The sequence below is a fragment of the Streptomyces sp. NPDC051555 genome (assembly GCF_044454405.1).
In the GTDB taxonomy this organism is placed as follows: Bacteria; Actinomycetota; Actinomycetes; order Streptomycetales; family Streptomycetaceae; genus Streptomyces.
On record NZ_JBITDP010000005.1, the window covers coordinates 55751 to 110633 of the forward strand.

Genomic DNA, 54883 nt, shown 5'->3' on the forward strand with positions numbered 1-54883 from the left:
GCTGGCGGCGGGCATGCTGTGGTTCTTCCGCGACCCCGAGCGAGAGATCGCCCAGGGCCGCGTCATCTCGCCCGCCGACGGAGTGGTGCAGAGCATCATGCCGTGGAAGGACGGGCGCACCCGGGTCGCGATCTTCATGAGCCCGTTGAACGTCCACGTCAACCGCGCGCCCCTCGCGGGCACGGTGACGTCCGTGGAGCACATCCCCGGCGGATTCGTTCCGGCGTTCAACAAGGAGAGCGAGAACAACGAGCGCGTCGTCTGGCACTTCGACACCGAGCTCGGCGACATCGAGATGGTGCAGATCGCGGGAGCGGTCGCCCGTCGCATCGTTCCCTACCTGCCGGCCGGCACGAAGGTCGAGCAGGGCGAGCGCATCGGTCTGATCCGCTTCGGATCGCGCGTCGACATCTACCTTCCCGAGGGTGTCGAGGTCGCGGTCGAGGTCGGGCAGGCCACCACCGCGGGGGTGACTCGAATTGACCGTGACTGATCCCGAATCACCGGCCAGCCGGGCGGACCACACGACGACCGGCCCCGGCCGGTCCGACTGGGTGCCCGAAGCCGAGGAGGAGACCGACGGCGAGGAGATGCCCCTCTCGCTGCGGCTGTCGATAGCCGACACCCTCACCCTCGGCAACGCGACCTGTGGATTCATGGCGGTGTACTTCACCACCACCGGAATCCTCATTCCGCACCTCACCGGCAGTGACGAGTCGGGCATGGCGCGTCACAGCGCCGCGACCGCCGTGATACTGATGCTGCTCGCCGCGGTCTTCGACCTGTGCGACGGCCTGGTGGCCCGAAAGCTGCGCAGCTCGCCCATGGGCGCGGAGCTGGACAACCTGTCCGACCTGATCAGCTTCGGACTGGCCCCCGCGTACTTCGTGCTCGTCTACGGCATGGTCGCCGACGACGCGCATCAGAAGGTGTCGGCCATGGCCGCGATCGTGGTGCTGCTCGCCGTCGTGCTCAGACTCGCCAGATTCAGCTGCGTGACGATGAAGGACGGCATGTTCCAGGGCATGCCGAGCCCCTTCGGCGCGCTCACGGTCGTCTCGATCGTGCTGCTGGAGCTGCCCTTCGTCCCGACCACGATGGCGATCATCGGCGTGGCCTGGCTGATGGTGAGCCGGGTCGAGTACCCCAAGCCGCGGGGCGTCCTCGCGGTGGCGATGCTCAGCTGGATCGTCGGTGCGATGGGGCTGCTGGCGGCCTGGGCGTTCGACGCCCCGGGTGGTCAGCTGCTGCTCCAGACGGGCTGCGCGCTCCAGATCGCCCTCGCGGCGACCATCCCGCTCTTCGCGACCACGCGGCGGGCCAACACCTTCCGCCACAACCGGCGCGAGGCACGGGCGGGCCAGCTGCCCTAGCGGGCGGCACGCTCAGCAGACGTAGACGCAGACGAGGGGCCCCGGACACCGATACGGTGACCGGGGCCCCTTCGCGTGGCACGTCGCGCAGCCCCTGGCCGGCCTGGTATCGGCCCGGGACCGGCCCGAGGTCCGTGAAGGTCCATGTCGGAAAACCGCCAGCCCGGCCCTCCGGAATGTCCGATCCTTGAGGCATGCACACCGACACCGAGCGCTGCGTGCGGGCCGTCCGATCGAAGGACGCCCGCTTCGACGGATGGTTCTTCACCGCCGTCAGGACGACCGGGATCTACTGCCGCCCGAGCTGCCCGGCGGTGCCGCCCAAGGTGGCGAACATGACCTTCCTGCCCAGTGCCGCCGCCTGCCAGCAGGCCGGCTACCGGGCCTGCAAGCGCTGCCGCCCCGACACCAGCCCCGGCTCCCCCGAGTGGAACGCCCGCGCCGACGCCGTCGCCCGGGCCATGCGGCTCATCCAGGACGGGGTGGTCGACCGCGAGGGCGTCCCCGGGCTCGCCGCCCGCCTCGGCTATTCGACGCGGCAGGTGGAGCGCCAGCTCAACGCCGAGCTGGGGGCCGGTCCGCTGGCCCTGGCCCGGGCCCAGCGCGCGCAGACCGCGCGGCTGCTGGTGGAGACCTCCGAGCTGCCGATGGGCGACATCGCCTTCGCCGCCGGCTTCTCCTCCATCCGAACCTTCAACGACACCGTGCGCGAGGTCTTCGCCCTCGCCCCGGGCGAACTGCGCCAGAAGGCGCGTGCGGCCCACCGCGGCGCCGCGGAGCCCCGCGTCCCCGGCTCGCTGTCGCTGCGGCTGCCCTTCCGCGCCCCGCTCACCCCCGACAACCTCTTCGGGCACCTGGTGGCGACCGCCGTCCCCGGGGTGGAGGAGTGGCGCGACGGGGCCTTCCGGCGGACCCTGCGGCTGCCCCACGGCACCGGGGTGGTGGCCCTGAGCCCACGGCCCGACCACATCGCCTGCCAGCTGTCCCTGACCGACCTGCGGGACCTGACGATCGCGATCAGCCGCTGCCGCTGGATGCTCGACCTGGACGCCGATCCGGAGGCCGTGGACGACCAGCTGCGCCAGGATCCGCTGCTCGCCCCGCTGGTGGACAAGGCCCCCGGGCGCCGGGTGCCCCGTACCGTCGACGCGGCGGAGTTCGCCGTACGGGCGGTGCTCGGGCAGCAGGTGTCGACGGCGGCCGCGCGCACCCACGCGGCCCGCCTGGTGACGGCGTACGGGGAGCCGGTCACCGACCCCGACCCGGCGGGCGGGCTGACCCACCTCTTCCCGTCCCCCGAGGCGCTGGCCTCGCTGGACCCCGAGACCCTCGCCCTGCCGCGCAGCAGGCGCACGACCCTGACCACCTTGGTCGGCGCCCTGGCCGACGGGTCGCTGCCGCTCGGCCTGGGCAGCGACTGGGAGGCCGCGCGGGCGCAGCTCGGCGCGCTGCCCGGTTTCGGGCCCTGGACCACCGAGGTGATCGCGATGCGGGCGCTGGGCGACCCGGACGCCTTCCTGCCCTCCGACCTGGGGGTGCGGCGGGCCGCGCAGGGGCTCGGCCTGCCGTCCACCCCGGCCGCGCTGACCGCCCGGGCGGCGGGCTGGCGGCCCTGGCGGGCGTACGCCGTCCAGTACCTGTGGGCGACGGACGACCACCCCATCAACCACCTGCCGGGCTGACCCGGACACCGCCTTCCACGACCACGCCCACCCCGCACGAGGAGATCCCGACTCATGGACACCGCCGACACCACCAGCAGGCAGCACACCGTCGTCGACAGCCCCTACGGGCCGCTCACCCTGGTCGCCACCGGCGGCACGCTCAGCGGCCTCTACATGACCGGCCAGCGGCACCGGCCGCCGGAGGAGTCCTTCGGGGTGCGGGTGGCGGCCACCGAGGAGCCCTTCCCCGCCGTCGCGGCGCAGCTGACCGCCTACTTCGCCGGGGAGCGCACCGATTTCGACCTCCCCCTGCGGCTGGAGGGCACCGACTTCCAGCGCGGCGTCTGGGACCAGCTGACGCGCATCCCCTACGGCGAGACCTGGTCGTACGGAGAACTGGCGGCCAAGCTGGGCAAGCCGAACGCCTCGCGCGCGGTGGGCCTGGCCAACGGGAAGAACCCGATCGGCATCATCGTCCCCTGCCACCGGGTGATCGGGGCCTCGGGGAGCATGACCGGCTACGGCGGCGGGGTCGAGCGCAAGGTGCGGCTGCTGGAGTTCGAGTCCGGCCGCGCGGGCACGGCGACGCCGACCGACGGCCTGTTCTGACCGGCGACCGAGCGGTGGGGCGTGGCGCGCAGTACGTCCTAGAGCACCATCAGGGGGACCAGGAGGGCGAAGGCGGCGCCGGCCTCGACCGCGTACCCGTACAGCGAGGGGTGCGGCACGGGGGCGGCGAGCAGCACCAGGCTCTGCTGGGACGCGGCGGCCTCCACCCACTCGGCGGGGGCGCCGAGGTTGCCCTGGTACCAGCCCTCGCAGGCGCCGGGGCCGCTGACGAAGAGGACGTCGTCCTCCCGGCGGTAGGCCGCGGTCCAGCCCTCGGCGGGGGCCGCCCAGCCGTCGTAGTCGGTGAAGTGGGCCCAGCCGCCGTCGCGTATCGCGGTGTCGAACAGCCAGACGGGCACGCCGTCGGGCGTGACGTCGGCGCCGGCCTGCTCCTCGGTGGTGAAGTGGACCATGGGCAGGGCGTCAGGCCCATCGGCGGTGCTGGGCCAGGCGTACATCGTGATCATCGGGTCATTGTGACCCGTCCCGTGTAGGCGCCGTGTGATGGGTCACCCTCTGGGCTCTCCGGGCCCCTTCACCGCGGTCGGCGGCCGTTCTCCAGCTCCGCCGCGCCCTCGCCCGATCCCAGGACCCGGTAGGCCTCCGCGGTGCGCAACCCCAGCGCGCCGGGCAGGTAGTCGGTGAGCTCGGCGGGCTCGACCAGCCGCCAGGAGATCAGCTCCTCCTCCTGGAGCGTGATGGCGGCCAGCTGGTCCACGTCCAGCACGCCGCCGTCGAAGAGGTAGGCCACGAGCGGCGGGCGGGCCGGCCCCAGCGTCCAGTCCACCGCGAGCAGCCGGCCGAGCGGGAGGTCGAGGCCGATCTCCTCGGCGCTCTCGCGTCGGGCCGCGCCGCGCGGGGACTCGCCCCGGTCCGACTCGACGGTCCCGCCGGGCAGCGCCCAGCCCTCGCGGTAGTTGGGCTCGACGAGCAGGACCCGGCCCGCGGTGTCCCGGTAGAGCGCGGCCGCACCGGCCAGCACGCGGGGCAGGCTCGCGATGTAGGTGGCGTAGTCATCCGTGGTGGTCACGGCGCCAGCCTACCGAGCCGCGCGGGGCCGGTCGCCGCTCCCGCTCAGGCCGTGCCGTCGCCGTCCTCGCGGTCCCGGGAGCGGGAGGACTCCGCCACGCGCCGCAGCCGGGGGTGGCGGGCCGGGCCCTGCTCGGTGAGGGCGTCGCCGACCATGGCCCGTACGGCGTCGCGCACCCCGTGCAGGGGATGGTTGCGGGCGGGACCGGCGCCGGGGTCCGCCCGTAGCTCCTTCACCAGTGCCCAGCACACCAGGAGCATCACCAGGACGAAGGGCAGGGCGACGAGGATGGTGGCGGTCTGGAGGGACTTCAGCCCCCCGGCGACGAGCAGCACCGCGGCGACGGCCGCCATCAGCACGCCCCAGGTCACCACGAGCCAGGTGGGCGGGTGGAGCGAGCCGCGGCTGGTGAGCGAGCCCATGACGAGGGAGGCGGAGTCGGCGCTGGTGACGAAGTAGGTCATCACCAGGGCCATGGCGACGTAGGAGGTGACCGTGCCCAGCGGCAGGGCGTCGAGCATCGCGAAGAGGGAGGCCTCGGTGCCGTCCTTGATCTTCGCGGCGAAGTCGACGGCGCCGGTGGACTCCAGCCGGATCGCGGTGCCGCCCATCACGCAGAACCAGATGACGGTCGCCCCGCTGGGCACCAGCAGCACCCCGACCAGGAACTCGCGGATGGTGCGGCCGCGCGAGATCCGCGCGATGAAGGTGCCCACGAAGGGCGCCCAGGAGAGCCACCAGGCCCAGTAGAAGATCGTCCACGCGCCGAGCCAGGTGCTGTCGGTGAAGGCGCCGGTGCGGCTGGCCATCGGGAGGAGCTGGTGCAGGTAGCTGCCGACGCTGGCGGGGATCACGTCGAGGATGTAGACGGTCGGGCCGAGCAGGAAGACGAAGAGCATCAGGACGGCGGCCAGCACGATGTTGATGGTGCTGAGCCACTTCACCCCCTTGTGCAGGCCGGAGAAGGCCGAGAGCACGAAGGCGGCGGACAGCGAACCGATGATGATCAGTTCGAGGGTGGTCGAGTCCTCGACGCCGGTGGTGATGTTGAGGCCCTTGGCGACCTGGAGCGCGCCGAGGCCGAGGCTGGTCGCGGTGCCGAAGACGGTCGCGAAGACGGCGAGCAGGTCGATGGCGCGGCCCGGCCAGCCGTCGGCGCGCTCCCGCCCCATGAGCGGGACGAAGGCGGAGCTGAGGCGGTTGCCGCGGCCCTTGCGGAAGGTCGCGTAGGCGAGGGCGAGGCCGGCGATGCCGTAGATGGCCCAGGGGGTCAGGGTCCAGTGGAAGAAGGAGTACTCCAGGGCCGCGCGGGCGGCGTTGCCGGTGCCGGGGGCCGCACCGCTGGCGGGGGGCGGGGTCAGGAAGTGGGTCAGCGGTTCGCCGACCCCGAAGAACATCAGGCCGATGCCCATGCCCGCGCTGAACATCATCGCGATCCACGCGAGGTTGGTGAACTCGGGTTCGGAGTCGTCGGCGCCGAGGCGGATCCGGCCGAAGCGGCTGATCGCGAGGACGACGCACATGACCAGGAAGACGTCGGCGGCGATCACGAACAGCCAGGCGAAGTTGTTCAGCACCCAGGCCAGCGCGGTGCTCGACGCGGAGTCGAAGGAGTGCTTGCCGAGCGCCGCCCAGGCGACCACGGCCAGCACGGCGATCACCCCGATGACGACGACCGCGAGGTCGGGCGAGTCGTCCCCGGGGGTTCCGGGTGCGCCCTCCGGGGTGTCCGGGCGTGGCTGTTCCAGTGAATCCGCACTCATGTGGCCCCACTATGCGCGGGAATGTCGGCATTAATGACCATGGCGCGCCGGGTGTGTCCCAGGCCACCCATGGGCATTGGAGAATCCTCCGGATAGGCTCAGGGCGGCGCGACTGCACTGTTCGATAGCAAGGGATCAACAAGGTGACGGACGGAGCAGTAACTGAGACCGCGCGCGTGCTCATCGCCGCGGACAAATTCAAGGGTTCGCTCACGGCCGTGCAGGTCGCCGAGCGGGTGACGGCGGGCCTCCGCGAGGCCGTACCGGGCGTGGAGATCGAGACCCTCCCCGTCGCGGACGGCGGCGACGGCACGGTCGCGGCCGCGGTGGCGGCCGGGTTCGAGCGCCGGGAGGTACGGGTCACCGGACCGCTCGGTGACCAGGTCACGGCCGCTTTCGCGCTGCGCGAGGGCACCGCCGTGGTCGAGATGGCGGAGGCCTCCGGCCTCCAGCTGCTGCCGGCGGGCGTCTTCGCCCCGCTGACCTCGACCACCTACGGCTCGGGCGAGGTACTGAGGGCGGCCCTCGACGCGGGCGCGCGCTCGATCGTCTTCGGTGTGGGCGGCAGCGCCACCACCGACGGCGGCGCGGGCATGCTGTCCGCGCTGGGCGCCGTGTTCCTGGATGCGAACGGTGAACCGGTCGGTCCGGGCGGTGGCGGCCTGGCCTCCCTGGCCTCGGCCGACCTGTCCGGGATCGACCCGCGCTTCGCCGAGGTGGAGTTCGTGCTCGCCAGCGACGTGGACAACCCGCTGACCGGCCCGAAGGGCGCTCCCGCGGTCTACGGTCCGCAGAAGGGCGCGAGCCCCGAGGACGTGGCGACGCTGGACGCCGCGCTGGCGCACTTCGCGGTGGTGCTGGAGAAGGCGATCGGCCCGAAGGCGGCCGAGTGCGCGCTGGCTCCGGGTGCGGGTGGTGCGGGCGGCATCGGCTACGGCGCGCTGCTGCTGGGCGCCACCTTCCGGCCCGGCATCGAGCTGATGCTGGAGGTGCTGGGCTTCGCCCCGGCCCTGGAGCGGGCCACGCTGGTGATCACCGGTGAGGGCTCCCTCGACGAGCAGACGCTGCATGGCAAGGCCCCGGCGGGCGTGGCGGCAGCCGCGCGCGCGGCGGGCAAGGACGTCGTCGCGGTGTGCGGGCGGCTCGCGCTGACCGAGGAGGCCCTGCGGGCCGCCGGGATCCGGCGCGCGTACCCGCTGACGGAGATCGAGCCGGACACGGCGAAGTGCATCGCCAACGCCGGTCCGCTGCTGGAGCGGGTGGCGGCGAACATCGCCGCCGACGTGCTCTGACCCCGACCCACCCGGGCCCCCGCTCCCTACGGGAAGCGGGGGCCCCGCCAAGACCACCGTTTGAGCCCCGCCGGCGTTTGAGGCGCCGCCGGAGGCACACCGGGGCCCCGCACCCGCCACAGGCACGCCCTCGAACGCCGGGCAGGCTTGAAGGGCACAACCCTCAGGCCCCGCCGGAGGCACCGGGCTACGCGGCCGACGCGGCCTCGAAGGCGGCGTACGCCTGCGCGTCGAAGAGGACGAAGCGGACCTCCTCCACCGAGCCCCCCGCCGCGGAGCGGACCGTCGCGAGCGCGATCCGCGCACCATCGTCCATCGGCCAGCCGTAGACACCGGTGGAGATGGCCGGGAAGGCGACCGTACGGGCCCCCAGCTCGGCCGCCACCCGCAGGGACTCCCGGTAGCAGGAGGCCAGCAGCGCGGACCGGTCCTCCTCCCGGGAGTGGACCGGCCCGACCGTGTGGATCACGTGCTCGGCCGGCAGCAGCCCCGCCGTGGTCGCGACCGCGCGGCCCGTCGCGAGGCCCTTGCCGTAGTGGGAGGCGCGCAGGGCGCGGCAGGCTTCCAGGATCTGCGGACCGCCGCGCCGGTGGATGGCGCCGTCCACCCCGCCCCCGCCGAGCAGGGAGGAGTTCGCCGCGTTGACCACGGCGTCCACGCGTTCGGCCGTGATGTCGCCCTGGACCAGGATGATGCGGACCATCAGGAGGAGCCCTTTCGCAGGTGGCGCCAGACCGCCTTCGCCGCGTTGTGGCCCGACATGCCGTGCACGCCCGGCCCGGGCGGAGTCGCGGAGGAGCACAGGAAGACGGCCGGGTGGGCCGTGGTGTACGGGGACAGGGTGAGCTTCGGGCGCAGCAGCAGTTGGAGGCCGGAGGCGGCGCCGCAGGCGATGTCCCCACCCACGTAGTTCGGATTGCGGGCGGCGAGCTGCGCCGGGCCCGCGGTGGCGCGGGCGAGGACCAGGTCGCGGAAGCCCGGGGCGAAACGCTCCAGTTGGCGTTCGACGGCGTCGGTGAGGTCGCCGTCCCAGCCCGCGGGCACGTGCCCGTAGGCCCAGAAGACGTGCTTGCCCTCGGGCGCCCGGCTCGGATCGACGAGGCTGGGTTGCGCGGTGATGAGGAACGGGGTGCGGGGGGCCCTGCCGGCGGCGGTCAGTTGCAGGGCGGCGTCGATGTCGCGGGTGCGCGGGCCGACCTGGACGGTGCCGGCCCGGCGCGCCGCCGACGCGGTCCACGGGACGGGCCCGTCCAGCGCGTAGTCGAGCTTGAACACCCCGGCGCCGTAGCGGTAGCCGTCGTAGGCGCGGCCCAGCCGGGCGATCCGGGCCAGCGCGGTCGGCGAGGTGTCGAAGACGTAGGCCCGGGCCGGCGGCAGGTCGTCCAGCCGCTTGACCTCGAAGCCGGTGTGGACGGCGCCGCCGAGGTCGCGCAGGTAGGCGGTGAGCGCGTCCGCGATGGACTGGGAGCCGCCGCGCGGCATCGGCCAACCGCCCGCGTGCGCGGCGAGGGCGAAGACCAGCCCGACCGCGCCGGTCGCGATCCCGCCGAGCGGCGCGATGACGTGGGCGACGAGTCCGGCGAACAGGGCGCGCGCCCGGTCGTCCCGGAAGCGCCGCATCAGCCAGGTGGACGGGGGCAGCCCGGCGAGCCCGAAGCGGGCCAGGGTGAGCGGGTCGACGGGCAGCGCGGTGGACGGCAGGGACATGAAGTCCCGGGCCAGGGTGTCCCATCGGCCGAGGTAGGGCGCGACCAGGCGGCGGTAGGCGCCCGCGTCCCGGGGGCCGAAGGACGCGGCGGTCTCGGCGACCGACCGCGAGAGCACGGCGGCGCTGCCGTCGTCGAAGGGATGCGCCATCGGCAGCGGGGCGTGCAGCCACTCCAGCCCGTACCGCGCGAGCGGCATGGTCGCGAACACGGGCGAGCCCGCGCCCAGCGGGTGGACCGCGGAGCAGGGGTCGTGCCGGAAGCCGGGGAGGGTCAGCTCCTCGGTCCTGGCCCCGCCGCCGACCGTGTCGGCGGCCTCGAACACGGCCACGGAGAAGCCGCGCCGGGCCAGTTCGACGGCGGCCGTGAGCCCGTTGGGACCCGCTCCCACGACGACCGCATCGAGAATCGACGACACCATGCGACTCCTCCGTCCGGTGGCGGCACTGCCCCAGGTGCCCCAGGATATTCCGCGGGCGCGGTGCTACGCGCCGCGCAGCAGGTCGCGGATCCGCAGCGCCGTCGCCTCGTCCCGGCCGACCGCGAAGGGCAGTGCGTTGTCCCGGTCCACCCGGTACGGCTCGCCCGCGACGGTGCTCTGCGCTCCGCCCGCCTCGGCGACCAGCAGGAGTCCGGCCGCGTGGTCCCAGGCCGAGGGCCAGGTGAAGGCCAGGCCGTCCATCTCGCCGCGGGCCACCTTCAGGTACTCCAGGCCCGCCGAGCCGCAGGGGCGCGCGGCCACCCCCGGTACGTCGAGGCGCCCGAGGGTGCGCTTGTCCTCCTCGCTCGTGTAGAGCGGGTGGGCCATGGCGACCCGCAGCTCGGCGCCGGGTTCGGGGGAACCGCTGCGTATGGCCTCGCCGTTGACGAAGGATCCGCCGCCGCGCACCGCGGTGGCGATCTCCTCCAGGGCCGGCGCGAAGGTCCAGGACGCGAGGATCTCACCGCGTACGGCCAGCGCCACCAGCGTGCAGAAGCCTGGGTCCCCCGCCACGAACTGCCGGGTCCCGTCGACCGGGTCCACGATCCACACGGGGGCCTCGCCGCGCAGCGCCCCGTAGACGGCGGGGTCCGCGTGCACGGCCTCCTCGCCGACCACCACCGAGCCCGGGAGCAGCCGGGTCAGGGAGTCGCTCAGGTGCTCCTCGGCGCGCCGGTCTGCGACCGTCACCAGGTCGTGCGGACCGGTCTTCTGGTCGACCTCGTGGTCGGCGAGCTGCCGGAACCTCGGCATGATCTCGACCGCGGCGGCCTTGCGGACGGCTTCCTCGACATCGGACAGGTCACGGGCCAGAAACTCTTCGATCATGCCTCCATCAGACCACGCCGGACCGACAATCCCCACTGACAAAGGCGGGCCCGCGGGTGGACCGCGGGTAAACGGGGTCCGGTGGACCGGCCGGGCCGGTGACCCCGGGGTGACCGGAGGGTCGCGTACCGCCTGGTGGGGTGGGTGGGTGCGTGCTATACCGGCGCCGGGACGTCACCGGCCTCCCGCCGGGGCGCCGCAGCAGCCCGTACACCGACCAGGGGGATCTCCATGCGCGGATCGCGCGGATCGGCCGGCCCGTCGTCACCACGCCGTACCCGTCGGGGAGCGGCGCTGCTCGCCTGCGCCGCGGCCCTGGCCCTGGCGTTCGTGGCGGCGCCCGCGCCCGCGCCGGCCGCGGCCGGCACCGCGCTCCCCTCGCTGCCCGCGCCCAACGCCTCGGGGTTGACCTTGCGGAGCTGGTCCGTCGCCACCGGCCAGAGCGAGCGGATGGGCGAAGCGTCCTTCACCACGCCCGCCCTCTTCGCCGCGCACGGCGGCCCGCCGACCGCGGGCCGGGTGCCGGTGCGGGTACGGATCCTGCTGCCCGAGGGCTATCGGCGGGACCCGGCGCACCCGTACCCCGTGCTGTACCTCCTGCACGGCGGCACCGGGGACGTCGAGCAGTGGTCGAAGACCGACCAGGGCAACATCGCGGCAGCGGTGCGGGGTTCGGCGTTCCAGGGCATCGTGGTGATGCCGGAGGCGGGTCAGGCGGGCTGGTACAGCGACTGGCCCGGGCACACGGACGGCTTCTTCGCACCGCAGTGGGAGACCTTCCACGTCAAGCAGTTGCTGCCGTGGATCGACGCGAACTTCAACACGGTCAGGTCGGCGTCGGGCCGCGCCGTGGCGGGCGCGTCGATGGGCGGCTACGGAGCCCTGCGCTACGCCGGCCGCTACCCGGAACTCTTCTCCGCTGTGGGCGCGTTCTCGGGTGGCACGGACATCTATCCCTCGGCCGCGCAGGACTTGATCGCACGATCCACCTGGACGGTGGGGGCCTCGATCCAGTGGACCGGGCTCCTCGACGGGAAGTACCGGGTCACCGGCGACACCCCGTACCGGATGGCCACGGTCTTCGGCGCGCCGGACACCTGGCCCGGCCAGAACCCGGCGAACCTGGCGCTGGACGGCAGGTACGGCGCCTACAGCGGCAGGATGGCCCTGTACGCGGGCGGCGCCGACGGCGCGGGCGAGGTGGAGATCGGGGCCTGGAACGCGGCCCTGCACCAGGACCTCGCCGACCGCTCGGTGACCCACCGCTACTGCCGGGGCGCGGGCGAGCACGCCTGGCCGTTCTGGGGCCCGGAGCTCCAGGACTTCCTGTCGTACGCCTACGGGCCCGCCGCACCGACCACCTGCCCGAACGGCTGGGGTCCGCCGGCCCCGTGACCGGCGGGGCCCGGTGGGGGCGCCCGGTCGGGGCGCCCCGGGCTTCAGGCGGCGAAGCGATCGGGATCGGCCGCCTCCCAGTCCGCCCGCCACGCGGCCGGCGCGTCCCCCAGCAACTGCCCCTCCTCCAACCACGCGTGGAGCTCGGCGTAGGAGTGGATCCCACCGCCGTTCCCGGTGCGCCGCCGCACCATCCGGGGGCTCAAGCGAGCGGGGTCGTCGAGACCCATGGCCGCCATGATCTGCTGGGCGCTGGTGACGGTCGCCGCTTGGTAACGGCGCACCCGTTCGGCCTTGTCGGCCACGTCCAGCGCGCGGGCCCGATAGGGGTCCTGGGTGGCGACGCCGACGGGGCAGGCATTGGTGTGGCACGCCTGCGCCTGGATGCATCCGAGGGCGAACATCATGGTGCGGGCCGCGTTGGTGAAGTCGGCGCCCTGCGCGAGCCGGGTGACGACGTCGGCCCCGGTGGCGACCTTGCCGCTGGCGCCGATGCGGATCCGGTCGCGCAGGCCCGCTCCGACGAGCGCGTTGTGCACGGTCATCAGCCCTTCGGTGAGCGGCATGCCGACGTGGTCGGCGAATTCCAGGGGCGCGGCGCCGGTGCCGCCCTCGGCTCCGTCGACGACGATGAGGTCCGGGCTCACGCCCTCCTCCAGCATCGCCTTGCACAGGGCCAGGACATCGGTCCGCTCCCCCACGCAGAGCTTGATGCCGACGGGCTTGCCACCCGCCAACCGGCGCAGGAAGGCGAGGAAGCGGACCAACTCGCGGGGCGTGGAGAAGGCCCGGTGGTACGCGGGAGAGGTGACGGTCTCCCCCTGCGGAACGCCGCGGACGCGGGCGATCTCCGCGTTGACCTTCGCGCCCGGCAAGACGCCCCCCATACCGGGCTTGGCCCCCTGGGACAGCTTCAGCAGTACGCACTTGACGTTCGGATGGAGGGCCTTCGCCGCGAAGGCCGCGGGGTCGAAGTCCCCCTCCGGCCCACGGCAGCCGAAGTAGCCCGTACCGATCTGCCAGATCAGGTCGCCCCCGTGGCGCAGGTGGTACTCCGAGAGACCGCCTTCTCCGGTGTCGTGGGCGAACCCGCCCAGCCGCGCCCCCTTGTTGAGCGCGAGGACGGCGTTCGCGGAGAGGGAGCCGAAGCTCATCGCGGAGACGTTGAGCAGCGACATGTCGTACGGCCGGGTGCAGTCCGGGCCCCCGACCCGGACGACGGGCGGCCGGTCGGGCACGGGGCGCGGAGCCAGCGACGGGACCAGGAACTCGTGCCCCTCGGCGTAGACGTCCCGCTCGGTGCCGAAGGCCAGCTTCGCCCCGCCGCCCTTGGCCCGTTGGTAGACCGCGCTGCGGACGACCCGGTCGTAGGGGCGGCCGTCGAAGTTCCGCTCCACGAAGTACTGCTGGACCTCCGGTCGCACCCGCTCCAGCAGGTAGCGGGCGTGCCCCAGCAGGGGGTAGTTGCGCAGGATCGCGTGCCGGTGCTGGAGGACGTCGTACGCCCCGAGCGCGGTGAGACCCAACGTCGGCGCCGCCAGCGCCCACCACCGCGGCGAACGGGAACAGGACAGCGCCGTACTGGGTACGGCGACGGCGGTGGCCGCGGCGAGGGCGGAGTATCGGGCGAGTCGTTGGAGCTTCATGGGGAGTTCTTCATTCGGTCGCGGCGTCCGCCACTCGTGCGGCGACCATCAGGATCCGACGCTTCGTCCCTTCCTCGTAGTCATTGCCTTGCTATGCACCCATAACCGACTCCTATGCGTGAGCGGGCACACACGCATTCTTGACCGACCGTTCCAGAGCCGCCTATGATCTTGTCCATGGCCAGGACCAAGGAATTCGATCCGGACGCCGCGCTGCAGTCAGCCCTGGAGCTGTTCTGGCGCCGCGGTTACGAAGCCACCTCGGTGGCCGATCTGGTCGAACACCTCGGGATCGGCCGGGCCAGCCTCTACGCGACCTTTGGCACCAAGCACGACCTGTACCTCAAGGCCCTGGAGCGCTACTCCGAGTCGACCCTCCCCGGGCTGCTCGCCGAACTCTCCCGCCCGGGCCCCGCCCTGCCGGCGGTGCGGGGCGTCGTACGCCGCTTCGCGGCCGAGGCGGGCTCCCCGGAGTTCCGGCTGACCGGCTGCTTCCTCACCAACACCGCCACCGAACTCGCCCCGCACGACCCGAAGGCCGCCCGTCGGGTCGAGAGCGGCTGGGACCGCCTCGAAACACTGCTCCACGCGGCCCTCTCCCGGGCCCGGGAACAGGGCGAACTCCCGCCGGACCGCGACCCCCGCACCCTGGCCAGGCTCCTCCTGGTCCTGATGCAGGGGATCCGGGTCGTCGGCAAGGCGACCGAGGACCCGGCGCGCGTCCGGGACGCGGCCGAGCAGGCCCTCGCCCTCCTGGACCCGACCGCCTGACACCCGGCGCCTGGCACCTGGCACCTGGCACCTCAGCCACCGAGGGGCGGCCGACCCACTCGGCGCCCTTTTGCTGCCCTCATATTGAACCGATCGATCCAATATGGATCCCTCAGGAATCCCCATGGATCCCACGAAGGAGAGCCCCATGAGCCGCTTCACCGACAAGAGCGTCCTGGTCACCGGCGCGGGCACCGGTCTCGGCCGCGCCATCGCCCTCGCCTTCGCGGCCGAAGGGGCCCGCGTGGTCACCGCCGGACGCACCGCGGCCACCCTGGAGGAGACCGTCGCCCTGGTCCGGGCCGCCGGCGGCACCGCGGAGGCCGTCACCGCCGACGTCACCGACTCCGACCAGGTCCGCGCCCTCGTCGAACGCGCCGTCGCCCTCTTCGGCGGCCTCGACATCGCCGTCAACAACGCGGGGATATTCCGTGGGACCGTCCCGACGGCCGACATCACCGAGGAGGACTGGGCGGCCGTCCTGCACACCAACGTCACCGGCGTCTGGCTGGCGATGAAGCACCAGATCGCCCACATGCGCACCAGCGGCGGCGGCGCGATCGTCAACGTCTCGTCCAACCTCGGCACCCACCAGCGCATCCCGAACGCCGCCGCCTACCTCACCTCCAAGGCGGCCGTCACCACCCTCACCCGCGCCGCGGCCCTCGACCACATCGGCGAGGGGATCCGCATCAACGCCGTCAGCCCGGGCGCCTCGGCCGGCCCGATGTCCCTGCGCGCCGGCGAGAGCGTCGCCGACCGCGCCGAGCGGGTCAAGACGCAGAACCCGCTCGGCCGGATCGCCGAGGCCGAGGAGATCGCGGCCGCCGTGCTCTACCTGGCCTCGCCCGCGGCCGGCGCCGTCGTCGGCACCGACCTGGTCGTGGACAGCGGCTCCTCCGCCTGAGGCGGCCGCACGGGGTCAGCGCACGCTCGGTGCGCCGAGGCGCTGGAGGTAGTACTCACGACCGCCGAAGATGGTGTCGAAGCCACTGAACCCGGCCAGGTAGAGCGCGCCATCGGGCGTGGTGGCCAGCGTCGACACCCCGTCGAGGCCCGCCTGGACGCCGCCCACGGCCTCCCACGCGGAGCCGGTCCAGCGGACCAGCTTCGGACCGCTCCCACCGGAGACGCCGAGGTGGACCCGGCCGTCGTACACGGCCGCGGAGTTGGCGAAGTCGGCTCCCGGGACGTCACGGCGGGTCCAGGTCGCGCCGTCCCAGTGCAGGACGTACGCCCCGGTGCGCGGCGTGCCAAGGCCCTTCTCGTCGAGGATGTGCCCCGTCACCCAGACGTCGTCGGGCCCGTTGCTCCTGACCGAGTCCAGCAGGGTGCTGACCTTGGCCGTCGCCGGCACCGGCACCTCGGTCCACCGGGTGCCGTCGTAGTGGAGGGCGAGGCCCTGGAAGCGGTCGTTGGCCAGGCCGCCCGCGCTGCGGAAACCGACGGCCCAGATGTCGTTCTCCGCCCGTACGTCGACGCCGTCGAGGACACCCTGGATCCGGTCGAAGGTGGTGGTGCTCCAGGAGGCCCCGTTCCAGTGCGTCACCGCCGGGGACCCGTTCGCCCGGGAGTCGCCGACGGCCCACAGGCTGTTGCGGCTGACGGCCTTGGCCGCCAGGAGTTCGAGCTTCTGGGTGTCCGGGTTGAGGTTCCCCGACCACGAGGTCCCGTCGTAGTGGTTCACCCGGAAGACACCGGTGCTCGTGTCCTTGCGGCCGATGGCCCAGACGTCGTCGGCGGCCGTGCCGGCCAGGGCATCGATGCCCGCGTCGGCCGGCGGCGTCAGCTCCTTCCAGCTGTTCCCGGTCTTCTGGTACAGCCTTTCCGACAACCTGCAGCTACCGCACATGGGCCGCCGGGTCTTCCCGACGGCGTTCTCGTCATCGAACGGGAGGATGTACGCGGCGCCCTGCTCGGGCAACGGCCGGGACAATGTCTCCCAGACCGGCGCCGCGGCGTTCGCCGGCGCGGCGGCCAGCGCGACGCCGGCGACGGCCGTCACCGCGGCCGCACGCAGGGTGCGGCCGATGTTCCTGATCATTTACTTCTCCATCACCGTCGTCCTCGGCATACGGGTACGAAGTCTGATGTCGCCATGTATCCGCCGACCAAGTCCGACTTATTCCGGTGACTTCACTCCGATATCTGTGACTGTGTGTCAAGAAAGCGCCAGAACACATGACTTGGGGGTCATCAAGCGAGGGCCGGGATGATCGAGGACCAGCCCGACCGCGGCAGGGACCGGACGTGCCGGAGGTGCCGTACGAGATCGTCGTGGCGTGGCGGATCATCCCGTCGAGGCTGCGCCGCCGGTCCGGGCGGGCAGGACGACCCGCACGGTGAGGCCCCCCTCGGCTCGTGGAGTGGCCTCGACCCTGCCGCGGTGGGTGGTGGTGATCGCCCGGACCACGGCGAGCCCGAGCCCGAACCCGCCGGCACGCTCCCGGCCCTGGTGGAACGGTTCGAACAGGGCGGGGACCTCTTCCGCTGTCAGGACGGGGCCGGTGTTGGTGACCAGGAGGAATGCCGCGTCGCCGGCGGTACCGGTCGTGATCACGGCTGTGCCGCCCGGGTGGTTGTGGCGTACCGCGTTGGCCAGCAGGTTCAGGGCGACCTGCCGGAGCAGCGCGGGGTCGCCCTGGACCGGCGCGGTGGCGGTTTCGCGTGTGACGTGGATGCCGGCCGTGCGGGCTTCGTCGGCCAGGTCGTGGATCGCGGCCCGGGCCGCGTCCGCCAGGTCCACCGGATGGGGTGTTGACACCGCGGCTTCTCCGCGCGCCAAGGTGAGCAGGGCCGAGAGCAGGCGTTCGGTCCGGACGCCCGCGTCCAGCGCGCGCTGGACGGCGGGGCGCAGGTCGTCCGGGACCCGTCCTTGGGCGAGGGGGATTTCCAGGGCGGTGCGCTGCACGGTCAGGGGGGTGCGCAGTTCGTGTGATGCGTGGGCGGTGAAGCGGCGTTGGGAGGTGAAGCTGCGGTCGAGGCGGTCGAGCATGGCGTCGAAGGTATCGCCGAGTTCGCGGATCTCGTCGTACGGACCGTCGAGCGCGAGCCGTTCGTCCAGGCTGCTCTCGGCGCTGATCCGGCGTGCGGCCGCGGTCACTTGGTGGAGCCGGTGCAGTGCGCGGCGGCTCGCCCACCATGCCAGCAGGGCGGCGAGTGCGGTGAAGACGGTGAGCAGCAGCACGGATCGGATCAACAGATCGTCCAGGATGGTGTCCTGGAAGTGCTCGAAGGCCGCAGGGGTCGTGAGGGCGGCATCGAAGCCCGGGTCTTCGGTGAGGCCCGGTACGGGAGCCGGGGGCTCCATGGTGTCGGCCGCCGGTGTGACGAGGCCGCGGTTGGCCTGGATGAGCTGGCGTGAGCTGAGCCAATTCAGTGCCAGGACCCCGCAGCCGAGTACGGCGAAGACCGCTGTGGTGACCAGCGTCAGGCGGCCGCGCAGCGTCAGTCGGTCGGGGTTCAGTCGGTCGGGGACGAGCCGGGACACGGTGCGTGGCCGTCGGCGGGGCCGGATCGGGGAGCGGCTCACAGCCGGTATCCGTAGCCCGCGTCGTGGACGATCAGAGGCGGGTCGCCGATCTTGCGGCGCAGTGCGTGCACGGTGACCCGGACGGCCGTGGTGGCTGGGTCGAGCGCCGGGTCCCACAGGCGGTCGCGCAGTTCCTCGGTGGCGACGGGGGCGCCGTCCGCGGCCAGCAGCAGTTCCAGGACCCCCAGTTCCTTCGGGGTCAGTTTCAGCGGTCGGCCGTCACGTTCCGCGACCCTGCGCACGGTATCCAGGCTGACTCCGCGACGGCTCAGCACGACCGGGGCGCTGACCCCGGCGGTGCGGCGGGCGAGGGTACGGAGTCGGGCGACGAGTTCGAGGTAGGAGAAGGGTTTGGTCATGTAGTCGTCGGCGCCGTGGCCGAGGCCTTCGAGGAGGTCGGAGAGCGTGTCCGCGGCGGTGAGCATCAGGATCCTGGCCGGATGTCCCATGCCGGCGAGTGTCCGGCACACGGCGTCTCCGCCCAGTCCGGGGAGGTCCCGGTCCAGGATGATGACGTCGTAGTCGGCCGCGCCGGCCCGCTGGAGCGCTTCCAGGCCGTCGTGGGTGATGTCGCAGAGCATGCCCTCGCCCCGGAGCCCTTCGGCGAGCATCTCGGCCAGTTCCCGTTCGTCCTCGACGATCAGCACCCGCATCGCGTCCCACTCCACTCGGTCGTGCCGCCGCTGTTCCACCCGTCGCGGCGCCGGGGACCAGCCTGCCCGCCCGCGTGTGAGCCAGCGGTTAGGCACGCGATCACAGGTGGCTCACCGCGCGGCCCGTAGACCTGGGGAGGTCATCGAGCACGCACAGGGGAGTGTGGGACATGCGAAACGAATCCACGACACGAGGTCGGGCCGTACGAGGCGTGGTGGCCGTCGGCGCGGCAGTGGCGGTGCTGGCCCTGACCGGCTGCTCTTCGCAGGCGGCGGCGCCCCAGGTCGCCGGGGCCGAGGGCGCGGGCAAGGGCAAGGGCAAAGCGCAGGACGACAACGCGGTCCGGAAGGCCTGGGTCGACTGCATGCACAAGCAGGGCCAGACGAGCGTGCAGCAGGACAAGGACGGCAACATCGGCTTCCCGGCCGCCGGCACCGACTCCGGCATGCTGTCCGGGTACGACACGGCCGGCCGGCTGTGCGACGAGAAGGTGCCCGGCATCCACCAGATCCAGAAGGCCGACAACGCGAAGTTCGTCGAGATGGCCCGCAAGTGGGTCGCGTGCGCACGGAAGAACGGCTACCCCGACATGCCGGACCCGGATGCCGAGGAGCCGGTCGTCGTCATCCCGCGCGCCGTGTTCAACGAGGCCAAGTGGGATGCCGCGTCGAAGGCCTGCGACGCGCAGTTCCCGCTGCCCGGCTACCGGATCGGCGAGTGAACGTGACTCCTGACACGGAGCTCGCCGCGCCCGCCGAAGACGAGCAGGGGCGCGGGTGCGTTCGTAGGAGGAAGCGCGGCAGGATCGTCGTGCCGCTGCTGGTGGTCGCCGTGGTGGCCGGGGCCGGGGCGGCGGCTGTCACGCGCCCGTGGGACCACGACAGCGGATCCGACAAGCGGTCGGCGGTCCCGTACGACCTCGTCGCGGTGGAGCGGGGTTCGCTGTCCAGCAGCATCCAGCTCACCGGCGCGCTCGTGTACGACGCGCCCACCCCGATCGTCCCGGCCGGCAAGGGCACCCTCACGGGGCTGCCCTCCGTCGGCGCCGTCGTCAAGGCCGGCGAGAAGCTCTACGAGGCCGACGGGCAACCGGTGGTACTGATGACCGGAGGCCGCCCGATGTGGCGCGACCTGGGCCCCGACGTTCCCAACGGCCCCGACATAGAGCAGCTCAAGCGCAATCTGATCAAGCTCGGCCACACCAAGGGGCTGGGCCTGAGCGCCGACCAGAAATTCACGCCGGACACCGCCACCGCCGTGAAGCGCTGGCAGAAGGCGTTGAGGCTCAAGGAGACCGGTACGGTGCCGCTGGGCAGCATTGTCATGCTGGCCCAGGAGTCCGTGCGCGTGCAGCAGGTCTCCGCGCAGCTCGGCTCGGCCGTGAGCGGCTCCTCGGCCATGACCGTCACCCGCACCGACCTGGTGGTCACCGTGCAGCCCGCCGAGAACCAGATCTCGCGGTTCAAGCCGGACGGGCCGGTCCGGGCCAAGCTGGCCGACGGGACCACTGTCGAGGGGAAGATCCGTTCCCTGGTCCGCGGCTCCGGAAACGGCGCGGAGGACAAGTCGGGCGGCGCCGGGGACGGCTCGGCCGCCAAGACCACGGTGACCATCGTGCTGGACGGCCAGGAACGGGCTCAGCGGGCGGGGCCGTCCGCGGTGACCGTCAACGTGGTGGGCGACACCGCGGACAACGCGCTCATCGTCCCGGTCACCGCCCTGCTCGCGCTGGACGGCGGCGGCTACGGCGTGCGGATCGCGGAGCGCGCCGACGGCGCCGACGGCGCCGCCCCGCGGTTGGTGAAGGTCCAGCTGGGTCTGATCGCCGACGCCAAGGCGCAGGTCACCGGCGACGTGAAGCCCGGCGCGCAGGTGGTGATCCCCAAGTGACCTCTCCCACGCGGCCGAACACCGCCCCCGCCCCCGCCCCCGTCCCCGTCCTGGAGCTGTCCGGCATCGTCAAGGAATATCCGGGCACGCCCGCGCTGCGCATCCTGCACGGCATCGACCTCACCGTCGAGGCCGGTGAACTCCTCGCCGTGGTCGGCCCGTCCGGCTCCGGCAAGTCCACCCTCCTCGCACTGCTCGGCTCGCTCGACCGGCCCACCGCGGGCCGGCTCCGCTTCGAGGGCCGCGACCTGGCCGCTCTGACCGACCCGGACCTCGCCGCACTGCGGGCCCACCGGATCGGCTTCGTGTTCCAGCAGTTCTTCCTCCTGTCGGGACTCACCACCGTCGAGAACGTCGCCACCGGACTGCTGTACAGCGGGGCGCCGGTCTCCGAGCGGCGCGCGCGGGCCGTCGAGGCGCTGCGCTCGGTGGGCCTCGGGCACCGGCTGGAGCACCGCCCCGACCAGCTCTCGGGCGGCGAGAAGCAGCGCGTCGCGATCGCCCGCGCGCTGATCGGCCGCCCCGCACTGCTGCTCGCCGACGAGCCCACGGGCGCGCTGGACAGCGTCTCCGGCACCGCCGTCGTCGAACTGCTGCGCGCCCTGAACGCAGACGGCACCACGGTCGTGGTCATCACCCACGACCGCGAACTGGCCGCCTCCTTCCCCCGTCGGGTCGCCCTCCAGGACGGCCACGTCGAGTCCGACGAACGCCTCCCGCAGCCCACCGGAGCGGGCCGATGAGGACCGGGCGGTGGGGGCGCCCGCGCCGCACCCGGCTGCGCCCCATGGACCTGCTGCACCTGGGCATGATCGGGCCGCGCACCCGCACGATGCGGACCGCGCTGTCCGCTCTCGGCATCTCGCTGGGCATCGCCGCCGTCGTCGCGGTCACCGGGATCTCCCACTCCAACCAGCAACACCTGCTCGCACGACTGGACGAACTCGGCTCCAACCTGATCACCGTCGCCCCCGGCAAGGGTCCCGACCAGCAGCCGGTGCCGCTCCCGCTCACCGCCGAGAAGATGCTCTCGGCCATCGCGCCCGTGCAGCGGAACACCGCGACCGGGGCCACCAAGGCGAACGTGTACCGCAACGACCTCGTGCCCAAGGAGCAGACCGGCAGCATCACCGTGCTGGCCGCCCGGCTCGACCTCCTCGACGTGCTGCACTCCACCCTGCGCAGCGGGCAGTGGCTCGACGCCGCGAGCGAGAACCTGCCGGTGACCGTCCTCGGCGACCAGAGCGCGCAGCGCCTCGGCGTGACCGGACCGGGCGAACGGGTGTGGCTGGGCGGACAGTGGTACAAGGTCACCGGAATCCTGAACCCGAACGGACTCGCACCCGAGCTGAGCACCGCGGCACTGGTCGGCTGGCCGCAGGCCGTCGCCCACCTGGGAGCCGACGGAAGCGCCGCGACCATCTACCTGCGCTCGTACTCCGAACGCGTCCCGCAGGTCCAGAACGTGGCCGCGGCCAGCGCCAACCCCGGCAACCCGACCATGGTCGCGGTCAGCCGGCCCTCCGACCTCCTCGCGGCCCGCGCCGAGACGGAGGACACCCTCACCGGTCTCGTCCTCGCCCTGGCCGCAGTGGCACTCCTGGTGGGCGGAGTCGGCATCGCCAACACGATGATCGTCGGTGTGATGGAACGCCGCGGCGAGATCGGGCTGCGCCGCGCCCTCGGAGCCCGGAGCGGCCAGATCGCCGCGCAGTTCCTCCTGGAGGCCGTGCTGATGGGCTTCATCGGCGGAATGGGCGGGCTGCTCCTCGGCAGCCTGACCGTGTACGCCTACGCACTGGTCCAGGGCTGGCCGGTGGCCATCCCCCTCTCCACCCTGCTCGCCGGCCCAGCGGTATCGGTCGTGGTGGCCGCGCTCGCGGGAATCCACCCCGCGTTGCGGGCCTCCAAGGCATCCCCCACCGACGCGCTGCGCTCGGCGTGACGACGGAATGTCTCGGGCGGCGCCCACTTCGTCGACATCGCCCACTTCAACCACCCGTTCAGCGATCGCGGCGCGGTGGAACACTCCCCGGCCGGCCCCGCGCCGCTGTCGAGGATCAGCTGAACGACGGGATGATGTCGGAGCCGTACGCGTCGATCACGGCCTCGCGGGCGTCGTGCATGGCGTAGAGGGCGAACTGGTCGACGCCCAGGTCGCGCAGGGCGCGGAGCTTGTCGATGTGCGCCTCGGCCGGGCCCAGGAGGCAGAAGCGGTCGATGATCTCGTCGGGGACGAAGTCGGTGGAGGGGTTCCCGGCGCGGCCGTGGTGGCTGTAGTCGTAGCCCTGGCGGGACTTGATGTACTCGGTGAGCGCCTCCGGCACCAGGCCGGAGTGCTCGCCGTAGCGGGAGACCAGGTCGGCGACGTGGTTGCCGACCATACCGCCGAACCAACGGCACTGGTCGCGGGCGTGGGCCAGGTCCTCGCCCACGTAGGCGGGCGCCGCCACGCAGATGGTGAGGGAGGCGGGGTCGCGGCCCGCCTCCACGGCGGCCTGGCGGACCGCCTTGATCATCCACTCGGTGAGGAAGGGGTCCGCGAGCTGGAGGATGAAGCCGTCCGCCTTCTGCCCGGCCAGGGCCAGGGCCTTCGGCCCGTACGCCGCCATCCAGATCGGCAGCTTCCCGTCCGTGATCCAGGGGATGCGGATCGGATTGCCGTCGACCTGCGCCTCTCGGCCCTCCGCCAGGTCCCGGATGACGTCCATGGCATCGCCGAGGCGGGCCAGGGTGTTCGGGGCGCGGCCCGCGACGCGCATGGCGGAGTCGCCGCGGCCGATGCCGCAGACGGTGCGGTTGCCGTACATGTCGTTGAGCGTGGCGAAGGTGGAAGCGGTGACCTCCCAGGTGCGCGTGCCCGGGTTGGTGACCATCGGGCCGACGTGCATCCGCTGGGTGTTGGCCAGGATCTGGCTGTAGATGACGAACGGTTCCTGCCACAGGACGGCGGAGTCGAAGGTCCAGCCGTAGCGGAAGCCGTTGCGCTCGGCGCGCTTCATGAGGCTGACGACCTGGGAGGCGGGCGGGTCGGTCTGGAGTACGAGGCCGAAGTCCATGCGGGGACTCTCCTTACAGGTACTGGCCTTACAGGTACTGGCCTTACAGGTACTGGCAGGTGGAACGCGGTACGAAGGCCCCGTGGCCGGCCCGGCCGGTGTACTCGCGCCGGTCGACGACGAGTTCGCCGCGCGAGAGGACCGTGTCGACGCGTCCGGTGATCCGCCTGCCCTCGTACGCCGAGTAGTCCACGTTCATGTGGTGCGTCTCGGCGGAGATGACCTGCTCGGCGTGCGGATCGTAGAGGACGACGTCGGCGTCGGAGCCCGGCGCGATGGTGCCCTTCTTGGGGTAGAGGCCGAACATCCGGGCCGGGGTCGCACACGCGATCTCGATCCAGCGCCGGCGGCTGATGTGCCCGTCCAGGACGGCCTGGTGGAGCAGGTCCATGCGGTTCTCCACCCCCGGCAGCCCGTTCGGGATCTTGGAGAAGTCCCCGCGGCCCAACTCCTTCTGGCCGCGGAAGCAGAAGGGGCAGTGGTCCGTGGAGACCACCTGGAGGTCGTTGGTCCGCAGCCCCCGCCACAGCGCCGCCTGGTGCTCGCGGGGGCGCAGCGGTGTGGAGCAGACGTACTTGGCGCCCTGGAAGTCGGGCTCTTCAAGGTTGTCTGTGGACAGGAAGAGGTACTGCGGGCAGGTTTCGCCGAAGACCGGCAGGCCCTTGTCCCGGGCCGCCGCCAGCTCCGCGACCGCCTCTTCGGCCGAGACGTGCACGACGTACAGCGGGGAGCCGGCGACCCGTGCGAGGGCGATCGCGCGGTGCGTGGCCTCGGCTTCGAGGAGCACCTTGCGGACCTCGCCGTGGTGACGGGGGTCGGTCTCGCCGCGGGCCAGGGCCTGTTCGACCAGGACATCGATCGCGATGCCGTTCTCGGCGTGCATCATGATCAGCCCGCCGTTGTGCGCGGAGCGCTGCATGGCACGCAGGATCCGCCCGTCATCGCTGTAGAAGACGCCCGGGTAGGCCATGAACAGCTTGAAGGAGGTGATGCCCTCCTCGACGAGGAGGTCCATCTCCTTGAGGGTGCCCTCGTTGACGTCGGAGAGGATCATGTGGAAGGCGTAGTCGACGGCGCAGTTGCCGTCGGCCTTCGCGTACCAGGTGTCCAGTCCCTCGCGCAGGGACCGGCCCACGCTCTGGACGGCGAAGTCCACGATGGTGGTGGTGCCGCCCCAGGCGGCGGCCCGGGTGCCCGTCTCGAAGGTGTCGGAGGCGGCGGTGCCGCCGAAGGGCAGCTCCATGTGGGTGTGGACGTCGACGCCGCCGGGGATGACGTACTTCCCGCTCGCGTCGATCGTCCGGTCGGCCGTCCACGCGGCGGCGGCCGCCGAGCCGTGCGCGGCGAGCGCGGCGATCCGGCCGTCCTCGATCAGGACGTCGGCGTGCAGCTCGTCGGCGGCCGTGACGACCAGGCCACCGGTGATCAGGGTGCGGTGGGGCATGTGGCCCTCCCCCGTCTGTAGTTGCGGGCGGTCTCCGTGCCTGGCGGGGTCAGTCGAGGGTGCGCAGGGCCTGGGCGAGGATCTCCGCGCCCTCTTCCGCCTCGGCGACCGTGAGGGACAGCGGTGGTGCGATGCGCAGCACGCTGGTGTTGTAGCCGCCGCCCTTGCCCAGGAGCAGCCCTCCGGCGCGGGCGGCCTCCAGGACGGCCGCGGCCGCCTCCGGGTCGGCCTGGTCGGTACCGGGTCGGGTCAGTTCGATGCCCGCCATCAGCCCCCGGCCGCGCACCTCCCGTACGGCGGGCACGCCGGCGGTGACGGCGCGCAGCCGTTCCAGCAGCAGGCCGCCGACCCGGCGGGCGTTGCCCTGGAGGTCGTGTTCGAGGAGGTAGCCGAGATTGGCCAGGCCCGCGGCCATGGTGACCGGGGACCCGCCGAAGGTGGAGATGGAGTTGGAGTCCAGGCAGTTCATGATCTCGCCGCGGGCGACGACGCCGCCGATGGACATGCCGTTGCCGATGCCCTTGGCGAAGGTCAGGATGTCCGGCGGACCGTTCTGGGCGTGGGCCTGCCAGCCCCAGAAGTGCTCGCCGGTACGGCCCCAGCCGGTCTGTACCTCGTCGCTGATCCAGAGGATGCCGTGCCGGTCGAGGACCTCGCGGAAGGCGCCGTAGAGCCCGTCGGGCGGGGAGGTGAACCCGCCCACGCCCTGCACCGGTTCGGCGATCAGGGCGGCCACCTGGCCGCGCGCCTGGCCGAGCACGTCCTCCAGGTCCGCGAGGGCGGCATCGGTGAAATCGGCGTCGGACAGCGCGGCGAAGGGCCCGCGGTGGCGCACCGCGCCGTGGACGTAGTACGTCTGGAGCGGCGAGAGGCTGGTCGGGGACCAGCTGCGGTTGCCGGTGATGGAGACGGTGGCGAAGGACCGGCCGTGGTAGCTGTTGCGCATCGCCAGGACCTGGTTGGAGCGGCGGTACGTCGTCGCCAGCAGCAGGGCGGTGTCGTTGGCCTCGGTGCCGGAGGTGGTGAAGAAGACCCGGGCGTCGGGGATGCCGGACAGGGCCGCGACCCGCTCGGCGAGTTCGACCATCGGCCGGTTCAGGTACAGGGTGGAGGAGTGGATGATCCGCCCCGCCTGGTCGGCGACGGCCTTGGTGACCTCGGGGAGGGCGTGGGCGGTCATGGTGGTGAGGATGCCGCCGAAGAAGTCCAGGTAGCGGTTGCCGTCGGCGTCCCAGACGTGGCGGCCCTCGCCGTGGGTGAGCTCGATGGGGCGGTCGTAGTACAGGGCCAGCCAGTCGGGCATGACGGCCTGGTGACGGGTGTGGAGCGGGATCGGGTCGGTCACGGCTGTACGAGCCCTCCGTAGGCGTCGGGGCGGCGGTCGCGGTAGAAGGCCCACTGGTCGCGGACCTCCTTGATCAGGTCGAAGTCGAGGTCGCGGACCAGGAGTTCCTCCTCCTTGTCGCTGGCGACGTCTCCGACGAACTGACCGCGCGGGTCGACGAAGTAGCTGGTGCCGTAGAAGTCGTTGTCGCCGTACTCCTCCTGGCCGACGCGGTTGATGGCGGCGACGAAGTACTCGTTGGCGACGGCGGAAGCGGGCTGTTCCAGCTGCCAGAGGTGGCCGGACAGGCCCCGGGAGGTGGCCGAGGGGTTGTAGACGAGCTGGGCGCCGGCCAGGCCGAGGGCGCGCCACCCCTCCGGGAAGTGGCGGTCGTAGCAGATGTAGACGCCGACCTTGCCGACGGCCGTGTCGAAGACGGGCCAGCCGAGGTTTCCCGGACGGAAGTAGTACTTCTCCCAGAATCCCTTGACCTGCGGGATGTGGTGCTTGCGGTACTTGCCGAGGTAGCTGCCGTCGGCGTCGATGACGGCCGCGGTGTTGTAGTAGAAGCCTTCGCTCTCCAGCTCGAAGACCGGCACGACGATGACCATGCCGGTCTCGCGGGCGAGCTCCTGCATCCGGCGGACGGTCGGGCCGTCGGGTACGGCTTCCGCCCAGCGGTAGTGCTCGGGCTCCTGCACCTGGCAGAAGTACGGGGCGTTGAAGACTTCCTGGAACCCGATGATCCGCGCGCCCTGGGCGGCGGCCCTGCGCGCGTGCTCCTCGTGTTTGGCGATCATCGACTCGGTGTCGCCGGTCCAGGTGGCCTGGACCAGCGCGGCGCGGACGAGGTGGGCCATGAGCTGCTCCTTGCGACGGGACGCCGGCCTCTACGCACGTAGACGGTGTGCGTAGGGAGTCGAAAGTAAGCCTCGTCACACTCCGGGGCAAGACCACCGCGCACGGTTGGCCGAGACGATCAACATAGGTCGCGCCGCGGTCGATTGTGTTCAGCCAGGGCCGCAAGTCGGACAGGGAGGCGGGAGGGCCGGGAGGGACGGGCGCCGGGGGCTCAGCCGGTGGGGGCGATTTTGGCCACCCGGAAGGCGTGGACGAGATCCCGGTGGGCGGATCCGGCCAGCCCGCGGGCCGCCGCCAGCAGCCGCGGCGCGAACCAGCGCGGGTCCCGACGCGCGAGGGCGGCCGCCTCCTCCGCGGTGCGCACCCGGACGAACGCCGTCAGCAGGGCGTCGGCCTCGCGGGACCGGCCGGCCGCGCCGAGCGCGAGGGCCGCTTCGGCGATCTCCGGGGCCGGGCGGGCCGCGCCCTGGCGCAGCAGCCGCTCGCAGTCGGCGGTGCGGCCGGCGTCGCTCAGGGCGGCGGCGAGGGCGGCCAGCCGCTCGGGTGGCAGCGAGGCCGCCTCCCACAGCAGCGTGGCCCAGTCGGCGCCGAGCCCGGCCCGCTCCAGCTCCCGGGCCAGCCCGGCCAGCAACGCCGCGTCCCACCGGGCGGCCTCGCACAACAGTGCGTGCGCCTCCCCGGTCCGTCCCCGCCCCCGCAGCTCGATCAGCTCGGCCACGAGTACGGGCGTCCCCGCCCCCGTTTCCGCTCCGCCGCGCCCCGCCTCCGGCGCCCCCGCGCCGCCGGGCGCGCCGGCCTCCGTACCCGGCCGGCCCGCCCCCTGCGTACCCGGCAGCCCCCCGGCAGCCGGGTAGCCGAAGCGGGCCCCGCTGGGGGCCGCGGGGTGGGGGGCGTCCGGGGCGTCCGCCAGCCCGGGCGGGGCCGCGAGGGCCGCCGCCGCATCGTCCTGCGGCGCCGCTCCGGCGAACCGCGCCCCGCCGCTCCTGCGGGGCCTGCGGGCCTTGCCGCGCCCGCCCGGGGCCGGCGCGGCGGCCCCGGACCCGGCCGCGGGAGCCGCCGCCGGCTCCGCCTCGGGCCGGCCCACCGGCGGCCGTTGGCGCGGGACGGCCGGGAGCGGGGGCGTCAGGGCGGCAAGCCGGTCGGTGAGGTCCGCGCAGCGGGAGGCGGCGCGGGCGAGGTCGTCCCGGGTCCAGGACAGCTCCCGGGCCAGCCCGGCGGCGGCCGCCGGGTCGACCGCGCCGGACAGCCGCACGGTCAGGTCGTGTACGGCGGCCTCTGAGATCCCGCGCTGCGCACCGGCGGCCGCGAGCAGCACGTGCAGTTCCGCCTCGCCGCCGGGCTGCCGGTCATGGGCCTGGACGGCGGCGGCCCGCAACCGGGCCGCGTGGCCGGCCCGTTCGGCCGCGTACCGCGCACCCGTCAGCTCCACCAGGTCCTGGAGCAGCGATTCCACGACGTCCCACGGCGGTATCGCGTCCCCGTCGAGACAGGCCCGCATCCCGTCCGGGTCCCGCCGCAGGAACTCCCCGTACCAACCCGCCCCGGGATCCAGGGATCCCGTCAACACCCGTAATTGTGCGGCCAGTTGTGTGATCGCGGTCGAACTCACCGTATCCATCCCCGCATTGGAACCCACCCGTGTTACGGGCGGGCTACGGGAATCTCAAACCTTGACGGCGATCCCGGTCTGGGGACGCTTCCCGCCCCGGGCGAGCAGCGCGGGCAGGTCCACCGCCCAGTACTGCCAGGTGTACTTCTTGGCCAGCAGCTTGCGCACCCGGTTCAGGGTCGCGTCGTCGAGCAGCCGGGCCTCCCCCTCCAGCGCGGTCGCGCCCTGCGGGGAGCGCCCGCGCACGTCGCAGGCGACGACGGAGACCCGCCCGTTGTTGCGGATCCGCTTGACCTTCCACGTGTCGCTCTTCGTCCAGATGTACACCTCGCCGCCGTCGACCACGAACCACACCGGCGTCGCCACCGGCGTCCCGTCCTTGCGGTAGGTGGTGAGACTGACGTACCGGGACCGGGCCAGCTCCTCAAGAGTCATGGCCCGAGACTAGGCGGTCCCCTCTGGAGCCCTGCTCGGAGCCGCGCTCGAAGCCCTGCTCGCCGGACCGTCGACCGACGGGTCGACCGCGCCGCCCTCCACGCCGTCCTCCGCGCCGCCGTCCTCGCCCCGTGCGTCCACGACCGGCCCCCGGCCCGCCACGGGCGCCTCGCCGTGGGTCAGGGTCTCCCAGGCGACGAACAGGTCGTCGGTCCCGGCCGGTCGCATCGCCTCGACCAGGCGGCGGGTGTACGGGAGGTCCGCGCCGGTCCGTGTCGCGTAGTGGTGCAGGGCCACCTCCAGGTCCGGGCCCATGGTCCGCTCGACCTTGCCGCCGCAGAGCCACTGCGGGGGCTCCTCGCCCAGCTGGTACTTCGCGTGGAACTCCAGCGCGGCCTTGATCCGGTCGCCCTCCTCCCCGTAGAGGTCGACGCCCTGGTACCAGGCGGTCTCGGCGATGTGCGCGGACGCGGCCAGGGAGTAGCCGACGTGCATGAGGTTGCGGCAGGTCTCCTGCGCGACGCCGTCGACGTAGGTGCCCTGGTCGAACCAGTACGCCTTCACCTTGTCCGGGGAGTCGATGGCGGTGTGCGCGGGAGCGATCGGGTGCGGACCGTCCTTGCGGAGGTAGAAGTACGCCGGCACCCGCGTGCGGAATCGTTCCAGCGACTCCTTGAAGACGGCCTGGTCCTCCAGGAAGACGGCGATGGACAAGGAGGCGTCCGTCATCGCCAGTTCCCAGTTGCCGTTGTACGTCGGCACCTGGGCCCGCACCGCGGGCAGATAGGCCGTGCGCAGCATCTCCTTGAACCGGTCGACCTGCGACTTCTCCCAGTTCGGGTAGTCCGCGTGGACGATCTCGGCGGCCCGCGCCCAGGTGGAGCCGGACCAGGCGGCCTGCAGCCCGCCGTTGTCCTTCTCGTGCCGCTTCATCCGCGCGGACCAAGCGTCCATGATCTCGACGGCCTTGCGGACGTGTGCGGTCCGCCCCGTCACCGACCACAGCAGCGCGTGGGTGTAGGCGGCGATGGCGTCCTGGCGTTCGTCCAGGCAGGACTGCGGACCCGAGTTGAAGGGGCAGGGCACCACGTCGGCCGGGTGGGCGGTGTAGGAGAGCGAGGCGTACTTGCTCCGCAGCAGGTCCTGGTGGGCCGTGCGCCAGGGCTCCTTCCCCTCCGCGACCATCTTCTTCGCGTGTTGGAGCTGGGTGTGGCTGACGACGACGCCGGGGTGGCGGAAGACCACGTCGCCCGGCTTCTTGGCATGGGCCTGGCCGTCGGGTGCGGCGCAGGCGGCGAGCAGCAGTCCGCTCGCCAGCAGGGCTCCGACGAGACCGAGACCGAGTCGCTTGGATGCGTTCATGGCTGACACGCCTTCACGCTTGCCCCGCGCCCGGCTCCTCCCACCGCCGATTGGGCCGTTCGGCGGACGAAGACGTCACGGCGGGCCGGGCGAAGGACCGTCAGGCGGGGACGAAGGCGCAGCGCCGCATCAGGTCGTCCATCGAGAGGCCGAGGGCGCCGGCGAGGGCGGCGACGGTGAAGAAGGCGGGCGTGGGGGCCCGGCCGGTCTCGATCTTGCGCAGGGTCTCGGCGGAGAGCCCGGCGGCCGCGGCGACCTCGACCATGCTGCGGCTGCCGCGCGACTCGCGCAACAGGGCGCCCAGGCGCTCGCCGCGCTCGCGCTCTTCGGGGGTGAGGGGGGTGCGGACCATGCGTCCATGCTACCCCGCCACCCCATTTCTATACCGTTACGAGTATCCCGGTATAGAAATACCGGTATAGTAATGGGCATGGTGGAACTCAAGACGGAAGAATCGATCAATGCGATGCGCGCGGCCGGCCGCGTGGTCGGCCGCGCCCTGGGCGCCGTGCGCGCGGCCGCCGACGTCGGTGTGTCCCTGCGGGAACTGGACGCGGTGGCCCGGGAGGTGTTGCGCGAGGCGGGCGCGGGCTCGCCCTTCCTCGGGTACCGGCCGCGGTTCGCGCCCGTCCCCTTCCCCGCGGTCGTGTGCGCCTCGGTCAACGACGCGATCGTGCACGGCATCCCCGACGACTACCGGCTGCGCGACGGCGACCTGGTCAGCATCGACTGCGGGGCGACCCTGGACGGCTGGGCCGGCGACGCGGCGGTCAGCTTCACCGTCGGCCGGGCCCGGCCGGCCGACCTCGCCCTGATCGCGACGGCGGAGCGGGCCCTGGCCGCGGGGACAGCGGCGGCCGTCCCCGGGAACCGCATCGGCGACATCGCCCACGCGATCGGCAGCATCGGCCGCGCGGCGGGGTACGGCATCCCCGACGGCTTCGGCGGCCACGGCATCGGCCGCGCGATGCACGAGGATCCGGGCGTGCCCAACGAGGGCCCGCCGGGGCGCGGCATGAAGCTGCGCCCCGGCATGGTCCTCGCGATCGAGCCGATGCTGATCGCCGGCGGTACGGACGACTACCTGACCGACGGGGACGGGTGGACCCTGCGGACCGTCGACGGCAGCCGGGCGGCGCACGCGGAGCACACCGTCGCGATCACCGCCGCCGGCCCGCGGATCCTCACCGTCCCATAGGACCCGCCGGCCCCGCGCCGCCCCGTACCCCTACGGGCGCCCGTACGGGCTGACGACCATCGCGGCGCCGCCGCCGCGCCGGGTGGTCTCGGCGGCCGCGAGCCAGCGGCCGTCCGGGAGCCGCTGGACGCCGGTGGCGGCGCCGATCTCCGGGTTCTGCCGGAACCCCTGCCCCAGGGCCTCCAACTGGCCGCGCACCGGGCTGTTCCACAGCCCGGGCTCCAGCTCGGTGGTGGTCTGGTTGCGCTGGCTGGCGCGCGGCGCGGCGATCGCGTCGACCAGCGGGAGCCCGCGGTCCAGGGTCCCGACGAGGGTCTGGAGCACGGTGGTGATGATGGTGGCGCCGCCCGGGGACCCCACGGCCAGGACCGGCCGCCCGTCCTTCAGGACGATCGTCGGGGACATCGAGGAGCGCGGCCGCTTGCCCGGGCCGGGCAGGTTCGGGTCCGGGACGCCCGCGGCGGCCGGGGCGAAGGAGAAGTCGGTCAGCTCGTTGTTCAGCAGGAAGCCGCGGCCGGGAACGGTGATGCCGCTGCCGCCGGTGGATTCGATGGTGAGGGTGTAGGAGACCACGTTGCCCCAGCGGTCGGCGACCGTCAGGTGGGTGGTGTTCTCCCCCTCGTAGGTGGTCGGGGCGGCCTTCCCGGTGGTGGCGCAGGGGGCCGGGTGGCGCGGATCCCCCGGCGCGAGCGGACTGGTCAGCGCCTTGTCGGGCGAGATGAGGCAGGCCCGCGAGTCGGCGAACTCCTGGGAGAGCAGCGCTCGGGTCGGGACGTCCTCGGCGGCGGGGTCGCCCACCCATCGCCCGCGGTCGGCGAAGGAGACCCGGGAGGCCTCGATGAACCGGTGCAGGTACTGGGCCTCGGAGAGCTTCCCGAGGTCGCTGCGCTCCAGGATGTTCAGGGCCTCGCCGACAGTGGTGCCGCCGGAGGACGAGGGCGCCATGCTGTAGACGTCCAGGCCCCGGTAGTCCACCCGGGTCGGGGCCTGCCGCTTGGTGTCGTAGTTGCGCAGGTCACGGGCGGTGAGGTCGCCGGAGCGGACGATCCGGGTGGCGGCCGGGTCGACCGGGGGCTTGCGGACGGCGGCGACGATGTCGTCGGCGATCGGGCCCCGGTAGAGGACGCCGGTGCCCTTGCGGGCGATCTCGGCGTAGGTGGCCGCCAGGTCGGGGTTCTTGAAGGTGGAGCCGACCACGGGGAGGGCTCCCCCGGGCAGGAAGAGCTTCTTCGTGTCCGGGAAGTCCTTGAACCGGTCCTGGTTCAGCTCGGTCTGGGCCCGGAAGGTGGCGTCCACCGTGAAGCCGTCGCGGGCCAGCTTCTCGGCGGGGCGCAGGAGTTGGCCGAGCGGGCGGCTGCCCCAGGCGGCGAGGGCGGTGTCCCAGGTGTCGGGGGTGCCGGGGACGCCGACGCCACGGCCGCTGGTCTGGCCCTGCTCGAAGGGGATCGGTACGCCGTTCTCCTGGAAGAGGGTGGCGGTGGCCGAGGCGGGGGCGGTCTCGCGACCGTCGATGGTGTGCACCCGGCGGGACTTCGCGTCGTAGTAGACGAAGTACCCGCCGCCGCCGACGCCCGCGGAGTACGGCTCGGTGACCCCGAGGGCCGCGGCGGTCGCGACGGCGGCGTCCACCGCGTTCCCGCCCGCGCGAAGGACGGCGATCCCGGCCGCCGAGGCGTCGGCGTCGACACTGGCCACGGCTCCGCCGTAGCCGACGGCGACCGGGGTCTTGGGCGGCGCGGTCGCGTCGGCGGCAGCGGCCGCGGGCGGGGCGGCGGCGGTCGCCGCGAGGGCCGCGGTGAGGGCGAACAGGGGTAACGCGCGTGCGGTGGGACGGCGCATCGAACCTCCACTTAAGGCAATGTGCCCGCGAGCCTAACGGCCGGCCGGCGCCGCGTCAGGAAGGCCCGGATTCCCGCCCCGGCGCCCGCGCCTGGCACGACGGCGAGGTCACCCCCTACGATCCGCCGCATGAACGACGACGTACGCAACATCGTGCTCGGGGTGGTGGCGACCGCCGTCAGCGGCGGTTTCGGCTGGTTCTCCCGTACGTACCTCTGGCGCCGGGCGCTGCGCCGCAAGCAGGCCTTCTTCGGGTTGCCGCCGGGCTCGGACTGCCTGTTCGTGGTGAACCGTCAGATGGGCGGGAGCGAGGGCTCGGTGCACCGCAACGACGCCTTCGCGCTGCTGGAGATATCGGCGCTGATCAAGGACTGCGGGGCGAACGTGCAGATCGTCTCGCACGACGGGGTGCGCCAAGGGTTCGGCGAACGGGCCGAGTTCTGCGTCGGCGGGCCGATCTCCAACGTACGGACCACCGCCCACCTCGCCTCGATGCTGCCGGGCGTACGGGTGGACCTCACCAGCGAGCCCGGGCCGGACCGCGGCGCCATCCGCGTCGGCGGCGAGGTCTACCGCTGGGAGAAGGGCGCGGTGGAGCACGTGCTCCTGGCCCGGCTGACGAACGGGCGGGGCGCCCGCCCCGTCTTCCTCATCTCCGGGCAGACCGCCATGAGCAACCAGGCGGGGGCCCGCTACCTGGCCCGCCACCACCAGCGCCTCGCGCGCACCTACGGTACGGACTCCTTCTGCGTCGTGGTGAAGGTGATCAACTCCGACGCCTACGGGCCGGACGTGGCGGAACTGATGGCGGACGTCACCCGCAGCGCCCGGACACCCGAAGCGGCAACCGCGTGATCCCGTTGATGAAGTTGGACACCAACCGCTTCGGCTCGCCGGTGAGTTCGGGCGGCGGCAGCGCCGCGCGCCATTCCTCGTGGAGCACGCGGAGCTGAAGCCGGGCGAAGTGCGCGCCCAGGCAGACGTGCGGCCCGTCACCGAAGGAGACGTGCGGGTTGGGCGAGCGGCCGAGGTCGGTGCGGCCCGGGTCGACGAAGACCCGTTCGTCGTGGTTGGCCGCGGCGTGGAAGACGACCACCTTGTCCCCGGCCCGGATCCGCCGGCCGGCCAGCACCACGTCCCGGGTGGCGGTGCGCCGGAAGCTGAGCACCGGCGGGTGGACGCGCAGGAGTTCGTCCACGGCCCGGTCCACCGGGACCAGTCCGGCGGTGAGTTGTCGGCCGGCATCGGGGGCGCGGGCCAGGGCGAGCAGTCCGCCGGGGGCGGCCGAGCGTACGGTGTCGTTTCCGGCGACGGTGAGCAGGAAGAAGAACATCTCCAGTTCCCCTTCGGCCAGTTCGGCGCGGGCCAGCACGCTCATGAGGTCGTCCGCGGGACGGGCCCGCTTGACCGCGGCCAGCTCGCGCGCGTAGTCGAACATCTCGCCGAGCAGCGCGGGCGAGCGGGGGTCGAGGGGCACCCCGTCCGGGCCGAGCCGTGGCGGGGGCGCGTCCTCGGGGTCCTGGTAGCCGATGATCCGTACGGTCCATTCCAGCAGCAGCCCCCGGTCGGCGGCCGGGACCCCCATCAGGTCGGCGAGGCCGAGCAGGGCGTACTCGTCGGTGATCGCGCCCACCACCTCGACCGAGCCGTCCACGGCCGCGTCGCGGGCGGCGGCCAGCAGGCCGCGGGCGCGCTCGCGGACCCGGCCCTCGAAGGCGTCGACCCGGGCCGGGGTGAAGGCGCGGGCGAGCATCCGGCGCAGCCGGCCGTGGTCCGGGGGGTCCTGGTTGAGCATGGTGCGCCGGATGAAGGGCAGGTCGGCGGGGGCGGGGTCGCGGATCTGGGTGGCCCCGAGGTGGGAGGAGTACCCGGCGTGGTCGCGCAGCACGCGCACCACGTCGGCGTGCCGGGTGACGGCCCAGAAGCCGGGTCCGGCGGGCCAGCCCAGGACCTCGGGCTCGGCCTGCCAGGCCACGGGGTGGTGGTCGCGCAGGATCCGGTAGCGCGCGTGCGGGATGCCCGCGGCGTACGTCCGGGGGTCGAAGACGTCGGGGACGGCAGGGACGCTGGGGGCACCGGCGGCGTGGTCCATGGGGCCACGGTGACGGCCGGGCGCGGCGCACCGCAAGGGGGCGGGCCCGCTCCGGGGCCGGACGTCGGCGCGCCGCCCGGTCAGCGCGCGAGCGGACAGTGGAGCGGACTCGTGGGCCCGTCCTCGGTCACCAGCACCACCTCGGTCCTGGCCGACCCGTCCACCGAGACGGCGGCGGTGCACACCAGCTGGTCCTTGGCGGTGTCGGACAGCTCCGCGTCGAGGAAGTAGGGGAGCCGGACGGTCACCTGCTTCGCGCTGCCGTGGTCGACGCGCACCGGTCCGACCATCTTGTCGGTCCGCGCCGGCAGCTCGGTGCTGAGCCCGGCGTCCCGCTCCTGGGTACCGGGGCCCGACAGGAGGCGGCCGAGCAGCGCACCGGTGGGCACGCGCGGGTCGCGCTGGACGGTCGGCGCGAGCCGCCCGTCGGGGGCCACGAAGTAGAGGACGTCCGCGCTCCGGGGCTCGGCGAGCAGGACGTTCGCGGCCCGGCCGCTCTCGACGACCGCCGTCGGCTCGATCCCGCAACCGGCCAGCGCGACCGCGCCCACCAGGAGGAGGGCGACCGGCGGCGCGCCGCACACGCGGCTGCGGCGGCTCATGCCCGGGCCTCCAGCGGCATGTCCACGGTGAACACGGCGCCGCCGGACGCGCCGTTGGCCGCCCTGACCGTGCCGCCGTGCAACCGGACGTTCTCCAGGGTGATGGCGAGGCCGAGCCCGCTGCCCGCCGATCGGGTACGGGCCGCGTCCGCCTTGTAGAACCGGTCGAAGATGTGGGGCAGCGCCTCGGGGGCGATCCCGGGGCCGCTGTCGGCGACTTCTACGGTGAGCCGCTCGCCCTCGGGGTGCGCCCCGGTGCGGGCGGTGATCCGTACCGGGGCGCCGCCGTGCCGCAGGGCGTTGCCGACCAGGTTGGCGAGGACCACGTCGAAGCGGCGCGGGTCGAGTCGGGCCCTGATGCCCTCCGGGAGGTCGGTGACCACCTCGTCCGCGCCCCAGTGCCGCCGTTCCAGGGTCTTGCCGACCGCCTCGGTGAGGTCGACGTCGTCGAGGTTGAGTCCGGCGGCGCGGGCGTCGAAGCGGGAGATCTCCATCAGGTCCTCGACCAGTACGGCGAGCTTGCCGGTCTCGGCGCTGATCAGCCGCAGCGCCTTCGCGGTGTCGGGGTCGAGGCGCTCGGCGTCCTCGTCGAGGACCTCGGTGACGGCGAGCATCCCGGCGAGCGGGGTGCGCAGCTCGTGCGAGACGTCGGCGGCGAACCTTCGGGCGCGGGCCTCGGCCTGTTGGAGCTCCTCGACGGAGCGTTCGAGGGCGCCGGCTGTCTCGTTGAAGGTCTGGGCGAGCCCGGCCAGCTCGTCGGCCCCCCGGACCTCGATCCGGGTGTCGAGGCGGCCGCGGCCCATGCGCTGGGCGGCGGTGCGCAGGTTGCGGACCGGCCGCAGCACGCTGCGGGCGGCGAGGAGCGCGGGGACGAGGGCGACGGCGAGGCCGGGCAGGGCGCCGGTGCGCGCGGCGTCGACCATCAGGGCGACGGTCTGCTCCTCGTTGAGCAGCGGCATGACGGCGTAGAAGACGGCGCCGGTGGGTTGGGTGAGGCCCTGTCGGGTGAAGACGGAGGGTACGCCGATGACCAGGTGGGCGCGGCCGTCGGTCTCGACCCGCTGGAAGGCGGCGTGCGGGTTGACCTTGATCTGGTTGCGCAGCTTCGAGCTGACCAGGGACGAGGTGACCGGTCCCCCGAGGTCGGAGGAGACCCGCAGGGACCCGTACTCGCCGTAGACCGTCCAGGCGTGCGGCTTGCCGCGCTTGCCCAGCTCGGTGACCTGGCTCTGGAGGCCGGTCCGGTCGATCGGCAGCGTCGTCCCCGCGCTCTCCAGCTGGTCGCGGAGCGTGGCCACGGCGGTGTCCTGGCTCTGGGTGAGGATCGCGGTGCGCGCCTGCCGGTAGGTGAGGGCCGCGGTGGACACGGCGCTGATCGCCGCGACGAGGAGGAAGGCGGCGATCAGCCGGCTGCGCAGGCCCAGGGGGGCGATCCGTCGCACGCGGGGCCTACAGGGGGCCGAAGCGGTAGCCGAAGCCGCGCACGGTCTGGACGTAGCGGGGACTGCCGGGGACGTCCTCGATCTTGTTGCGCAGGCGCCGGACGCAGGCGTCCACGAGGCGGGCGTCCGCGTGGTAGCTGTGCTCCCACACGTATTCGAGGAGCTGCTGGCGGCTGAAGACCTGCTCGGGCGAGGCCGACAGGTGCAGCAGCAGCTTGATCTCGCTGGGGGCGAGGGCGACGTGGCCGCCCTTCTTCGCGACGGTCAGTCCGGCCCGGTCGATGGTCAGCTCGCCGTGGTGCTCGGTGCCCTGGCGGCCGGCCGGGGCGGTGAGGCGGCGCAGTACGGCCTTGATCCGGGCCTCGATGACCTCGGTGCGGGCGGGCTTGACGATGTAGTCGTCGGCGCCCGCCTCCAGTCCGACGACGATGTCGAAGTCGTCGCCGCGCGCGGTCAGCATGATGACCGGGACCTGGCTGGTCTCGCGGATGCGGGTGCAGACCTGGACGCCGTTGATGCCGGGCAGCATCAGGTCGAGCAGGACGAGCTCGGGCCGGAACCCGGCGAGCTGGGCGAGGCCCGCCTCACCGGTCTCGGCGGCATGGACCTCGTGGCCGCGTCTGCGCAGGCCGAGTGCGACCCCTTCCCTGATGGAGGGGTCGTCCTCTATGAGCAGTACGCGTGGCATGCGGTCAGTGTCCCAGGTGCTTGGAGCCGGTTATTCACCCTATCGGCCCAGTTTGCGCCACAAGGAATCCAGCAGGTCGGTGATCTCGGTCAGCCGCAGGGGGCGGGCGAGGAGTACGACGGTCAGGGCGAGGGCCACGGTTCCCGCGGCGAGCGCGGCGAAGGTGCCGAGCCCGTCGGCGGCCCGGGCGGCGGCGTGGCCGGCGGCCCCGGCGGGCAGGCAGGCGACGAGCAGCCGCAGGTGCGTGCGCAGGGCGGTGGTGCGCCGCCGCGCGTCGACGCCGGTGTCGGTATCGGTACTGGCGCCGGTCCGCGGTCCCAGCCGCCGGGCGAGGGCGTACGCCGTCACTCCCGCGCCCGCGAACAGGGCGACGGTGTAGGCGCCGGCCATGCCCGTGACGGCCCAGCGCGGCGGCAGCAGGAAGTAGGCGGCGGCCGCCAGGGAGCCGTTGAGGACCGCGATCACCAGGTTCAGGAAGAACGGGGTGCGGGTGTCGGACAGGGCGTAGAAGCCGCGCGAGAGGACGTACTGCCCGGAGAAGGCGATCAGGCCGGGGGCGAAGGCGATGAGCATGCCCGCCATGACCTCGATGTCGGCGGCGCCGGTGCGCCCGTACTGGAACACGCTCCCCATGACCCAGGGGGCGAGTGCGGCGAAGAGCACGGCTGCCGGGACGACGAGGGCGGCGCTGGTGCGCAGCGCGTAGGAGACGTCGCGGCGCACCCGGCCGAGGTCGCCGTCGGCGGCGGCCGCGCTCATCCGCGGCATCAGGGCGGTGACCAGGGAGACGGTGATGATGCCCTGGGGGACGATCCACAGCTGGTAGGCATTGCTGTAGGCGGTGTAGCCCGCGCCGCCCGACAGCCCTTCCAGGGCGGCCCGCTGCCCGGTGGTGGTGGACAGCCTGGTGATCACCCAGTAGGCGATCTGGTTGGTCAGGACGAGCATGACCAGCCAGAGCGCGTTGCGCAGCGGGCGGGCGAGACCGCCGCCGCGCCAGTCGAAGCGGGGGCGCCAGCGGAAGCGGGCGGCGCGCAGCGAGGGGACGAGGGCGAGGGCCTGGACCACGATGCCGGCGGTGGTGCCCCAGCCCAGGAGGTGGGTCTGGGCCGCCGTGAGGCCGTCCGCCGCGTCGTGGGAGAGGAAGAGGAAGAGCCCGAAGACGCCGATGATCACCACGTTGTTGAGGACCGGGGTCCACATCATCGCGCCGAACCGGCCGCGGGCGTTCAACACCTGCCCGAGCAGGGTGAACAGGCCGTAGAAGAGGATCTGCGGGAGGCAGTAGCGGGCCAGGGCGACGGTGGTGGACGCCTGGGCCCCGTCGTAGCCGGTGTACGCCGAGACGATCAGCGGGGCGCACAGGACCGCGACGGCGGTGAGGACGACGAGCGCAGCGGTGCAGGCGGTCAGCAGCCGGTCCGTGTAGGCGGCGCCGCCGTCCTCGTGCTCCCGCGCGGCGCGGACCAGCTCGGGGACGAAGACCGCGTTGAGCGCCCCGCCGATGAGCAGCATGTAGAGGATGTTGGGCACGGTGTTGGCGACCGCGTAGCCGTCGCCGAGCAGGCCGGTGCCGAGGGCCGCGACGACGACGGCGGAGCGGACGAAGCCGGTGGCGCGCGAGACGATCGAGCCGGCGGCCATGAGGGCGCCGCTGCGCAGCACCGACTGCTTCCCCGGTGCGGCGGGCGGCGCGGTGGGCGCGGCGCCCGCGGCGCCGGGCGCCCTGGTGTCGGTGGCCGTCACCGGCTGGCCGGGCACGCACGGTGCCCCTGGTGCGGCGCCGGGTCGGTGCGGCCGTCCATCGGAATCTCCCATGTGCCTGTGGTCGGGGTCGAGGGTGGAGGGTACCCCGCGCACGCCCCGCGGGGCACGGCGCGCAGGGGCCTCGTCGGGCAAGGGACTTGCGGCCCCTTTTCCTGCGCCGGAGGTCCTTTGTTCCGTTCCGCGAGGGGGTGCGGAAGGAAACGGATGCCCTGATACCGGAATTCAAAGCCCCGCACGACCGCCGGGCCGAACTGCCCGTACTTCGTGACCGGATGATGACCGTTCCGCTGCGGTGCAGGTCACAACCGAATTACCGATATTTTTCCTGGAATCCGCAACCTAATGTCGTGGTGTTCGCTCTTTGTTTGCGAACGATCATCACTTCGGAGGGGTTTCGTTGAGCCGCACACGCCGTACCGCATCGTCGCGTCGCCAGGTCCCGGGAGCGCGGGGCCGCCGGGCCGCCCTGGTCGCGACCGCACTGCTGGCCGCCGCTGCCCTCACCGCCTGCTCGGGCGGGGCGGGCAGCGGGGACGGCGGTAAGGCCGAGATGAAGAAGAAGGCGGAGATGTCCCTCTCCGTGAACCTGACGGGCGGCCAGGTCAAGGCGGGCGAGCCGGTCAAGGTGACGCTCGCCGAAGGCAAGTTCGCCCAGGTGAAGGTCACGGACGGCAAGGGCGGGGAACTGGCCGGGAAGATATCCGAGGACGGCAGGACCTGGACCTCGGAGCGCAACGCCTCGCCGGGCCAGGACTACAAGGTCGAGGCGCAGAACACCGAGAGCCAGGGCGCGACCACCCAGTTCAAGACCACCGCCGCCGACAAGGTGAACAAGGTCACGATCAACCCGGGCAAGGCCAACGGGGTGGTGGGCATCGCCCAGCCGATATCGATCGTCTTCGACAACCCGGTCAAGAACAAGGCCGAGGTCGAGAAGCAGCTGAAGGTCACCACCTCGAACAACACCGAGGGTTCCTGGGGCTGGTTCAAGGACTACTCGGGCAACGACCGGGTGGACTGGCGCCCCAAGGAGTACTGGAAGTCCGGGACCGACGTGAAGGTCGACATGAAGCTGAACGGCGTCGATTCGGGCAGCGGTTACTTCGTGAAGGATTACAACACCGAGTTCAAGATAGGCAAGGACCGCCGGATGAAGGTGGACCTCGACAGCAAGACGATGTCGGTGACGGAGGACGGCCAGGTCGTCAAGAAGATCCCGATCTCGGCCGGCACTCCGGGCGGCCAGAAGGCCTCCTGGTCCGGGAAGATGGTGCTGATGGCCAAGGAGGGCACCATCCGGATGGACTCCCAGACGGTCGGTCTCGGCGACTCCTACGACAAGATGGTCGACAACTCGATGCGGCTCACCTGGTCGGGCATGTACGTGCACGCCGCGCCGTGGAACAACGCCAACTTCGGCAGCGCCAACACCAGCTCCGGCTGCGTGGGGATGAGCGACGCCAACGCCACCGCCTTCTACAAGGAGGCCCAGGTCGGCGACCTGTTCGAGGTCGTGGGCGAGGGCTCCAAGGGCCAGGCCGACATCGGCAACGGCTACGGCGAGTGGAACCTGGACTGGGCCGCCTGGCAGAAGAAGAGCGCACTCGACGGCGCGGGCGCCGGGACCCAGAACGGCTGACCCACCGGTGCGCCGACCCACCACCGCACGGGTCGGGCCGACGGTCGGCCGATCGTTACCAGTGCGTAACTTACCGACGGGTTACCTTCGGTAAGCCCCTCCCGCTACCGTCGGGTCACTTTGACACCGGCGCACGCGAGGAGCGATCGATGGCCCGCACCACCATCGCGGTGACCGCAGCCGCACTGCTCGCGGCAGCCGCCCTGGGCCTGGCCCCCCACCAGGCCCGGGCGGCCGCGGCGACCAGCGTGAGCAGCTCCTCCGCCACCCCGGCCGGCGCCTCCTCGCAGCTGCGCTTCTTCGACATCCCGGGCTCCGGCGGCATCACCCTCAAGGGCAACGTCTTCTCCCCCGGGGGCGCCCGCCCCGGCCAGCGGTTCCCGCTGATCGTGCTGCCCACCAGCTGGGGCGTGCCCCAGATCGAATACGCCGCGCAGGCCGAGCGGCTCGCCGACTCCGGCTACGTCGTGGTGAGTTACACCAGCCGGGGCTTCTGGCTCTCGGGCGGTCGGATCGAGGTCGCGGGTCCCCCCGACACCGCCGACGTCTCGGCCGTCATCGACTGGGCGCTGGCCACCACCGCCGCCGATCCCGCCCACATCGGCCTCGGCGGCGTCTCGTACGGCGCGGGCATCAGCCTGCTGGCGGCCGCCCGCGACCCGCGGATCAAGGCCGTGGTCGCGCTCAGCGGCTGGGCCGACATCATCGAGTCCATCTACTCGGGCCGCACCCAGCACCTCCAGGCCGCCGGCCTGCTCGGCGCCGCCGGACATCTCACCGGGCGGCCGGGCCCCGAACTGGACGGGATACTCACCGACTTCCTCGGCTCGAACCTGGAGCGCGAGCCCCGGATGATCGAGTGGGGCAAGCAGCGCTCGGCATCCGAGAAGGTCGACGCGATCAACGCCAACGGCGCCGCGATCATGTTGGGCAACGCCTGGGGCGACACCATCTTCCCGCCCAACCAGTACGCGGCGTTCTTCGAGCGCCTCACCGGTCCCAAGCGCCTGGAGCTGCGCCCCGGAGACCACGCCACCGCCGAGGGCACCGGCCTGTTGGGGCTGCCCAACGACACCTGGACCAACGCCCACCGCTGGTTCGACCGCTACCTCAAGGGTGAGGCCAACGGCGTCGACACCGAGGCGCCGGTGCAGCTGAAGTCCCGTAGCGACAACGGGTACGAGGGCTATCGCGACTGGAAGTCGGTCGGCGCGGGCGGCACCGAGAAGCTCGCGCTGGGCGACAGCGAGCACGTCTTCGCGAACGTCGACTCCGGCGCGAACGGCGGCGTCGTGCTGCTCTCCAGCGTGCTGGACCAGTTCGTCAAGGCGCCCCCGGTCGCTTCCATCCCACTGCTCCCCCGCGCCTTCGCCGCCGTCTGGCAGTCCGGGCGCTACGACGAGGACCGCCGGATCCGGGGCACCGCCCGGCTGCACACCACCGTGACCCCCACCGAGGAGAGCGGCACCTTCGTCGCGTACCTCTACGACGTCGGCCCGCTCGGCCTCGGCAAACTGGTCAGCAACGCCCCGTACACCTTCCACGGCAGGACGCCGGGGCGGTCCTTCGGCGTGGACCTGGACCTCTTCTCCACGGCCTACGACGTCCCCGCCGGCCACCGCCTCGCCCTGGTCGTGGACACCGTGGACCCGCTCTACATCGAGCACAACCCCACCGGGGCGCAGCTGACCTTCTCCTCGCCGCGCACCGATCCGTCCTACGTCTCGGTGCCGCTGCGCGAGCAGTGATCCACGGCTGCTGCCGGGCGGGGGTGGCTCTCGGGGGTCGCTCCGCGGGCCGTACCCGGGGCTACCGCCCGCCCTGCAGCAGCATCCCCGCCTCGGCCGGGCCCACCTGGGCGGCCTCGGTCTTGGGGTTGCGCCGCTGGCGCCGGGCCATCCAGGTGGCGAACCAGGACAGCAGCATGCACATCCCGATGTAGATCGGGGAGATGATCATCACGACCGGGATGAAGGGCAGGTCGTAGTCGAGGTTGGAGGCGATCAGCTTGCCCGCGTGCAGGAACTCCTCGTAGGTGATCAGGTAGCCGAGCGAGGTGTCCTTGAGGGCCACCACGAGCTGGCTGATGATGGTCGGCAGCATCGCCCGGACCGCCTGCGGCGCCAGGACGAAGGTCATCACCTGCGTCTTGCGCATGCCCAGGGCGTAGGCCGCCTCCCGCTGGCCGCGCTCCACCGCGTTGATGCCCGTACGGAAGACCTCGGCCAGCACCGAGCCGTTGTACAGGGTCAGCCCCGCCACCAGCGCCGGCAGCGGCTGGACCTTCAGCGCCACGAAGATGAAGAAGATCATCACCAGTACCGGCATGGCCCGGAAGAACTCCACGCACAGCGTGGCGGCCCAACGCACCGGCCGGTGCAGGGAGAGCCGCCCGGTGGCGAGGACCGCGCCGAGGACCAGCGAGAGCACCGACGCGTAGGCGAAGGCCTTGAGGGTGTTCCAGAGTCCCTTGAGCAGCAGCCGCTGGATGCCCTCGTACTCGAAGGGGGTCCACTTGGCGGCGGTGAACTGGTCGGTGTCGAAGAGCAGGTAGAGGATCCAGCCGAACAGGGCCAGGATCACCGCCGTCGAGGCCATCCCGTAGAGGAAGTGGCGGCGCTGGGCGCGCGGGCCGGGGATGTCGTAGAGGGCCGTGGACTCCAGGTCCCCGTGCAGCGCGTGTGCGGTCATCGGGCGACTCCCCAGCGCTTCTCCAGCACGTTGAAGAGCGCGCTGATGGACAGGGTGATGATCAGGTAGCCGACGGCGATCCAGACGAAGGTCCAGATGATGCTGTAGCCCAGCTCGTTGAGCGTCTTGTAGGTGCCCAGCAGCTCGGTGACGCTGAAGGCGCCCGCGATCGCCGAGTTCTTGGCCAGGGCGATCAGCGTGGAGCCGACGGGTGGGATGACCGAGCGGAAGGCCTGCGGGAGCACCACCGAGCCCAGCGTCTGGCCGAAGGACATGCCCAGGCTCCGGGCGGCCTCGCCCTGGCCCTTGGGCACGGTGTTGATGCCCGAGCGCAGCGCCTCGCAGATGAACGCGGAGGTGTAGCAGCCGAGCGCCAGGACCGCGAAGAGCTGGAAGGGCAGGACCAGCCCGAAGCGCGGCAGGCCCAGCAGCACGGCGAAGAAGAGCAGGGTGAGGGGGGTGTTGCGCAGCACGGTCACCCAGACCGTGCCGAGCACCCGGAAGGAACCGATCGGCGCGACCCGGAAGGAGGCCATGACGAAGCCGAGGACCAGGGCGAGCAGGGAGGCGTAGAAGGTCAGCTCGACCGTGCCGAGGAATCCCTTGCCGTAGAGCGAGAAGTTGTCGGTCAGTACGTCCATGTCTTCGCGGACTCCTCTCAGCTCGCGGGGTAGCGGTCGATGGCGGGCGGCGTGGGTGCGGGCACTCCGGACAGGCCGAGGGTGGCGTCGTAGGCCTTGGTCCAGTCGCCGTTCTTCTCCTGCGCGGCGAGGGCGTCGTCGAGGGCGAAGCGCAGCGCGTTGTCGGAGCGCGGTACGCCGATGCCGTAGGGCTCCTTCGAGAAGGGCTTGCCGACGACCTTGAGCTCGTCCGGCACCTTGGCCGCGTAGCCCAGCAGGATCGAGTCGTCGGTGGAGACGGCGTCGACCTGGTAGGTCAGCAGGTTGTCCACGCAGACGGAGTAGGTGTCGTAGGCGACGAGGACCGCCTTGGGGAAGTCCTTCTGGAGCCGCTGGTAGGGGGTGGAGCCCGCCGCCGAGCAGACCTTCTTGCCCGCGAGGTCCGCCGGGCCGTTGATGTCCTTCTCGCCGCGCCGGACCAGCAGGGACTGGCCGGCCATGTAGTAGGGCCCGGCGAAACCGACCTGCTTCTTGCGGTTGTCGTTGATCGTGTAGGTGCCGACGTAGTAGTCGATCTGGCCGTTCTGCAGGGCCGTCTCGCGGTTGGCCGAGGCGATCGTCTTGAACTCGATCGTCTTGGGGTCGAAGCCGAGGGAGGCGGACATCATCTTGGCGATCTCGATGTCGAATCCGGAGTAGCGGCCGCTCGCGGGGTCCTTCTCCCCCATGTACGGCTGGTCCTCCTTGGCGCCGACCACCAGGTGGCCGCGGCGCTTGGCCTTCTCCCAGGTCCGCGAGTCGGGGAGGTCGAAGCCGGTGTCCACCCGGTAGACGGGCAGGTCCTCGGGCTGCGGGCCCTTGACCGGGGGGCTGCCGGACTTGCCGCAGCCGGCCACCGCGCCCAGCAGGGCCAGGGCCAGGGCGAGCGCGCGGGCGTACGCGGGCAGCCCACAGGTGCGTGTCGCGTTCATTCGGGACCGCCCCTCAGTGCTTGAGGATCTTGGAGAGGAAGTCCTTGGCCCGCTCGCTCTCGGGGGCGGTGAAGAACGCCTCCGGTGTGCGGTCCTCGATGATCTTCCCGTCGGCCATGAAGACGACCCGGTTCGCGGCGGAGCGGGCGAAGCCCATCTCGTGGGTGACCACGACCATGGTCATCCCCTCGCTGGCGAGCTGCTGCATGACCTCCAGCACCTCGTTGATCATCTCCGGGTCGAGCGCGGAGGTCGGCTCGTCGAAGAGCAGCGCCTTCGGGTTCATGGCCAGGGCGCGGGCGATGGCCACGCGCTGCTGCTGGCCGCCGGAGAGCTGGGCGGGGTATTTGTCCGCCTGGTTGGCCAGGCCGACCCGCTCCAGCAGCTCCCGGGAGCGCTTGTCGGCCTCCTCGCGGCCGCGCTTCCTGACCTTCGTCTGCGCGAGCGAGACGTTGGCGAGGACCGTCTTGTGCGCGAAGAGGTTGAAGGACTGGAAGACCATGCCCACGTCGGCGCGCAGCGCCGCCAGGTCCTTGCCCTCGGCCGGCAGCGGCTTCCCGTCGAGGGTGATGGTGCCCGACTCGATGGTCTCCAGCCGGTTGATCGCGCGACACAGGGTCGACTTCCCGGAGCCGGAGGGGCCGATGACCACCACCACCTCCCCGCGGCCGACGGTGAGGTTGATGTCCTGGAGGACGTGCAGTTGTCCGAAGTGCTTGTTGACGTCCCGCAGCTCGATCAACGGATCGACGGCCATACGCTGCCCTGCCCATGTGTCGGTGTGTCGAGGTCAGCGCAAACTATCCAGCGGTGAAGGCGACTTCACCGCGACACGCTCGACACGCCTAAAAGCGACATAAACGTCACCGGTCGACCCGGGCACCGACGGTCGGCAGCGGTCACCCGCGGTCGCTCCCGATCAGCCTTCGGAGGCCTCGGCGTAGATCTGGGACAGCTCGGGCGATCCGGTCATCGCCCAGGACACCCCGGACTCCACCACGTTCAGTTCGCGCCCCGCGGCCAGCCGGATCACCGGCTGACCGTTCGGCCACACCTGCCAACCGCAGCCGGGCAGGGTCTTGATGATCACCGTGCCGAGGTAGAAGCCCGCGTCGTTGCCGAGCCAGGGCGTGGCCTCGGGGTCCCGCCGCCAGCGCGGCATCAGCTGGTCCAGGGCCTCCAACGAGGCCGGGGTGCCGTCGAGTTCGAGGCCGGCGGCCCGGGCCTGGACGCGCAGCATCTCGCACTCCGCGAACATCTCGCCCACGCCCTCGGGATCCTCCGCGAGGGCGGCGGCCAGGGCCGCTCCGTGCTCGGTCTCGTGCCGGTTCAGCCAGTGGTCCAGGAACGGGATGTTCATACCGCCCAGCCTGGCACCCGTACCCGCCGGGGGCCACAGGACGCGCCTGGATCGGCGCGATCCGGGCCCGGTGGGCTAAACGCGCCCTCGTGCTGTGACCGCCCTAGACGTCGAGGTCCACGACGACCGGCGCGTGGTCGGACGCGCCCTTGCCCTTGCGCTCCTCGCGGTCGACGTAGGCGTCCTTGACGGCGGCGACGAAGGGGGCGTTGCCGTACACGAGGTCGATGCGCATGCCCTTGTTCTTCGGGAACGCGAGCATCCGGTAGTCCCAGAAGGTGTAGGGGCGGTCGTACTTGAGCGGGCGCGGCATCACATCGGCGAGCCCGGTCGCGCGCAGCGTCTCCAGGGCGGCGCGCTCAGCTGGGGTGACGTGGGTCATCCCCTCGAAGACGGCCGGGTCCCAGACGTCCTCGTCGGTCGGCGCCACGTTGAAGTCGCCGAGCACCGCGAACGGGCGGGGGCCCGCCGCGTCTTCGGCGACGGCCGCGCCCAGCGCGCGGAACCAGTCCAGCTTGTAGCCGTAGTGGTCGTGCTCCACCTCGCGGCCGTTGGGCACGTAGACCGACCAGACGCGCACTCCCCCGCAGGTCGCGGAGATCGCGCGCGGCTCCGCCACGCCCTCGTAGTCCGGGCCGCCGGGCAGCCCGCTGACGACGTCCTCCAGGCCGACCCGGGAGAGCAGGGCGACGCCGTTCCAGCGCCCGGTGGCGTTGACGGCCGACTCGTAGCCCAGCTCGCGCAGCTCGGCGTGCGGGAACTGCTCGGCGGAGCACTTGGTCTCCTGGATGCACAGCACGTCGGTGCCGCTGGACTCCAGCCAGGCCAGCAACCGGGGCAGCCGGGCGGTGATCGAGTTGACGTTGAACGTGGCGATACGCATGTCCGTAACCTACCGCCAGGCACCGACAGCCACCGGTCGGCCACCCGGTCGCCCGCCCGGGAGCCGGCGCTCAGAGGTCGGCGCTGTCACCCGCGGTGAGCCGACTGTGCGGGGCGCCGCCGAGCGCGTCGAGGGCGAAGTCGTAGATCGGCCGGGCGATGTCGGCGAGGTAGGCGTCGTGGATGTCGATGGCCGTGCGCGGCTTGACCTCGCGGACGTAGTCGATGACCTCGGCGATCTTGTTCCAGGGCGCGTGCACCGGCAGCAGCAGGGTGTCCACGGGGACGCCCGGTACGGTCAGCGCGTCCCCGGGGTGGAAGAGCGCGCCCTCGACGAGGTAGCCGACGTTGGTGACCCGGGGCATGTCCGGGTGGATCTCGGCGTGCAGCTCGCCGTGGACCTGTACGTCGAAGCCGGCGGCTGTGAAGGCGTCGCCGTGGCCGACCGTGTGGACGCGGCCCGGGTAGGCGGGCGCCAGCCGCCCGGCGACGCTGGCGAGGGTCCACAGCTGCGCCCCGGGGTTCGCGTCGAGGGCGGCCCGCAGCCGGCCCTCCTCGAAGTGGTCGGGGTGCTCATGGGTGACCAGGAGCGCGTCCGCCCCGAGCCCGGCGTCCGGTTCGCTGAAGACGCCCGGATCGATGACGAGCGTGCGTCCGTCCTTCTCGACCTGGACACAGGAGTGCAGCCGCTTGGTGAGCTTCATGATCCCAAGGCTAGCCGGGGGCCGCGGCGGGAGGCTACGGGGCGGGTGGGCGGAGCTACGGGGTGGCGGTGGAGACGATGTAGACCTTGGGCTTGGTCGGGACGGTCAGGTCGACGGTGATGTCCTGGCTCGGGCGCGGGTCGTTCTGCTCGTGCGTGGCGCCGTACCAGGCGTTCTTCGGGTTCCAGTTCCAGCCCGCGGCCTCGGTGTCGCGCTCGCCGATCGAGACGCCCCGGGTCAGGCCCTCGCGGCTGGTGCCCATCGAGGTCAGGAACTTGTCGAGCTCGTCCGGGGTGATCGCGAACTGCACGTAGAGCCTGCTGGTGCGCCAGTTGTTGGTCTCCAGGAAGCCGACCCGCCACGCCTTGTCCGGGATCGGCACCTCGTAGATGCTGCGCTGCACCTTGGAGGGCCAGCCCGCGCGCACCTTGGTGGCGCCGACCTTGGCCGCCTTCTCCTTGCCGCTCTGGCGGCTCTGCTGGGCGGCGATCGCGAGGTAGCCGGCGGGTACGCCGATCAGCAGCACGATGATGATCGCGGTGATCCAGCGGCGCCGCACGACGTGCCGCCGGGCCTCGGCGGGCGTGGGGGTGCCCCCCTCGTCGGGGGCCGGGGCCTGGCGCGGCAGGGTCGGGGGCGGGGGCGTCACGGCTTTTCTGGTCCTTGTTCTTCGGACCCGGCGGCGGCCCGTCGGCCCGCCTGGGCATAGCGTTCGTAGCGTTCGACCCGGCGGCGGTTTGCACGGCGGAAGCGTCGGGCGACGAGCCGGGAGAGGTCGGCCGCACCGACCATACCCGCCTCGGGGCCGAGCTGGGCCTTCGCGATGCGGGCCTCGGGCCGGTAGCCGCGGCCCGTCAGGTGCCGCCGGAAGGCCTCCCGGGCCGGTCCGATCAGCAGGTCGTCGGCCGCGCTGACCCCGCCGCCGATGACGAAGCACGAGGGGTCGAGGGCGGCGGCCAGGTTGGCGATGCCGACGCCGAGCCACTGGCCGATGTCCTGGAGCAGCTCGACGCACATGGCGTCGCCCTCGCGGGCCAGCTCGGTGATGAGCGGCCCGGTGACCTCGGAGACGTTGCCGCCGACCCGCGCGATCAGGTTGTGGGCGACCGGGGAGTCGGCGGCGGCCAGCTCGCGGGCCTCGCGGACCAGGGCGTTGCCGGAGCTGTACTGCTCCCAGCAGCCGCGGTTGCCGCACGGGCAGCGGTGCCCGCCGGGGACCACCTGCATGTGGCCGAACTCGCCGGCCACGCCGAACTTGCCGCGCTTGACCCGACCGTCCTCCAGGATCGCGCCGCCGATGCCGGTCCCGAGCGTGATCATGACCAGGTGGTCCTCGCCGCGCCCGGCGCCGAAGCGCCACTCCGCCCAGGCGGCGGTGTTGGCATCGTTGTCCACCATGACCGGCACCGCGAGCCGCGACTGGAGCGCGTCGCGCAGCGGCTCGTCGCGCCAGGCCAGGTGCGGGGCGAAGAGCACCCGCGAGCGGTCCGCGTCGACCCAGCCGGCCGCGCCGATGCCCACGGCGTGGACGTCGTGGCGGTCGGAGAGGTCCAGGACCAGCTCGACGATGGTGTCCTCGACGACCTTGGGGCTCTTGGACTTGTCGGGGGTCTCGGTGCGGATCTTCTCCAGGATGACGCCGTCGGCGTCGACGACGCCCGCCATCACCTTGGTGCCGCCGATGTCGATGCCGACGGTGGGGACTCGCGGGGCGGTCAGGTGCGACCGGCGCTCACGGGTTCCGACGGTCCGCAGGACGGTGCCTCGCGCCGAGCCACGGTGGGCGAGCGTGAAGTCCCGGTACGTGCTCATCGAGTCGTGTCGTCCCTATGGTGCGGTGGTGCCGGAAGGGTCAGTGTGGGGCGGTGTTGCTCCCGATTCTGCCACCCGCTCCAGCTCGTGGCTCAGCTCGTCCAGTTCCGAGCCACCCGCCATCTGCCGGGTGAGCTCGTCGAGGGTGATCGAATCGCGGGTGTGGCTGCCCGCCATCGCGCCCCGCTTGAGGAGCACGAAACGGTCTCCCACCAGGTACGCGTGGTGCGGGTTGTGCGTGATCAGGACCACGCCGAGGCCCGCGTCGCGGGCGGCGGCCACGTACTTGAGCACGACGCCGGACTGCTTGACGCCGAGGGCCGCCGTGGGCTCGTCCAGGACGAGCACCTTGGCACCGAAGTGGACCGCCCTGGCGATGGCCACGCACTGGCGCTCGCCGCCGGACAGGGTGCCGATCGGCTGGTCGACGTCGCGCAGGTCGATGCCCATGCGCAGCAGCTCGGCGCGGGTGGTCTCGCGCATCAGGTCCACGTCGAGGCGGCGGAAGGGACCGCGGCCCTTGGTGGGCTCGGAACCCAGGAAGAAGTTGCGCCAGACGGGCATCAGGGGGACCACCGCGAGGTCCTGGTAGACCGTGGCGATGCCGTGGTCGAGGGCCGCGCGGGGATTGGCCAGAACCGTCTCCTCGCCCTCGATCTCGAAGCTGCCCGCGTCGTGCCGGTGCAAGCCCGCGATGATCTTGATGAGGGTGGACTTGCCCGCGCCGTTGTCGCCCAGGACACAGGTGATCTCGCCCGCCGAGACCTCCAGGGAGACGCCTTCGAGCGCGCGGATGTTGCCGTAGTACTTGCTGACGCCGGTCAGCTCCACCAGTGCGGTCACTTGCTGGCCTCCGCCCTCTTGCGCACCCAGGCATTGAGCAGCGTGGCCAGCAGGAGCATCGCGCCGAGGAAGAACTTGAACCAGTCCGGGTTCCACTGCGCGTACACGATGCCGTTGCTGGTCATGCCGAAGATGAAGGCGCCGACGGCCGAGCCGATGGCGGAGCCGTAGCCACCGGTCATCAGACAGCCGCCGATGACGGCCGCGATGATGTACAGGAACTCGTTGCCGACGCCCTCGCCCGACTGGACCACGTCGAACGAGAACAGGATGTGCTGGCCCGAGATCCAGGCGCACAGCGCGACGCCCATGTACAGCCCGATCCGGGTCTTGACCACCGGTACGCCGACCGCGCGGGCCGCGTCGGCGCCGCCGCCGACCGCGAAGATCCAGTTTCCGGCGCGGGTGCGCAGCAGGATCCAGGTGGCCACCGCGACCAGCACCAGCCACCACAGGATGGTGACCCGCAGGGTGACCGAGCCGATGGTGAGCTGCGAGGCGAAGAGCGAGCGGGCGGAGGAGAAGCCCTCCATGTCGGCGATCGTCCTGGTGGAGACCGAGCCGCTGATCAGCTTGGTGAAGCCGAGGTTCAGGCCGGTCAGCATGAGGAAGGTGCCCAGCGTGATGATGAAGCTCGGCAGTTTCGTCCGGGTCAGCATGAACCCGTTGAAGAACCCGATGGCGAGGGTCACCAGCAGCGACACGAGGACGCCGACCCAGACGTTCGCGGTCATCTGGTAGCTGAACATCGAGCTGAACAGGGCCGAGGTGGTGACCATGACACCGGCCGACAGGTCGAACTCGCCGCCGATCATGAGCAGGGCGACCGGGACCGCCATGATCCCGATGGTGGAGGCCGAGTACAGGATCGTGCTGAGGCTGGAGGCCCGCAGGAAGCTGTCGGCCGCGAAGGAGAAGAAGACGAAGACGGCGGCCGCGCCGACGACCGCGCCCAGCTCGGGCCGGCCGAGCAGCTTGCGCACGACGGACGTGGGGGCGAGCCGCTCGTCGGCGGCGGTGGCCGCGCTCATCGGCTGCCCCGCTTGATGAACTCCTCCAGCTTGGCCGCTTCGGCGCCGGTCACGATCTGCGGGCCGGTGAGCACGGGACGGCCGCCGCCGAGGGTGTCGGCGTTGTAGCGGTAGAGCCAGAGCAGGTCGACGGCCTCGTAGCCCTGGAGGTAGGGCTGCTGGTCGACGGCGAAGCCGAGGGCCCCGGACTTCAGGTCGCGGGCGACGGCCTCGTTGAGGTCGAAGGTGTCGACCTCCGCCTTGCTGCCCGCGGCGTCCTTGGCCTTGATCGCGGTGGGTGCGAAGGGCGCGCCGAGGGTGACCACCGCGTCGATCGCGGGGTCGGCCTGGAGCTTCGCCTGGATGGCCGCCTGCACGGAGGGCATGTTGGTGCCTTCGACGTACAGGTTCTCCAGGTCGCCGCCGAAGGTCTTCTTCGCGCCGGCGCAGCGCTGCTCGTGGCCGACGTTGCCCTGCTCGTGCAGGACGCAGACGGCCTTCTTCTTGCCGCGCTTGGTCAGCTCGCCGCCGACGGCCTCGCCCGCGATCTCCTCGTCCTGGCCGATGTGGGTGAGGGCGCCGTACTCCTTGGACTGGGCGGAGCCGGAGTTCACCGTGATCACCGGGATGCCGGCCTTGGCGGCCTTGCCGAGGACGTCCTTGAGGGCTTCGGGCTTGGCCAGGCTGACGATGATGCCCTGGACCTTCTGGTCGATTGCGTTCTGCACGAACTGGGCCTGCTGCTGCGCCTGGTCGTCGTGCGCGTAGACGAAGTTGATGTTGTCCTTCGCCGCGGCTTCCTTGGCGCCCTTCTGGACGATGTCCCAGAAGGTGTCGCCATCGCCCGCGTGGGTGATCATCGCGAAGGTCCAGCGCGGGGTGGAGACGGCCGGACGGCCCTGTTCGGCGGCCTTCGCCCGCTCCTCGGCGCGCTTGCCGCCCGTACTGCTGCACCCCGCGAGGGAGGCCCCCAGTACCGCCGCGAGCACGGCGCCCACGACGCGTACCCCTGTCCGAACCCTAGCCACGTCTGTCGTGCCCTTCCCTCGTCCTGAACGTCCTGGAATCGTGCGGTCGCCGCGCCGGTCGTGCGGGGCGGTCGTCAATGCGGTCATTCCGGTTCCAGCCGCCCAGTATCCGCCACAGTGGACCATGGGGTCGTCATCGGGGCAGGCCGGGCGGATTGACAGGTGACCCGGAGGGGGTCACGTTGAGTGCATGCGCATCGGGCTCATCGGTACGGGCCGGATCGGTTCCTTCCATGCCGCGTCGCTGGCCCACCAGCCGCAGGCGGGATCGTTGGTGCTCGCCGACGCCGACCCGGGGCGGGCGGCGCTGCTCGCCGCCCGGCTGGGGGCGACCGCCGCGCCCAGTGTCGACCAGATCTTCAGCTGGGGCGTGGACGCGGTGGTGGTGGCGTGCGCGACGCCTGGCCACGCGGAGCTGGTGGTGCGGGCGGCGCGGTCCGGTCTGCCGGTCTTCTGCGAGAAGCCCGTCGCCGCCGACCTGGGCCGCAGCCTGGCGGTGCTGCGCGAGGTGGCGGCGGTGGGCGGGACGCTCCAGGTGGGCTTCATGCGGCGCTTCGACGCGGGGTACGTGACGGCGCGCGAGCTGGTGCGCTCCGGCGCGCTGGGGCGGCTGCACACCGTCCGCACGATGACCGCGGATCCGGCGCCGCCGGCCGCCGCCTATCTGGCCGGCTCCGGCGGCCTGTACCGGGACTGCCTCGTGCACGACTTCGACGTGGTGCGCTGGGTGACCGGGCAGGAGGTGACCGAGGTGTACGCGACGGGCTCGGACGCCGGGCCCCCGCAGTTCCGCGCGACGGGCGACGTGGACACGGCGGCGGCGTTGCTGACCCTGGCCGACGGGACCCTGGTGACCTGTACCGGCAGCCGCTGCAACGGCGCGGGGTACGACGTGCGGATGGAGCTCGCCGGAGAGCTGGACCAGGTATCGGCCGGGCTGGACGACCGTACGCCGATCGCCTCGACC

General features: G+C 72.3%; 53 protein-coding genes (2 of these 53 cut by a window edge). 17 read left to right on the plus strand and 36 right to left on the minus strand.

Annotated elements, in window-relative coordinates; genetic code table 11:
- From ACIBEA_RS13440 to ACIBEA_RS13455, 4 genes are all read left to right on the plus strand, one after another.
- A protein-coding gene (locus tag ACIBEA_RS13440) for a phosphatidylserine decarboxylase (RefSeq protein ID WP_330333490.1) crosses the window boundary here: on the plus strand, positions 1 to 493 show its 3' portion. Its footprint begins 164 nt before the window's first position; the window shows 493 of its 657 coding nt (coding positions 165-657); the start codon falls outside the window, past its left edge; the stop codon is at positions 491 to 493.
- Positions 480 to 1373: a CDP-diacylglycerol--serine O-phosphatidyltransferase gene (gene pssA, locus ACIBEA_RS13445; protein WP_399260239.1), complete on the plus strand. Its 894-nt coding sequence runs from the start codon at positions 480 to 482 to the stop codon at positions 1371 to 1373. The genes ACIBEA_RS13440 and pssA overlap by 14 nt, the downstream gene beginning before the upstream one ends.
- 194 nt (positions 1374 to 1567) lie before the next feature.
- Positions 1568 to 3055, plus strand: a complete 1488-nt coding sequence (locus tag ACIBEA_RS13450) for an AlkA N-terminal domain-containing protein (RefSeq protein ID WP_399260242.1) — start codon at positions 1568 to 1570, stop codon at positions 3053 to 3055.
- A gap of 54 nt (positions 3056 to 3109) precedes the next feature.
- The gene (locus ACIBEA_RS13455; protein WP_399260244.1) at positions 3110 to 3646 is read left to right on the plus strand and encodes a methylated-DNA--[protein]-cysteine S-methyltransferase; all 537 of its coding nucleotides are present in this window, start codon (positions 3110 to 3112) and stop codon (positions 3644 to 3646) included.
- Positions 3647 to 3684: 38 nt separating this feature from the next.
- On the opposite strand, the gene ACIBEA_RS13460 is transcribed toward ACIBEA_RS13455, so the two are convergent.
- The 3 genes from ACIBEA_RS13460 to ACIBEA_RS13470 form a co-directional block, all read right to left on the minus strand.
- Complete coding sequence (locus ACIBEA_RS13460; RefSeq protein WP_354383135.1) at positions 3685 to 4113, minus strand: hypothetical protein; 429 nt, start codon at positions 4111 to 4113, stop codon at positions 3685 to 3687.
- A gap of 68 nt (positions 4114 to 4181) precedes the next feature.
- The gene (locus ACIBEA_RS13465) at positions 4182 to 4676 is read right to left on the minus strand and encodes an NUDIX domain-containing protein (protein ID WP_399260246.1); all 495 of its coding nucleotides are present in this window, start codon (positions 4674 to 4676) and stop codon (positions 4182 to 4184) included.
- Positions 4677 to 4720: 44 nt separating this feature from the next.
- A complete protein-coding gene (locus tag ACIBEA_RS13470; RefSeq protein WP_399260248.1) occupies positions 4721 to 6439 on the minus strand; it encodes a BCCT family transporter in 1719 nt (572 codons plus the stop codon).
- Between the two features lie 143 nt (positions 6440 to 6582).
- Here ACIBEA_RS13470 and ACIBEA_RS13475 point away from each other — a divergent pair, with 143 nt between their 5' ends.
- Positions 6583 to 7731: a glycerate kinase gene (locus tag ACIBEA_RS13475; RefSeq protein ID WP_399260250.1), complete on the plus strand. Its 1149-nt coding sequence runs from the start codon at positions 6583 to 6585 to the stop codon at positions 7729 to 7731.
- A gap of 187 nt (positions 7732 to 7918) precedes the next feature.
- Here ACIBEA_RS13475 and ACIBEA_RS13480 read toward each other — a convergent pair whose 3' ends face one another.
- The 3 genes from ACIBEA_RS13480 to ACIBEA_RS13490 form a co-directional block, all read right to left on the minus strand.
- Complete coding sequence (locus ACIBEA_RS13480; RefSeq protein WP_399260252.1) at positions 7919 to 8434, minus strand: O-acetyl-ADP-ribose deacetylase; 516 nt, start codon at positions 8432 to 8434, stop codon at positions 7919 to 7921.
- Complete coding sequence (locus tag ACIBEA_RS13485) at positions 8434 to 9855, minus strand: phytoene desaturase family protein (RefSeq protein WP_399260815.1); 1422 nt, start codon at positions 9853 to 9855, stop codon at positions 8434 to 8436. The genes ACIBEA_RS13480 and ACIBEA_RS13485 overlap by 1 nt, the downstream gene beginning before the upstream one ends.
- Before the next feature lie 66 nt (positions 9856 to 9921).
- Complete coding sequence (locus ACIBEA_RS13490) at positions 9922 to 10746, minus strand: inositol monophosphatase family protein (RefSeq protein WP_399260254.1); 825 nt, start codon at positions 10744 to 10746, stop codon at positions 9922 to 9924.
- A gap of 231 nt (positions 10747 to 10977) precedes the next feature.
- Here ACIBEA_RS13490 and ACIBEA_RS13495 point away from each other — a divergent pair, with 231 nt between their 5' ends.
- Complete coding sequence (locus tag ACIBEA_RS13495) at positions 10978 to 12141, plus strand: alpha/beta hydrolase (protein WP_399260256.1); 1164 nt, start codon at positions 10978 to 10980, stop codon at positions 12139 to 12141.
- A 44-nt stretch (positions 12142 to 12185) separates the two neighbouring features.
- Here ACIBEA_RS13495 and ACIBEA_RS13500 read toward each other — a convergent pair whose 3' ends face one another.
- Complete coding sequence (locus ACIBEA_RS13500) at positions 12186 to 13787, minus strand: FMN-binding glutamate synthase family protein (protein ID WP_399260258.1); 1602 nt, start codon at positions 13785 to 13787, stop codon at positions 12186 to 12188.
- A 177-nt stretch (positions 13788 to 13964) separates the two neighbouring features.
- Between ACIBEA_RS13500 and ACIBEA_RS13505 the strand changes: the two genes are divergently transcribed.
- Positions 13965 to 14558 (plus strand): TetR/AcrR family transcriptional regulator, encoded by a 594-nt coding sequence (locus ACIBEA_RS13505; protein ID WP_399260260.1) that lies wholly within the window; start codon positions 13965 to 13967, stop codon positions 14556 to 14558.
- A 148-nt stretch (positions 14559 to 14706) separates the two neighbouring features.
- Complete coding sequence (locus tag ACIBEA_RS13510; protein WP_399260262.1) at positions 14707 to 15465, plus strand: SDR family NAD(P)-dependent oxidoreductase; 759 nt, start codon at positions 14707 to 14709, stop codon at positions 15463 to 15465.
- A gap of 15 nt (positions 15466 to 15480) precedes the next feature.
- On the opposite strand, the gene ACIBEA_RS13515 is transcribed toward ACIBEA_RS13510, so the two are convergent.
- The 3 genes from ACIBEA_RS13515 to ACIBEA_RS13525 form a co-directional block, all read right to left on the minus strand.
- A complete protein-coding gene (locus ACIBEA_RS13515) occupies positions 15481 to 16602 on the minus strand; it encodes a hypothetical protein (protein ID WP_399260264.1) in 1122 nt (373 codons plus the stop codon).
- Positions 16603 to 16848: 246 nt separating this feature from the next.
- Entirely contained in the window at positions 16849 to 18090 is a 1242-nt protein-coding gene (locus ACIBEA_RS13520; protein ID WP_399260266.1) for a sensor histidine kinase, read from the minus strand.
- A complete protein-coding gene (locus ACIBEA_RS13525; RefSeq protein ID WP_399260268.1) occupies positions 18087 to 18743 on the minus strand; it encodes a response regulator transcription factor in 657 nt (218 codons plus the stop codon). The genes ACIBEA_RS13520 and ACIBEA_RS13525 overlap by 4 nt, the downstream gene beginning before the upstream one ends.
- A gap of 170 nt (positions 18744 to 18913) precedes the next feature.
- Here ACIBEA_RS13525 and ACIBEA_RS13530 point away from each other — a divergent pair, with 170 nt between their 5' ends.
- The 4 genes from ACIBEA_RS13530 to ACIBEA_RS13545 are packed head-to-tail and all read left to right on the plus strand — an operon-like array spanning position 18914 to position 22579.
- Positions 18914 to 19465, plus strand: coding sequence for a hypothetical protein (locus ACIBEA_RS13530; RefSeq protein WP_399260270.1), 552 nt, complete (start codon positions 18914 to 18916; stop codon positions 19463 to 19465).
- 2 nt (positions 19466 to 19467) lie between these two features.
- Positions 19468 to 20634, plus strand: a complete 1167-nt coding sequence (locus ACIBEA_RS13535; protein ID WP_399260272.1) for a peptidoglycan-binding protein — start codon at positions 19468 to 19470, stop codon at positions 20632 to 20634.
- Positions 20631 to 21377 (plus strand): ABC transporter ATP-binding protein, encoded by a 747-nt coding sequence (locus ACIBEA_RS13540; RefSeq protein ID WP_399260274.1) that lies wholly within the window; start codon positions 20631 to 20633, stop codon positions 21375 to 21377. Before ACIBEA_RS13535 ends, ACIBEA_RS13540 begins: the two co-directional genes overlap by 4 nt.
- Positions 21374 to 22579, plus strand: a complete 1206-nt coding sequence (locus ACIBEA_RS13545; RefSeq protein WP_399260276.1) for an ABC transporter permease — start codon at positions 21374 to 21376, stop codon at positions 22577 to 22579. Before ACIBEA_RS13540 ends, ACIBEA_RS13545 begins: the two co-directional genes overlap by 4 nt.
- Before the next feature lie 115 nt (positions 22580 to 22694).
- On the opposite strand, the gene ACIBEA_RS13550 is transcribed toward ACIBEA_RS13545, so the two are convergent.
- The 8 genes from ACIBEA_RS13550 to ACIBEA_RS13585 all read right to left on the minus strand — a co-directional run bounded on the left by ACIBEA_RS13550 (position 22695) and on the right by ACIBEA_RS13585 (position 31080).
- The gene (locus tag ACIBEA_RS13550) at positions 22695 to 23693 is read right to left on the minus strand and encodes a TIGR03842 family LLM class F420-dependent oxidoreductase (protein WP_399260278.1); all 999 of its coding nucleotides are present in this window, start codon (positions 23691 to 23693) and stop codon (positions 22695 to 22697) included.
- A 43-nt stretch (positions 23694 to 23736) separates the two neighbouring features.
- The gene (hydA, locus tag ACIBEA_RS13555) at positions 23737 to 25137 is read right to left on the minus strand and encodes a dihydropyrimidinase (protein ID WP_399260280.1); all 1401 of its coding nucleotides are present in this window, start codon (positions 25135 to 25137) and stop codon (positions 23737 to 23739) included.
- A gap of 49 nt (positions 25138 to 25186) precedes the next feature.
- The gene (locus ACIBEA_RS13560) at positions 25187 to 26440 is read right to left on the minus strand and encodes an aspartate aminotransferase family protein (protein ID WP_399260817.1); all 1254 of its coding nucleotides are present in this window, start codon (positions 26438 to 26440) and stop codon (positions 25187 to 25189) included.
- A gap of 38 nt (positions 26441 to 26478) precedes the next feature.
- Entirely contained in the window at positions 26479 to 27321 is an 843-nt protein-coding gene (locus tag ACIBEA_RS13565; RefSeq protein ID WP_399260282.1) for a nitrilase-related carbon-nitrogen hydrolase, read from the minus strand.
- Between the two features lie 212 nt (positions 27322 to 27533).
- Positions 27534 to 28940 (minus strand): UL36 very large tegument protein, encoded by a 1407-nt coding sequence (locus ACIBEA_RS13570; RefSeq protein WP_399260284.1) that lies wholly within the window; start codon positions 28938 to 28940, stop codon positions 27534 to 27536.
- Positions 28941 to 28985: 45 nt separating this feature from the next.
- Positions 28986 to 29366, minus strand: a complete 381-nt coding sequence (locus ACIBEA_RS13575; protein ID WP_399260286.1) for a PPOX class F420-dependent oxidoreductase — start codon at positions 29364 to 29366, stop codon at positions 28986 to 28988.
- 9 nt (positions 29367 to 29375) lie between these two features.
- Positions 29376 to 30728, minus strand: coding sequence for an alginate lyase family protein (locus tag ACIBEA_RS13580; RefSeq protein ID WP_399260288.1), 1353 nt, complete (start codon positions 30726 to 30728; stop codon positions 29376 to 29378).
- A 100-nt stretch (positions 30729 to 30828) separates the two neighbouring features.
- On the minus strand, positions 30829 to 31080 hold the full coding sequence (locus ACIBEA_RS13585; protein ID WP_399260290.1) for a helix-turn-helix domain-containing protein: 252 nt from the start codon (positions 31078 to 31080) through the stop codon (positions 30829 to 30831).
- A gap of 78 nt (positions 31081 to 31158) precedes the next feature.
- Between ACIBEA_RS13585 and map the strand changes: the two genes are divergently transcribed.
- A complete protein-coding gene (gene map, locus ACIBEA_RS13590) occupies positions 31159 to 31926 on the plus strand; it encodes a type I methionyl aminopeptidase (RefSeq protein ID WP_399260292.1) in 768 nt (255 codons plus the stop codon).
- 30 nt (positions 31927 to 31956) lie between these two features.
- Here the strand turns inward: map and ggt are convergent, their stop codons facing one another.
- Positions 31957 to 33765 carry a gamma-glutamyltransferase gene (gene ggt, locus ACIBEA_RS13595; RefSeq protein ID WP_399260294.1) on the minus strand — a complete coding sequence of 603 codons (1809 nt, stop codon included), beginning with the start codon at positions 33763 to 33765 and terminating at the stop codon, positions 31957 to 31959.
- Positions 33766 to 33894: 129 nt separating this feature from the next.
- On the opposite strand from ggt, the gene ACIBEA_RS13600 reads away from it, so the two are divergent.
- Positions 33895 to 34620, plus strand: a complete 726-nt coding sequence (locus ACIBEA_RS13600; RefSeq protein WP_399260296.1) for a hypothetical protein — start codon at positions 33895 to 33897, stop codon at positions 34618 to 34620.
- Here the strand turns inward: ACIBEA_RS13600 and ACIBEA_RS13605 are convergent.
- From ACIBEA_RS13605 to murJ, 5 genes are all read right to left on the minus strand, one after another.
- A complete protein-coding gene (locus tag ACIBEA_RS13605) occupies positions 34580 to 35857 on the minus strand; it encodes a cytochrome P450 (protein WP_399260298.1) in 1278 nt (425 codons plus the stop codon). The genes ACIBEA_RS13600 and ACIBEA_RS13605 overlap by 41 nt on opposite strands.
- 80 nt (positions 35858 to 35937) lie before the next feature.
- Positions 35938 to 36459, minus strand: a complete 522-nt coding sequence (locus ACIBEA_RS13610) for a hypothetical protein (RefSeq protein WP_399260300.1) — start codon at positions 36457 to 36459, stop codon at positions 35938 to 35940.
- The gene (locus ACIBEA_RS13615) at positions 36456 to 37901 is read right to left on the minus strand and encodes an ATP-binding protein (protein WP_399260302.1); all 1446 of its coding nucleotides are present in this window, start codon (positions 37899 to 37901) and stop codon (positions 36456 to 36458) included. Before ACIBEA_RS13615 ends, ACIBEA_RS13610 begins: the two co-directional genes overlap by 4 nt.
- Before the next feature lie 7 nt (positions 37902 to 37908).
- Entirely contained in the window at positions 37909 to 38589 is a 681-nt protein-coding gene (locus ACIBEA_RS13620; RefSeq protein ID WP_399260304.1) for a response regulator, read from the minus strand.
- Positions 38590 to 38628: 39 nt separating this feature from the next.
- The gene (gene murJ, locus ACIBEA_RS13625; protein ID WP_399260306.1) at positions 38629 to 40407 is read right to left on the minus strand and encodes a murein biosynthesis integral membrane protein MurJ; all 1779 of its coding nucleotides are present in this window, start codon (positions 40405 to 40407) and stop codon (positions 38629 to 38631) included.
- A gap of 346 nt (positions 40408 to 40753) precedes the next feature.
- Between murJ and ACIBEA_RS13630 the strand changes: the two genes are divergently transcribed.
- On the plus strand, positions 40754 to 41995 hold the full coding sequence (locus ACIBEA_RS13630) for an Ig-like domain-containing protein (RefSeq protein ID WP_399260308.1): 1242 nt from the start codon (positions 40754 to 40756) through the stop codon (positions 41993 to 41995).
- Positions 41996 to 42144: 149 nt separating this feature from the next.
- On the plus strand, positions 42145 to 43743 hold the full coding sequence (locus tag ACIBEA_RS13635; RefSeq protein WP_399260310.1) for a CocE/NonD family hydrolase: 1599 nt from the start codon (positions 42145 to 42147) through the stop codon (positions 43741 to 43743).
- Positions 43744 to 43804: 61 nt separating this feature from the next.
- Here ACIBEA_RS13635 and ACIBEA_RS13640 read toward each other — a convergent pair whose 3' ends face one another.
- The 12 genes from ACIBEA_RS13640 to ACIBEA_RS13695 all read right to left on the minus strand — a co-directional run bounded on the left by ACIBEA_RS13640 (position 43805) and on the right by ACIBEA_RS13695 (position 53916).
- Positions 43805 to 44686, minus strand: coding sequence for an amino acid ABC transporter permease (locus ACIBEA_RS13640; protein ID WP_399260312.1), 882 nt, complete (start codon positions 44684 to 44686; stop codon positions 43805 to 43807).
- Positions 44683 to 45327 carry an amino acid ABC transporter permease gene (locus ACIBEA_RS13645; RefSeq protein WP_399260314.1) on the minus strand — a complete coding sequence of 215 codons (645 nt, stop codon included), beginning with the start codon at positions 45325 to 45327 and terminating at the stop codon, positions 44683 to 44685. Before ACIBEA_RS13645 ends, ACIBEA_RS13640 begins: the two co-directional genes overlap by 4 nt.
- A gap of 17 nt (positions 45328 to 45344) precedes the next feature.
- A complete protein-coding gene (locus ACIBEA_RS13650; RefSeq protein ID WP_399260316.1) occupies positions 45345 to 46277 on the minus strand; it encodes a glutamate ABC transporter substrate-binding protein in 933 nt (310 codons plus the stop codon).
- Between the two features lie 13 nt (positions 46278 to 46290).
- Entirely contained in the window at positions 46291 to 47034 is a 744-nt protein-coding gene (locus ACIBEA_RS13655) for an amino acid ABC transporter ATP-binding protein (RefSeq protein ID WP_399260318.1), read from the minus strand.
- 162 nt (positions 47035 to 47196) lie between these two features.
- On the minus strand, positions 47197 to 47637 hold the full coding sequence (locus tag ACIBEA_RS13660) for a DUF6278 family protein (protein ID WP_399260320.1): 441 nt from the start codon (positions 47635 to 47637) through the stop codon (positions 47197 to 47199).
- Between the two features lie 103 nt (positions 47638 to 47740).
- Positions 47741 to 48520 carry an exodeoxyribonuclease III gene (locus ACIBEA_RS13665; RefSeq protein ID WP_399260322.1) on the minus strand — a complete coding sequence of 260 codons (780 nt, stop codon included), beginning with the start codon at positions 48518 to 48520 and terminating at the stop codon, positions 47741 to 47743.
- A 70-nt stretch (positions 48521 to 48590) separates the two neighbouring features.
- Positions 48591 to 49223 carry an MBL fold metallo-hydrolase gene (locus tag ACIBEA_RS13670; protein ID WP_399260324.1) on the minus strand — a complete coding sequence of 211 codons (633 nt, stop codon included), beginning with the start codon at positions 49221 to 49223 and terminating at the stop codon, positions 48591 to 48593.
- Positions 49224 to 49278: 55 nt separating this feature from the next.
- Positions 49279 to 49872, minus strand: a complete 594-nt coding sequence (locus ACIBEA_RS13675; RefSeq protein ID WP_399260326.1) for a hypothetical protein — start codon at positions 49870 to 49872, stop codon at positions 49279 to 49281.
- Positions 49869 to 51035 carry an ROK family glucokinase gene (locus ACIBEA_RS13680; protein ID WP_399260328.1) on the minus strand — a complete coding sequence of 389 codons (1167 nt, stop codon included), beginning with the start codon at positions 51033 to 51035 and terminating at the stop codon, positions 49869 to 49871. Before ACIBEA_RS13680 ends, ACIBEA_RS13675 begins: the two co-directional genes overlap by 4 nt.
- 15 nt (positions 51036 to 51050) lie before the next feature.
- Positions 51051 to 51878 (minus strand): ATP-binding cassette domain-containing protein, encoded by an 828-nt coding sequence (locus ACIBEA_RS13685; RefSeq protein ID WP_354383097.1) that lies wholly within the window; start codon positions 51876 to 51878, stop codon positions 51051 to 51053.
- Entirely contained in the window at positions 51875 to 52909 is a 1035-nt protein-coding gene (locus tag ACIBEA_RS13690; protein WP_399260330.1) for an ABC transporter permease, read from the minus strand. The genes ACIBEA_RS13685 and ACIBEA_RS13690 overlap by 4 nt, the downstream gene beginning before the upstream one ends.
- On the minus strand, positions 52906 to 53916 hold the full coding sequence (locus ACIBEA_RS13695; protein ID WP_399260332.1) for a sugar ABC transporter substrate-binding protein: 1011 nt from the start codon (positions 53914 to 53916) through the stop codon (positions 52906 to 52908). The genes ACIBEA_RS13690 and ACIBEA_RS13695 overlap by 4 nt, the downstream gene beginning before the upstream one ends.
- Before the next feature lie 190 nt (positions 53917 to 54106).
- Between ACIBEA_RS13695 and ACIBEA_RS13700 the strand changes: the two genes are divergently transcribed.
- Positions 54107 to 54883: the 5' portion of a Gfo/Idh/MocA family oxidoreductase gene (locus ACIBEA_RS13700; protein WP_399260334.1), read on the plus strand. The gene runs 228 nt beyond the window's last position; the window shows 777 of its 1005 coding nt (coding positions 1-777); it begins with the start codon at positions 54107 to 54109; the stop codon falls past the right edge of the window.

Bases quoted from the DNA above. Each gene is read 5' to 3' on its own strand.
- ACIBEA_RS13660 (WP_399260320.1), bottom strand. From the start codon at position 47,637: ATGAACATCCCGTTCCTGGACCACTGGCTGAACCGGCACGAGACCGAG.
- ACIBEA_RS13620 (WP_399260304.1), bottom strand. From the start codon at position 38,589: ATGCCACGCGTACTGCTCATAGAGGACGACCCCTCCATCAGGGAAGGG.
- ACIBEA_RS13450 (WP_399260242.1), top strand. From the start codon at position 1,568: ATGCACACCGACACCGAGCGCTGCGTGCGGGCCGTCCGATCGAAGGAC.
- ACIBEA_RS13525 (WP_399260268.1), bottom strand. From the start codon at position 18,743: ATGCGGGTGCTGATCGTCGAGGACGAACGGGAACTGGCCGAGATGCTC.
- ACIBEA_RS13510 (WP_399260262.1), top strand. From the start codon at position 14,707: ATGAGCCGCTTCACCGACAAGAGCGTCCTGGTCACCGGCGCGGGCACC.
- ACIBEA_RS13500 (WP_399260258.1), bottom strand. From the start codon at position 13,787: ATGAAGCTCCAACGACTCGCCCGATACTCCGCCCTCGCCGCGGCCACC.
- ACIBEA_RS13670 (WP_399260324.1), bottom strand. From the start codon at position 49,223: ATGAAGCTCACCAAGCGGCTGCACTCCTGTGTCCAGGTCGAGAAGGAC.
- ACIBEA_RS13650 (WP_399260316.1), bottom strand. From the start codon at position 46,277: ATGAACGCGACACGCACCTGTGGGCTGCCCGCGTACGCCCGCGCGCTC.
- ACIBEA_RS13560 (WP_399260817.1), bottom strand. From the start codon at position 26,440: ATGCCCGACTGGCTGGCCCTGTACTACGACCGCCCCATCGAGCTCACC.
- ACIBEA_RS13505 (WP_399260260.1), top strand. From the start codon at position 13,965: ATGGCCAGGACCAAGGAATTCGATCCGGACGCCGCGCTGCAGTCAGCC.
- murJ (WP_399260306.1), bottom strand. From the start codon at position 40,407: ATGGGAGATTCCGATGGACGGCCGCACCGACCCGGCGCCGCACCAGGG.
- ACIBEA_RS13610 (WP_399260300.1), bottom strand. From the start codon at position 36,459: ATGAGCCGCCGCAGCCGCGTGTGCGGCGCGCCGCCGGTCGCCCTCCTC.
- map (WP_399260292.1), top strand. From the start codon at position 31,159: ATGGTGGAACTCAAGACGGAAGAATCGATCAATGCGATGCGCGCGGCC.
- ACIBEA_RS13565 (WP_399260282.1), bottom strand. From the start codon at position 27,321: ATGGCCCACCTCGTCCGCGCCGCGCTGGTCCAGGCCACCTGGACCGGC.
- ACIBEA_RS13640 (WP_399260312.1), bottom strand. From the start codon at position 44,686: ATGACCGCACACGCGCTGCACGGGGACCTGGAGTCCACGGCCCTCTAC.
- ACIBEA_RS13550 (WP_399260278.1), bottom strand. From the start codon at position 23,693: ATGGACTTCGGCCTCGTACTCCAGACCGACCCGCCCGCCTCCCAGGTC.
- ACIBEA_RS13575 (WP_399260286.1), bottom strand. From the start codon at position 29,366: ATGACTCTTGAGGAGCTGGCCCGGTCCCGGTACGTCAGTCTCACCACC.
- ACIBEA_RS13530 (WP_399260270.1), top strand. From the start codon at position 18,914: ATGCGAAACGAATCCACGACACGAGGTCGGGCCGTACGAGGCGTGGTG.
- ACIBEA_RS13455 (WP_399260244.1), top strand. From the start codon at position 3,110: ATGGACACCGCCGACACCACCAGCAGGCAGCACACCGTCGTCGACAGC.
- ACIBEA_RS13655 (WP_399260318.1), bottom strand. From the start codon at position 47,034: ATGGCCGTCGATCCGTTGATCGAGCTGCGGGACGTCAACAAGCACTTC.
- ACIBEA_RS13570 (WP_399260284.1), bottom strand. From the start codon at position 28,940: ATGGATACGGTGAGTTCGACCGCGATCACACAACTGGCCGCACAATTA.
- ACIBEA_RS13585 (WP_399260290.1), bottom strand. From the start codon at position 31,080: ATGGTCCGCACCCCCCTCACCCCCGAAGAGCGCGAGCGCGGCGAGCGC.
- ACIBEA_RS13665 (WP_399260322.1), bottom strand. From the start codon at position 48,520: ATGCGTATCGCCACGTTCAACGTCAACTCGATCACCGCCCGGCTGCCC.
- ACIBEA_RS13515 (WP_399260264.1), bottom strand. From the start codon at position 16,602: ATGATCAGGAACATCGGCCGCACCCTGCGTGCGGCCGCGGTGACGGCC.
- ACIBEA_RS13480 (WP_399260252.1), bottom strand. From the start codon at position 8,434: ATGGTCCGCATCATCCTGGTCCAGGGCGACATCACGGCCGAACGCGTG.
- ACIBEA_RS13580 (WP_399260288.1), bottom strand. From the start codon at position 30,728: ATGAACGCATCCAAGCGACTCGGTCTCGGTCTCGTCGGAGCCCTGCTG.
- ACIBEA_RS13600 (WP_399260296.1), top strand. From the start codon at position 33,895: ATGAACGACGACGTACGCAACATCGTGCTCGGGGTGGTGGCGACCGCC.
- ACIBEA_RS13645 (WP_399260314.1), bottom strand. From the start codon at position 45,327: ATGGACGTACTGACCGACAACTTCTCGCTCTACGGCAAGGGATTCCTC.
- ACIBEA_RS13680 (WP_399260328.1), bottom strand. From the start codon at position 51,035: ATGAGCACGTACCGGGACTTCACGCTCGCCCACCGTGGCTCGGCGCGA.
- ACIBEA_RS13470 (WP_399260248.1), bottom strand. From the start codon at position 6,439: ATGAGTGCGGATTCACTGGAACAGCCACGCCCGGACACCCCGGAGGGC.
- ACIBEA_RS13460 (WP_354383135.1), bottom strand. From the start codon at position 4,113: ATGATCACGATGTACGCCTGGCCCAGCACCGCCGATGGGCCTGACGCC.
- ACIBEA_RS13490 (WP_399260254.1), bottom strand. From the start codon at position 10,746: ATGATCGAAGAGTTTCTGGCCCGTGACCTGTCCGATGTCGAGGAAGCC.
- ACIBEA_RS13635 (WP_399260310.1), top strand. From the start codon at position 42,145: ATGGCCCGCACCACCATCGCGGTGACCGCAGCCGCACTGCTCGCGGCA.
- ACIBEA_RS13690 (WP_399260330.1), bottom strand. From the start codon at position 52,909: ATGAGCGCGGCCACCGCCGCCGACGAGCGGCTCGCCCCCACGTCCGTC.
- ACIBEA_RS13495 (WP_399260256.1), top strand. From the start codon at position 10,978: ATGCGCGGATCGCGCGGATCGGCCGGCCCGTCGTCACCACGCCGTACC.
- ACIBEA_RS13605 (WP_399260298.1), bottom strand. From the start codon at position 35,857: ATGGACCACGCCGCCGGTGCCCCCAGCGTCCCTGCCGTCCCCGACGTC.
- hydA (WP_399260280.1), bottom strand. From the start codon at position 25,137: ATGCCCCACCGCACCCTGATCACCGGTGGCCTGGTCGTCACGGCCGCC.
- ggt (WP_399260294.1), bottom strand. From the start codon at position 33,765: ATGCGCCGTCCCACCGCACGCGCGTTACCCCTGTTCGCCCTCACCGCG.
- ACIBEA_RS13545 (WP_399260276.1), top strand. From the start codon at position 21,374: ATGAGGACCGGGCGGTGGGGGCGCCCGCGCCGCACCCGGCTGCGCCCC.